The organism is Pseudoalteromonas sp. APC 3358, from assembly GCF_030408075.1.
GTDB lineage: Bacteria > Pseudomonadota > Gammaproteobacteria > Enterobacterales > Alteromonadaceae > Pseudoalteromonas > Pseudoalteromonas arctica.
In genome coordinates, this window is record NZ_JASDCE010000008.1 from 115,343 (window position 1) to 173,013 (window position 57,671).

55 protein-coding genes and 2 pseudogenes (1 of these 57 cut by a window edge) are annotated in these 57,671 nt (G+C 39.0%); 29 read left to right on the plus strand and 28 right to left on the minus strand.

Annotated features, from left to right (window positions below; all coding sequences use genetic code 11):
- Nucleotides 1–393: 393 nt before the first annotated feature.
- The 3 genes from QL995_RS13545 to QL995_RS13555 form a co-directional block, all read right to left on the minus strand.
- Nucleotides 394–963, minus strand: coding sequence for an outer membrane beta-barrel protein (locus QL995_RS13545; RefSeq protein WP_007586810.1), 570 nt, complete (start codon nucleotides 961–963; stop codon nucleotides 394–396).
- Nucleotides 964–1,221: 258 nt separating this feature from the next.
- Complete coding sequence (locus tag QL995_RS13550; RefSeq protein WP_007586808.1) at nucleotides 1,222–1,686, minus strand: acyl-CoA thioesterase; 465 nt, start codon at nucleotides 1,684–1,686, stop codon at nucleotides 1,222–1,224.
- 132 nt (nucleotides 1,687–1,818) lie between these two features.
- Nucleotides 1,819–3,465, minus strand: coding sequence for an electron transfer flavoprotein-ubiquinone oxidoreductase (locus tag QL995_RS13555; RefSeq protein WP_290294378.1), 1,647 nt, complete (start codon nucleotides 3,463–3,465; stop codon nucleotides 1,819–1,821).
- Between the two features lie 221 nt (nucleotides 3,466–3,686).
- On the opposite strand from QL995_RS13555, the gene QL995_RS13560 reads away from it, so the two are divergent.
- The gene (locus QL995_RS13560) at nucleotides 3,687–4,436 is read left to right on the plus strand and encodes an electron transfer flavoprotein subunit beta/FixA family protein (RefSeq protein ID WP_290294379.1); all 750 of its coding nucleotides are present in this window, start codon (nucleotides 3,687–3,689) and stop codon (nucleotides 4,434–4,436) included.
- Nucleotides 4,437–5,363 carry an FAD-binding protein gene (locus QL995_RS13565; protein WP_290294380.1) on the plus strand — a complete coding sequence of 309 codons (927 nt, stop codon included), beginning with the start codon at nucleotides 4,437–4,439 and terminating at the stop codon, nucleotides 5,361–5,363.
- Between the two features lie 129 nt (nucleotides 5,364–5,492).
- On the opposite strand, the gene asnS is transcribed toward QL995_RS13565, so the two are convergent.
- Nucleotides 5,493–6,890, minus strand: coding sequence for an asparagine--tRNA ligase (gene asnS / locus QL995_RS13570; RefSeq protein ID WP_290294381.1), 1,398 nt, complete (start codon nucleotides 6,888–6,890; stop codon nucleotides 5,493–5,495).
- Between the two features lie 297 nt (nucleotides 6,891–7,187).
- Between asnS and QL995_RS13575 the strand changes: the two genes are divergently transcribed.
- Nucleotides 7,188–7,622: an ATP-binding protein gene (locus QL995_RS13575; RefSeq protein WP_007586798.1), complete on the plus strand. Its 435-nt coding sequence runs from the start codon at nucleotides 7,188–7,190 to the stop codon at nucleotides 7,620–7,622.
- A gap of 219 nt (nucleotides 7,623–7,841) precedes the next feature.
- Here the strand turns inward: QL995_RS13575 and QL995_RS13580 are convergent, their stop codons facing one another.
- Genes QL995_RS13580 through QL995_RS13590 form a run of 3 tightly spaced genes read right to left on the minus strand, consistent with a single transcriptional unit; the run spans nucleotide 7,842 to nucleotide 10,477 of the window.
- Nucleotides 7,842–8,906 (minus strand): HD domain-containing phosphohydrolase, encoded by a 1,065-nt coding sequence (locus QL995_RS13580; RefSeq protein ID WP_165728680.1) that lies wholly within the window; start codon nucleotides 8,904–8,906, stop codon nucleotides 7,842–7,844.
- A gap of 40 nt (nucleotides 8,907–8,946) precedes the next feature.
- Nucleotides 8,947–9,312, minus strand: a complete 366-nt coding sequence (locus tag QL995_RS13585; protein WP_197151072.1) for a response regulator — start codon at nucleotides 9,310–9,312, stop codon at nucleotides 8,947–8,949.
- Nucleotides 9,287–10,477 (minus strand): PAS domain-containing sensor histidine kinase, encoded by a 1,191-nt coding sequence (locus QL995_RS13590; protein ID WP_010552739.1) that lies wholly within the window; start codon nucleotides 10,475–10,477, stop codon nucleotides 9,287–9,289. Before QL995_RS13590 ends, QL995_RS13585 begins: the two co-directional genes overlap by 26 nt.
- Nucleotides 10,478–11,112: 635 nt before the next feature.
- On the opposite strand from QL995_RS13590, the pseudogene QL995_RS21720 reads away from it, so the two are divergent.
- Nucleotides 11,113–11,208: pseudogene (locus QL995_RS21720) on the plus strand (hypothetical protein); the annotation flags it as partial.
- A gap of 277 nt (nucleotides 11,209–11,485) precedes the next feature.
- Here QL995_RS21720 and QL995_RS21725 read toward each other — a convergent pair.
- The 5 genes and pseudogenes from QL995_RS21725 to bioA all read right to left on the minus strand — a co-directional run.
- Nucleotides 11,486–11,935 (minus strand): annotated as a pseudogene (locus QL995_RS21725) (ATP-binding cassette domain-containing protein); the annotation flags it as partial.
- 14 nt (nucleotides 11,936–11,949) lie between these two features.
- Entirely contained in the window at nucleotides 11,950–13,449 is a 1,500-nt protein-coding gene (locus tag QL995_RS13600; RefSeq protein ID WP_290294382.1) for an iron ABC transporter permease, read from the minus strand.
- Entirely contained in the window at nucleotides 13,449–14,489 is a 1,041-nt protein-coding gene (locus QL995_RS13605; RefSeq protein WP_290294383.1) for an extracellular solute-binding protein, read from the minus strand. The genes QL995_RS13600 and QL995_RS13605 overlap by 1 nt, the downstream gene beginning before the upstream one ends.
- Nucleotides 14,490–15,302, minus strand: a complete 813-nt coding sequence (locus QL995_RS13610) for a hypothetical protein (RefSeq protein ID WP_007586790.1) — start codon at nucleotides 15,300–15,302, stop codon at nucleotides 14,490–14,492. It abuts the gene before it with no gap.
- A gap of 171 nt (nucleotides 15,303–15,473) precedes the next feature.
- The gene (bioA, locus tag QL995_RS13615) at nucleotides 15,474–16,775 is read right to left on the minus strand and encodes an adenosylmethionine--8-amino-7-oxononanoate transaminase (protein WP_290294384.1); all 1,302 of its coding nucleotides are present in this window, start codon (nucleotides 16,773–16,775) and stop codon (nucleotides 15,474–15,476) included.
- A 93-nt stretch (nucleotides 16,776–16,868) separates the two neighbouring features.
- On the opposite strand from bioA, the gene bioB reads away from it, so the two are divergent.
- From bioB to QL995_RS13655, 8 genes are all read left to right on the plus strand, one after another.
- Nucleotides 16,869–17,909 carry a biotin synthase BioB gene (bioB, locus tag QL995_RS13620; protein WP_010552743.1) on the plus strand — a complete coding sequence of 347 codons (1,041 nt, stop codon included), beginning with the start codon at nucleotides 16,869–16,871 and terminating at the stop codon, nucleotides 17,907–17,909.
- A 12-nt stretch (nucleotides 17,910–17,921) separates the two neighbouring features.
- A complete protein-coding gene (locus tag QL995_RS13625) occupies nucleotides 17,922–19,073 on the plus strand; it encodes an 8-amino-7-oxononanoate synthase (protein WP_290294385.1) in 1,152 nt (383 codons plus the stop codon).
- Nucleotides 19,070–19,969 (plus strand): methyltransferase domain-containing protein, encoded by a 900-nt coding sequence (locus tag QL995_RS13630; RefSeq protein WP_290294386.1) that lies wholly within the window; start codon nucleotides 19,070–19,072, stop codon nucleotides 19,967–19,969. The genes QL995_RS13625 and QL995_RS13630 overlap by 4 nt, the downstream gene beginning before the upstream one ends.
- A 56-nt stretch (nucleotides 19,970–20,025) precedes the next feature.
- Nucleotides 20,026–20,709 (plus strand): dethiobiotin synthase, encoded by a 684-nt coding sequence (bioD, locus tag QL995_RS13635; RefSeq protein ID WP_290294387.1) that lies wholly within the window; start codon nucleotides 20,026–20,028, stop codon nucleotides 20,707–20,709.
- Nucleotides 20,710–20,838: 129 nt separating this feature from the next.
- Nucleotides 20,839–22,422, plus strand: a complete 1,584-nt coding sequence (locus tag QL995_RS13640) for an FAD-dependent oxidoreductase (protein ID WP_290294388.1) — start codon at nucleotides 20,839–20,841, stop codon at nucleotides 22,420–22,422.
- A 208-nt stretch (nucleotides 22,423–22,630) separates the two neighbouring features.
- The gene (htpX, locus tag QL995_RS13645; protein ID WP_007586783.1) at nucleotides 22,631–23,494 is read left to right on the plus strand and encodes a protease HtpX; all 864 of its coding nucleotides are present in this window, start codon (nucleotides 22,631–22,633) and stop codon (nucleotides 23,492–23,494) included.
- A 218-nt stretch (nucleotides 23,495–23,712) separates the two neighbouring features.
- Nucleotides 23,713–24,231, plus strand: a complete 519-nt coding sequence (locus tag QL995_RS13650) for a hypothetical protein (protein WP_290294389.1) — start codon at nucleotides 23,713–23,715, stop codon at nucleotides 24,229–24,231.
- 201 nt (nucleotides 24,232–24,432) lie between these two features.
- Complete coding sequence (locus QL995_RS13655; RefSeq protein WP_039487923.1) at nucleotides 24,433–24,975, plus strand: hypothetical protein; 543 nt, start codon at nucleotides 24,433–24,435, stop codon at nucleotides 24,973–24,975.
- Here QL995_RS13655 and QL995_RS13660 read toward each other — a convergent pair.
- The 4 genes from QL995_RS13660 to gloA form a co-directional block, all read right to left on the minus strand.
- The gene (locus QL995_RS13660) at nucleotides 24,972–26,570 is read right to left on the minus strand and encodes an MASE1 domain-containing protein (protein ID WP_290294390.1); all 1,599 of its coding nucleotides are present in this window, start codon (nucleotides 26,568–26,570) and stop codon (nucleotides 24,972–24,974) included. The two genes, QL995_RS13655 and QL995_RS13660, sit on opposite strands and share 4 nt — an antisense overlap.
- A complete protein-coding gene (locus QL995_RS13665; RefSeq protein WP_007586773.1) occupies nucleotides 26,557–27,186 on the minus strand; it encodes a response regulator transcription factor in 630 nt (209 codons plus the stop codon). Before QL995_RS13665 ends, QL995_RS13660 begins: the two co-directional genes overlap by 14 nt.
- 169 nt (nucleotides 27,187–27,355) lie before the next feature.
- Nucleotides 27,356–27,748: a hypothetical protein gene (locus tag QL995_RS13670; protein WP_290294391.1), complete on the minus strand. Its 393-nt coding sequence runs from the start codon at nucleotides 27,746–27,748 to the stop codon at nucleotides 27,356–27,358.
- 92 nt (nucleotides 27,749–27,840) lie between these two features.
- On the minus strand, nucleotides 27,841–28,368 hold the full coding sequence (gene gloA / locus QL995_RS13675; protein ID WP_002961250.1) for a lactoylglutathione lyase: 528 nt from the start codon (nucleotides 28,366–28,368) through the stop codon (nucleotides 27,841–27,843).
- Nucleotides 28,369–28,577: 209 nt separating this feature from the next.
- Between gloA and QL995_RS13680 the strand changes: the two genes are divergently transcribed.
- Together QL995_RS13680 and QL995_RS13685 are read left to right on the plus strand one after the other, a co-directional pair.
- Entirely contained in the window at nucleotides 28,578–28,943 is a 366-nt protein-coding gene (locus tag QL995_RS13680) for a hypothetical protein (protein ID WP_290294392.1), read from the plus strand.
- A gap of 26 nt (nucleotides 28,944–28,969) precedes the next feature.
- Nucleotides 28,970–29,479 (plus strand): YetF domain-containing protein, encoded by a 510-nt coding sequence (locus QL995_RS13685; protein WP_290294394.1) that lies wholly within the window; start codon nucleotides 28,970–28,972, stop codon nucleotides 29,477–29,479.
- A gap of 71 nt (nucleotides 29,480–29,550) precedes the next feature.
- On the opposite strand, the gene QL995_RS13690 is transcribed toward QL995_RS13685, so the two are convergent.
- Entirely contained in the window at nucleotides 29,551–30,171 is a 621-nt protein-coding gene (locus QL995_RS13690) for a trimeric intracellular cation channel family protein (protein WP_002961255.1), read from the minus strand.
- Between the two features lie 429 nt (nucleotides 30,172–30,600).
- Here QL995_RS13690 and QL995_RS13695 point away from each other — a divergent pair, with 429 nt between their 5' ends.
- The 6 genes from QL995_RS13695 to QL995_RS13720 all read left to right on the plus strand — a co-directional run bounded on the left by QL995_RS13695 (nucleotide 30,601) and on the right by QL995_RS13720 (nucleotide 36,270).
- Complete coding sequence (locus QL995_RS13695) at nucleotides 30,601–31,200, plus strand: cold shock domain-containing protein (RefSeq protein WP_290294395.1); 600 nt, start codon at nucleotides 30,601–30,603, stop codon at nucleotides 31,198–31,200.
- Between the two features lie 271 nt (nucleotides 31,201–31,471).
- Nucleotides 31,472–32,206, plus strand: a complete 735-nt coding sequence (locus QL995_RS13700; RefSeq protein ID WP_290294396.1) for a hypothetical protein — start codon at nucleotides 31,472–31,474, stop codon at nucleotides 32,204–32,206.
- A 131-nt stretch (nucleotides 32,207–32,337) separates the two neighbouring features.
- On the plus strand, nucleotides 32,338–33,429 hold the full coding sequence (locus QL995_RS13705; protein WP_290294397.1) for a putative phage abortive infection protein: 1,092 nt from the start codon (nucleotides 32,338–32,340) through the stop codon (nucleotides 33,427–33,429).
- A 105-nt stretch (nucleotides 33,430–33,534) separates the two neighbouring features.
- Nucleotides 33,535–33,978, plus strand: coding sequence for a hypothetical protein (locus QL995_RS13710; RefSeq protein WP_290294398.1), 444 nt, complete (start codon nucleotides 33,535–33,537; stop codon nucleotides 33,976–33,978).
- A 574-nt stretch (nucleotides 33,979–34,552) separates the two neighbouring features.
- Nucleotides 34,553–35,527: a transposase gene (locus QL995_RS13715; protein ID WP_290294399.1), complete on the plus strand. Its 975-nt coding sequence runs from the start codon at nucleotides 34,553–34,555 to the stop codon at nucleotides 35,525–35,527.
- A 257-nt stretch (nucleotides 35,528–35,784) separates the two neighbouring features.
- Nucleotides 35,785–36,270 (plus strand): hypothetical protein, encoded by a 486-nt coding sequence (locus QL995_RS13720; protein WP_290294400.1) that lies wholly within the window; start codon nucleotides 35,785–35,787, stop codon nucleotides 36,268–36,270.
- 263 nt (nucleotides 36,271–36,533) lie between these two features.
- Here the strand turns inward: QL995_RS13720 and QL995_RS13725 are convergent, their stop codons facing one another.
- From QL995_RS13725 to QL995_RS13745, 5 genes are all read right to left on the minus strand, one after another.
- Nucleotides 36,534–37,136, minus strand: a complete 603-nt coding sequence (locus QL995_RS13725; protein WP_290294401.1) for a thiamine biosynthesis protein ThiC — start codon at nucleotides 37,134–37,136, stop codon at nucleotides 36,534–36,536.
- 396 nt (nucleotides 37,137–37,532) lie between these two features.
- A complete protein-coding gene (locus tag QL995_RS13730; RefSeq protein ID WP_024593761.1) occupies nucleotides 37,533–38,234 on the minus strand; it encodes a metal-dependent hydrolase in 702 nt (233 codons plus the stop codon).
- A gap of 162 nt (nucleotides 38,235–38,396) precedes the next feature.
- Nucleotides 38,397–40,025, minus strand: a complete 1,629-nt coding sequence (locus QL995_RS13735; protein WP_290294402.1) for a sensor domain-containing diguanylate cyclase — start codon at nucleotides 40,023–40,025, stop codon at nucleotides 38,397–38,399.
- Nucleotides 40,012–40,458, minus strand: coding sequence for a hypothetical protein (locus QL995_RS13740; protein WP_165726070.1), 447 nt, complete (start codon nucleotides 40,456–40,458; stop codon nucleotides 40,012–40,014). Before QL995_RS13740 ends, QL995_RS13735 begins: the two co-directional genes overlap by 14 nt.
- Before the next feature lie 2 nt (nucleotides 40,459–40,460).
- A complete protein-coding gene (locus QL995_RS13745; RefSeq protein WP_290294403.1) occupies nucleotides 40,461–41,723 on the minus strand; it encodes a hypothetical protein in 1,263 nt (420 codons plus the stop codon).
- Nucleotides 41,724–42,084: 361 nt separating this feature from the next.
- Here QL995_RS13745 and QL995_RS13750 point away from each other — a divergent pair, with 361 nt between their 5' ends.
- Genes QL995_RS13750 through QL995_RS13765 form a run of 4 tightly spaced genes read left to right on the plus strand, consistent with a single transcriptional unit; the run spans nucleotide 42,085 to nucleotide 47,791 of the window.
- Nucleotides 42,085–42,897, plus strand: coding sequence for an ATP-binding cassette domain-containing protein (locus QL995_RS13750; protein ID WP_290294404.1), 813 nt, complete (start codon nucleotides 42,085–42,087; stop codon nucleotides 42,895–42,897).
- The gene (locus tag QL995_RS13755; protein WP_290294405.1) at nucleotides 42,897–44,345 is read left to right on the plus strand and encodes a DUF3526 domain-containing protein; all 1,449 of its coding nucleotides are present in this window, start codon (nucleotides 42,897–42,899) and stop codon (nucleotides 44,343–44,345) included. Before QL995_RS13750 ends, QL995_RS13755 begins: the two co-directional genes overlap by 1 nt.
- Nucleotides 44,342–45,655 carry a DUF3526 domain-containing protein gene (locus tag QL995_RS13760; RefSeq protein ID WP_290294406.1) on the plus strand — a complete coding sequence of 438 codons (1,314 nt, stop codon included), beginning with the start codon at nucleotides 44,342–44,344 and terminating at the stop codon, nucleotides 45,653–45,655. Before QL995_RS13755 ends, QL995_RS13760 begins: the two co-directional genes overlap by 4 nt.
- Before the next feature lie 24 nt (nucleotides 45,656–45,679).
- Complete coding sequence (locus tag QL995_RS13765; protein ID WP_290294407.1) at nucleotides 45,680–47,791, plus strand: TonB-dependent siderophore receptor; 2,112 nt, start codon at nucleotides 45,680–45,682, stop codon at nucleotides 47,789–47,791.
- 120 nt (nucleotides 47,792–47,911) lie between these two features.
- On the opposite strand, the gene QL995_RS13770 is transcribed toward QL995_RS13765, so the two are convergent.
- Both QL995_RS13770 and msrA read right to left on the minus strand, forming a co-directional pair.
- Nucleotides 47,912–48,826: a 2OG-Fe(II) oxygenase family protein gene (locus QL995_RS13770; RefSeq protein WP_290294408.1), complete on the minus strand. Its 915-nt coding sequence runs from the start codon at nucleotides 48,824–48,826 to the stop codon at nucleotides 47,912–47,914.
- A gap of 226 nt (nucleotides 48,827–49,052) precedes the next feature.
- Nucleotides 49,053–49,652, minus strand: a complete 600-nt coding sequence (gene msrA / locus QL995_RS13775) for a peptide-methionine (S)-S-oxide reductase MsrA (RefSeq protein ID WP_290294409.1) — start codon at nucleotides 49,650–49,652, stop codon at nucleotides 49,053–49,055.
- A gap of 287 nt (nucleotides 49,653–49,939) precedes the next feature.
- Here msrA and QL995_RS13780 point away from each other — a divergent pair, with 287 nt between their 5' ends.
- Nucleotides 49,940–50,134 (plus strand): CPXCG motif-containing cysteine-rich protein, encoded by a 195-nt coding sequence (locus QL995_RS13780; protein WP_024593951.1) that lies wholly within the window; start codon nucleotides 49,940–49,942, stop codon nucleotides 50,132–50,134.
- Between the two features lie 58 nt (nucleotides 50,135–50,192).
- On the opposite strand, the gene QL995_RS13785 is transcribed toward QL995_RS13780, so the two are convergent.
- Complete coding sequence (locus QL995_RS13785) at nucleotides 50,193–50,393, minus strand: hypothetical protein (protein WP_007586727.1); 201 nt, start codon at nucleotides 50,391–50,393, stop codon at nucleotides 50,193–50,195.
- 106 nt (nucleotides 50,394–50,499) lie between these two features.
- On the opposite strand from QL995_RS13785, the gene QL995_RS13790 reads away from it, so the two are divergent.
- From QL995_RS13790 to QL995_RS13800, 3 genes are all read left to right on the plus strand, one after another.
- A complete protein-coding gene (locus QL995_RS13790) occupies nucleotides 50,500–50,982 on the plus strand; it encodes a GNAT family N-acetyltransferase (protein WP_182194604.1) in 483 nt (160 codons plus the stop codon).
- A gap of 167 nt (nucleotides 50,983–51,149) precedes the next feature.
- Complete coding sequence (locus tag QL995_RS13795) at nucleotides 51,150–51,761, plus strand: MarC family protein (protein WP_024593948.1); 612 nt, start codon at nucleotides 51,150–51,152, stop codon at nucleotides 51,759–51,761.
- Nucleotides 51,762–51,791: 30 nt separating this feature from the next.
- Nucleotides 51,792–52,673: an alpha/beta hydrolase-fold protein gene (locus tag QL995_RS13800; RefSeq protein WP_197188684.1), complete on the plus strand. Its 882-nt coding sequence runs from the start codon at nucleotides 51,792–51,794 to the stop codon at nucleotides 52,671–52,673.
- 521 nt (nucleotides 52,674–53,194) lie between these two features.
- Here QL995_RS13800 and QL995_RS13805 read toward each other — a convergent pair.
- Both QL995_RS13805 and QL995_RS13810 read right to left on the minus strand, forming a co-directional pair.
- A complete protein-coding gene (locus tag QL995_RS13805; RefSeq protein ID WP_290294410.1) occupies nucleotides 53,195–54,334 on the minus strand; it encodes an MFS transporter in 1,140 nt (379 codons plus the stop codon).
- Between the two features lie 24 nt (nucleotides 54,335–54,358).
- Entirely contained in the window at nucleotides 54,359–55,531 is a 1,173-nt protein-coding gene (locus QL995_RS13810) for an MFS transporter (RefSeq protein ID WP_290294411.1), read from the minus strand.
- Nucleotides 55,532–55,639: 108 nt separating this feature from the next.
- On the opposite strand from QL995_RS13810, the gene QL995_RS13815 reads away from it, so the two are divergent.
- Complete coding sequence (locus QL995_RS13815) at nucleotides 55,640–56,551, plus strand: LysR family transcriptional regulator (RefSeq protein WP_290294412.1); 912 nt, start codon at nucleotides 55,640–55,642, stop codon at nucleotides 56,549–56,551.
- 90 nt (nucleotides 56,552–56,641) lie between these two features.
- Here QL995_RS13815 and QL995_RS13820 read toward each other — a convergent pair whose 3' ends face one another.
- On the minus strand, nucleotides 56,642–57,671 hold the 3' portion of the coding sequence (locus tag QL995_RS13820) for a porin (RefSeq protein WP_290294413.1). The gene runs 179 nt beyond the window's last position; 1,030 of the gene's 1,209 nt are visible here — the last part of the coding sequence; the start codon falls outside the window, past its right edge; its stop codon occupies nucleotides 56,642–56,644.

A 57,671-nucleotide genomic window follows, 5' to 3' on the forward strand; every position in this document is an offset into this window, starting at 1 on the left:
AATAGAGCGCTATTCTACCCGCATTTAGCGTTTATGGCATTAATGTAAGCAAGTTTATTGCGTATACCAATTTTATTAAAAATATGATTATTCTACTGCATTAAATAGCGCACTTACTTTGTTAGGAATTATTCATAGTTGACTGCATGGATGCAGGAGGTAGAGCAATGCAGGGAGCAATTTATTATAACAACTATATATTATAATTTTGCCTTGTTATTGCGCTATTTTCTTAGTGCTACAATAGAACAATTATTTAATGCACTTGGCATTATAGACCAAACGGTTTAAAGTTTTTATTAGACTGATTGGTTTATATTAATATATTTAAAAAGAGCCTAAAACAAAAAAGGTAAGCCCTTGGGCTTACCTTTTATACATGCTAAAGACTAATTAAAACATGTATTGAACTGATACAGACGCTACATCCATATCTGGGTCAATATCGTCATCAAGTTTATAGCGTTCGTACTCTAAACGAAACTGTACATTTGTTGTAAGCGCGTATTCAATACCAGCGCCGTAAAATGCATCACCACCATCTGTAGACGCTGATACGCCACCTACTGGTAAATCTTGTGTGTAATCTGCATCCCATTCAAGCCAACCGCCTTTTGCATACACAGAAAAGCTTTCTGTTATAGGGTAGCCCAAACGTGCGGCAAGCGATACGCCATCAATTTCAGCTTTGCTGTCTATATCACTTACTTCATCAAAGTTTTGATAAGCAAGCTCTAAGCTTAAGTACTCGTTAAATTGTGCACCAACGTAACCCTTAAGCATTTGTGCATCGTCGTCAAAGTCAGTGTCGTTGTCACTGTCTTCAAATTCAAAAGAATATTGACCGTAACCGATACCAGTATAAATACGTGGAGAATCGAAATCAGAAATGTCAGCGTGTGCTGCAGAGTTAAAACCCAGTGTTGCTAGTGCAATAGCTGAAAGAGAAAGTGTTTTAATCATTGAATAGCTCCTTTACAAAAAATAATCAAATGCTTGATTTCATTAATCAAACTTCAATTATCTACTTGCAGCGAGCGTGCCAATATTAAAATGGATTAAAAACACGCCTTAATTAATTCTTTTGTATTGGTTTTTACGGTATTTAGCGTGTTTTATAATCAAAGTGAACTTTTGTGTAATTGAGTACTCTAAAATAAGTTGTATGTTTTACAAAGTATAATGAGTTTTTTACATAGCCTGAATTATTTAAACTAGTAATTACACTGTATGAAGCAAGTTTTCTGTTTCAATTGCTATTTCTTTCATTTTTATAGCGTAATTTTCTAATTTAATATCTTCTTCTGTTACAGCTTTAAACGAAGGCACTTCTATTGGGTAGCCCGTTTCATCCATTGCAATAAAGCTGATAACACAATGATTTGTTTCAACCATATTTTGTGTTTTTGGATCGCCACAACGCACTTGTATAAATATTTGCATGCTACTTCTACCCGTATGGGCAATTTTAGCTTCTACTTCGACTATTTGACCCACTAAAATTGGGCGTCTAAATTTAACACCCGCAACCGAAACCGTTACGCAGTAGTGACCACTCCAACCCGCAGCACATGCATAGCCTGCTTGGTCAATCCATTTCATGACGGCCCCACCATGAACTTTACCACCAAAATTAACATCGGTAGGCTCTGCTAAAAAACGAAAAACAACTTTTGACGACGGCATAGATAACACTCTTATTATTAAAACTACTATTAGCATAACGTAAAAAAGGGGCCGAAGCCCCTGCAATTTAGGATATGTTTATAATTTATATGTAAAAAAAGTGACTATATGTGTATATAACGCATAATTTAGTTACATATTTGGGTAGTTTGGCCCACCAGCACCTTCTGGAGTTACCCAGGTAATGTTTTGGCTTGGGTCTTTAATATCGCAGGTTTTACAATGCACACAGTTTTGAGCGTTAATAACAAACTCTTTATTGCCTGCTATTTCTTGTACTTCGTAAACGCCTGCTGGGCAATAACGCTGTGCGGGTTCATCAAATTTTACTAAGTTTACGTTTATAGGAATCGACGCATCTTTGAGCTTTAAATGACACGGCTGTGATTCTTCGTGGTTAGTATTTGATAAAAACACACTTGAGAGTTTATCAAAGCTAAGCTGCCCATCTGGTTTTGGGTACGCTATTTTGTCAGCGGCGTTAGCATCAACAAGGGTTGAATGATCGGGCGTATTATCTTTAAACGTAAATGGTAAACCACCATTAAAAATGTTTTGGTCAAGCGTGTTATACGCACCACCTATAAATTTACCTAATTTGTGCATAGCAGGGCCAAAGTTACGAGATTGATATAACTCTTTATATGCCCACGATTGCTCAAACGCAGTTTGATAATTAGCTAAATCGGTATTTGCCAACTCATTTTGCAATGCTTCAAAAATAACCTCAGCGGCAATCATTCCTGATTTCATTGCGGTGTGATTACCTTTAATTTTTGCAAAATTAAGTGTGCCTGCATCGCACCCTATAATTAAGCCACCAGCAAAATGCATTTTTGGTAATGAATGTAAACCGCCCTTAGCAATAGCACGCGCACCGTAAGCAATGCGTTCTGCGCCTTCAAGTACGTTTTTAAATACTGGATGGTGCTTCATTCGCTGAAACTCATCGAACGGGCTTAAATGTGGGTTTGAGTAATTTAAGTCAACAATTAAACCTACAACGACTTGGTTGTTTTCACTGTGATACATAAATGCACCACCATTAGTATCGCCGCTAAGTGGCCAACCTGTACCATGAACAACTTTGCCAAGCTCATGCTTACTTTCATCAATTTGCCAAATTTCTTTAAAGCCTAAACCGTAATGCTGCGGCGATGAATCTGCATCAAGTGCAAACTCATTAATTAGCTGCTTACCTAAATGACCTCGGCAGCCTTCTGCAAATATAGTGTATTTTGCACGAAGCTCCATGCCAGGCATGTAACCGTCTTTTTCATTACCGTCTTTGTCGACACCCATATCACCAGTAATAATGCCTTTTACTGCTTTATCTTCAATTATTAAAGAGTGTGCGCTAAATCCTGGAAAAATCTCTACGCCTAAGCTTTCAGCTTGCTCAGCAAGCCATCGACATACATTACCCATAGATACAATGTAGTTACCGTCATTATGAAATGTTTTTGGCGTAGCAAAGTGGGGGATTGATGTCGATTTTTGCTCGTTATTAAACCAATAAATTTCATCGTTAGTTACTTTGGTTGTAACCGGTGCACCAAGCTCCTGCCAATTTGGTAGCAGTTCATCCAAAGCTTTGGTTTCAAAAACAGCGCCTGAGAGTACATGTGCACCCACTTCAGAACCTTTTTCGACGACGGAAATCATGCACTCTTGTTGTTTTTCTTGTGCTAGTTGCGCGAGTTTAATTGCACTTGAAAGCCCCGCAGGGCCAGCGCCAACAATTACTACATCAAATTCCATGGTTTCACGTTCGACCATAATAACCTCTTTATCTATGACGGACTTATTCGAATGTTTACTACGCATTTAAATAAGGTGTACAGCCTATTTTTAACCTTGCAAATTAAACGTTACAGACTGTGAATAGTTAAAGGTTATTTTAGGTTGACGTTTACGTCAACAGGAAGTAGTCTAATTTCATAAAATAAATAAGTTGACGTGCACGTTACCTTGTAGGTTTAAATAATTATGGAGTTCCTATGAAAGTTCTCGTACCAATAAAAAGAGTGATTGATTACAACGTAAAAGCACGCGTTAAAAGTGATAACAGCGACGTTGATTTAACCAACGTAAAAATGGCAATGAATCCGTTTTGTGAAATTGCCATAGAAGAAGCCATTCGCCTTAAAGAAGCCGGTACAGCCAGTGAAGTTGTTGCTGTTACTATTGGTCCTAAAGCATCGCAAGAGCAATTGCGCACAGCATTAGCACTGGGTGCCGACAAAGCCATTCACATCGAAACCGATGAAAAGCTCGAGTCACTCCATATTGCAAAGCTACTCGCTAAAATTGTAGAGCAAGAAACGCCTGAACTTGTAATTTTAGGTAAACAGTCAATCGATTCAGATAATAATCAAACAGGTCAAATGCTAGCGGCTTTAACTAAACGTGGCCAAGGCACATTTGCATCCAAGGTTGTTATTGAAAATGGCAAAGTAAACGTGACCCGCGAAGTTGATGGGGGCCTGCAAACGGTAGCACTTAACTTACCAGCGGTTGTTACAACTGATTTACGCTTAAACGAGCCTCGTTACGCATCACTGCCAAATATTATGAAAGCCAAACGTAAGCCGCTTGAAGTAATAGCAGCTGATTCGCTTGGTGTTGATTTAACACCGCGTATTCAATTAATAAGTGTAGAAGAGCCAGCTAAACGTACCGCAGGAATTATTGTTGAAGACGTTGCACAGCTTGTAGAAAAATTAAAAACAGAGGCAAAGGTGATTTAAATGAAAACACTCGTAATTGCAGAGCACGACAACGGTGCCTTAAAACCAGAAACCTCAAAAACTATTAACGCTGCAGTAAAAATGGGTTTTCCTGTTGATGTGCTTATTGCAGGGAACAGCCTAAGCGCAATGAGCTCACAAGTGGCCAGCATTGATGGCGTAGCTAATGTTTTAGTTGCCGATAATAGCGTTTATGAACATCAGTTAGCTGAGAGCATGACCGATTTAGTTTTATCGCTTAGCGACACCTACAGCCACATTGTTGCAAGTGCAACGACAACAGGTAAAAACTTTATGCCACGTGTTGCTGCGTTATTAGATATTGCGCAAATTTCTGAAATTATCGTAGTAGTGGACGCCGATACATTTAAACGTCCAATTTATGCAGGTAATGCAATCGCAACGGTTAAATCACTCGACAGTAAAAAAGTAATTACCGTACGTGCCAGTAGCTTTGATTTACAAGGCGAGCAATCAGCAGCGGCTATAACAAGCATTGATACAGTGTCTGATTCGCAATTAAGTAGCTTTGTAAGTGTTGAACAAACAGAGTCTGAACGACCTGAACTTACGGCTGCCACTGTGGTTATATCGGGTGGTCGCGGTATGCAAAACGGTGAAAACTTTGCACTACTTAATGGTATTGCCGATAAACTCGGTGCTGCCATTGGTGCGTCGCGCGCAGCGGTTGATGCAGGCTTTGTACCTAACGACATGCAAGTTGGGCAAACAGGTAAAATTGTAGCACCTAATTTATACATTGCAGTAGGTATTAGCGGTGCTATTCAGCATTTAGCCGGTATGAAAGACTCAAAAGTAATCGTCGCGATTAATAAAGACCCCGATGCACCTATTTTTCAAGTTGCAGATTACGGGTTAGTGGCTGACTTATTTGAAGTACTGCCACAGTTAGAGAGTGCTTTATAGCGCTTAATTAAGCAAAATTTATTCTGGTTGAAAGCCGTGGTGCTCTTTGAGTGCTGCGGCTTTTTTATTAGGTAAATTAAAGACACAAAAAAACCAGCCAATTGGCTGGTTTTTATGGCTAACTTAGTATTAGTAAGTTGCGCTGCCTTTAGTACGAGGGAAGGCAATAACGTCACGTACGTTGCCCATACCTGTTACATAAGCAACTAAGCGTTCAAAGCCTAAACCGAAGCCTGAGTGCGGCACGCTACCGTATTTACGTAGATCGCGGTACCAGCTGTAATCTTCTTTGTTTAAGCCCATTTCTTCTAAGCGTGCATCAAGTACATCAAGGCGTTCTTCACGTTGTGAACCACCAATGATCTCACCAATACCGGGTGCTACAATGTCCATTGCGGCAACGGTCTTACCGTCTTCGTTTTGGCGCATGTAGAATGCTTTAATATCACGTGGGTAGTTTTTAATAACTACCGGTGCTTTAAAGTGCTCTTCAGCTAAGTAACGCTCGTGCTCAGACTGTAAATCTACACCCCATTCAACAGCGTACTCAAACTTTTTACCACAGTTTTTAAGGATCTCTACTGCTTCAGTGTAATTTACCTGCGCGAAGTCTTTTTCTACAAATTCTTCTAAACGCGTAATTGCAGTTTTTTCTACACGTTGTGCAAAAAATTCCATGTCATCACGGCGCTCTTCAAGTACGGCTTTAAACACATACTTAAGCATATTTTCAGCAAGTTTTGCTATGTCTTCTAAATCAGCAAATGCAACTTCTGGCTCTACCATCCAAAATTCTGCAAGGTGGCGTGATGTATTTGAATTTTCTGCACGGAATGTTGGGCCAAACGTGTAAATTTTTGACATTGCAGACGCGTAAGTTTCGCCATTTAACTGGCCAGATACAGTAAGGAATGCTTCTTTACCGAAGAAGTCTTCGCTGTAATCAATTTCGCCTTTGTCTGTAAGCGGTAAGTTTTGCATATCAAGCGTAGATACACGAAACATTTCGCCAGCGCCTTCACAGTCACTTGCTGTAATAATTGGCGTGCTGATCCAGTAAAAGCCTTGTTCATGGTAAAAACGGTGAATAGCTTGTGCTAAACAGTTACGTACACGAGTTACCGCGCCAATCATATTTGTACGAGGGCGAAGGTGAGCGTGCTCACGTAAGTACTCAATGCTGTGGCGCTTTGCCGACATTGGGTATGAATCTGGGTTTTCTACCCAACCTAATACAGTCACTGTATTAGCTTGAATTTCAAATGATTGACCTTGGCCAGCAGATTGCACTAAAACACCAGTAACCGACACAGAACAACCGGCTGTTAAGCTAGTAACTTCATCATAATTATTCAGTGAATTAGGAACTACCGCTTGAATAGGATCAAAACACGAACCGTCATGAACGGCTAAAAATGAAATTCCTGCTTTTGAATCGCGGCGAGTACGGATCCAGCCCTTAATTGTTACTTGGCTGTCTACCGCAACATTGCCTTTTAATAGCTCTGAAATCGCTAAATGGCTCATCTTCACTCCAATGATATAAGTTGCCTAACTATTTTATTTTAACTGTGCGCAGCACTCGGGCATAAATTGCACATAAACGGCGCTGCACTTGAACCCTGTATCTTACCTAGTAAAGTTGAATAAAAAAACTATTGTGGGCAACTCTTTAAAAGTTTTTATGCATGCGGTTTATTTTTAAACAGTTTTTAGAGTTTAATTGCTACTATTATGATTTGTTGCTCTTAAATTTAATGATTTTGTGGCATTATTAACAAACAAATCAAATTAATATTTATTCACACTTAAAAAATCGATGCTATGAAACAAGTTTTTATTTTACGAGGACTACCAGGAAGCGGTAAGTCTTACTACGCGCAAAGCCTTGCTGACGAATTAGGTGGAGTTGACGAAAGCCAATACCTAATCTGCTCAACTGATGATTACTTTATTAATGAGCAGGGCGAATATCATTTCGATAAATTTAAATTGTCGCAATTTCATAATTTAAATTTAGCGCGCTTTATAAATGCACTTGCTCAAGGTATGCCATTGGTAATTGTAGATAACACCAATATTAAAAAGTGGGAATTTATAGCTTACACTCAAGCTGCTGTTGCTTTAGGTTATCAAGTAAAAGAAGTGATAGTGGGTGAAGTGAAAGACAAATCAATGCAGCACTTATATGCTAAACGTAACTCGCATAATGTGCCGCTTAAAACCATAAGCAAAATGGCCTACATGTTTGAGTGGTAGTGCTAAATTTTAGACAGCACGTCTAAATTATTTTGAGTTATAGTATCTAAGTGAGCAGTGATTTTTTCATTGCTCCAATCTCACCAAGCTATATCTAGCAGCGTATTTATTGTTCTATCGTCAAATATAAAAAACCTACTTGAGGAAAACCTTCCATTGGTGAAGGATTATTGGGGTTTGGTCCGTTCATGGGGTTCCCTCTAATTAATTATGGACGTGTTACTTTTCAGCATACTTTTGTTTAATTGCTAAAATTTCTTCTTGAACTGCAAAAAAAGCATCCACTACTGCGGGGTCAAAGTGCTTCCCACTACCTTCTTTAATAATGGCAAATGTTTTTTCTTGTGAGAATGATTTTTTATAAGGACGTTTTGACGAGAGAGCATCAAATACATCAGCAATAGCAACTACGCGTGCTGCAATTGGAATTTCACTACCTTTTAAGCCATCAGGATAACCAGAGCCGTCCCACTTTTCATGATGTGAGCGGGCAATAATTTCACCGAGTTTAATAACCTCAGAATCAGAACCTGAAAGTATGCTAGCGCCTACAACGGTGTGCTGTTTCATTATTTCCCATTCTGCAGCATCTAATTGTCCTGCTTTTAGCAAAATATGGTCAGGTGTAGAAATCTTTCCGAGGTCATGCATCGACGCTGAAAATAAAATATTTTCAACTGTTCCCTCATCTAACCCTACACTGCGTGCAACGGCCTCAGAATACAAACTCATGCGTTGAATGTGCGCACCCGTTTCTTCATCTTTGTATTCAGCAGCTTTGGTTAGTCTATTAATTGTTTCTAGTGATGCGGCTTTAATGCTTAGCATTGCTTGCTTTAATGATTCAGTTCTTTGAGCAACTTCAGCTTCTAATTGTTTCTGATAATTTGTTCTTAAATCGTTATAGTCTTTAATCTTAAGAAGGGACTTAACGCGCGATAATAGCTCGTTTTTATCTACAGGCTTTGTAATAAAATCATCGCAACCAGCATCAATCCCTTTAACTCGCTCTTTTGTCTCTCTTAAAGCAGTAATAAGGACGATAGGTAATAGCTTTAATAGGGCGTCTTCTCTAACACGGCGTGTTACTTCAAAACCGTTCATACCGGGCATCATTATATCAAGTAAAATAAGGTCTACAGGTTGTTGCGCTAAGATATCTAATGCTTGTTGCCCGCCAGTCGCTGTTACTGTTTTATATCCCTTGGGTTCAAGATAAGCTTGCATGAGTTCAATATTTTGAAGGTTGTCATCTACAACCAAAATTAAAGGGCTATCTTTCATTAACTGTTCCTGTGTATCAAGGTTTAAATAATTGTAGTCATTACTTTATATATAAACTTATTTGTTGAGCAAACGTGCGTGTATCTATAGGCTTCGAAATATACGCACTGTTAGGTATACACAGTAATTGGTCTATATCTGCGGGTAAAACAGAAGCGGTAACAAAAACAATAGGAATATCTGCCGTTTCTTTTTCATCACGCAAAATTTTCGCAACCTCTGTTCCAGACATATCTGGGAGTTGGACATCTAATATAATAATTCTTGGAGTCTCACGCTTTATTGTTAAAAGCGCATCTCTTGCATTCATAGCAGTGAATACTTCAAAATTTGCCATGAGTAAAAGATCCTCCTCTAGCAATAGGTTATTCGCATTATCATCAACTATAACTATTTTGGTTTTCATTATGCTTTACCACAGACTTTTGTTTAATTGGCAAAGTTATACGAACCGATGTGCCTTTATTAACACCTTCAGATTCAATAACAAACTCGCCTCCATGCAACTTTACTAGACTTTTTGCGATTGGCAGCCCAAGTCCTGTACCTTCTGTTAATCTAGAATAGGGGGTTTCTATACGGAAAAAACCTTCAAATATTTTTTCCATATTTTCAGCAGCAATACCTATACCCGTATCCCAAATTATTATTTCTATTTCTGTATCAGTATGTCGTGTTTTAACGCCAATTTGACCCTCATCGGGTGTAAACTTCACTGCATTTGAAAGCAAATTATAAAGTATCTGTTTAACCTTAAGGGAGTCAGCTTCAATTGGTGGCAAGTCATCAGCAATATCAAGACACATATTCAATTTTTTCTGGTTAGCTGTATCTGCTGTAAGCCCTGTAATTTCGTGCAATACTTGGCGTATCGGCAAATGAGAGATGGTGAGACTCATTTTGCCTGCTTCAATCTTTGCCATATCCAGTATTTCATTAATAAGTAACAGTAAATGTTTGCCGCTCACCAATACATTTTTAACATACTGTTTTTGTTTGTCATTTAAAGTGCCAAATGTCTCATCGTAAAGCACCTCAGAAAAACCATTAATAGAATTAAGCGGGGTTCTCAGTTCATGCGACATATTTGCTAAAAACTCTGATTTAACTCGAGCAGCACTTTCTAAGTCACTCGTTAGCACTTCTAGCTCTTTATTCGCTTTTACGAGTCCTTCTTGAATCGCGTTACGTTCAGTAATGTCCTCGATAGACAATAAAATAATACGATCTTTTGACTGAGTACGTTTAATTTGCCTTGCGTTGAGCAGCATTGTACGCCAACCAATTGTTTTAAAATTGTGCTCAACTTTATAATCATCAAAGCTCGTTTTTTGAGGCAATATGGTTTCTAATAATTCACGAAGCTTGGGAATGTTCCATTGATTATTACCAAGGTTGTATATTAGTTTCCCGACTGTGTCTTTATGATTAGCGCGAAAAAACTCATAAAATGAGCGGCTTGCTGTAACTACTCTTAAATGTTGGTCTAAAACAATCAGTGGTTCTCGAACCGTGTTTACAATACTTTCGGAGTATTCTAAGAGTTCTTTCTTGGTACTTATTTTATTCACTATCTAGATCCTTTGTACCATTAAGGGCTGAACAACTTTATAAACGTTTAAAGGATAATTAAGGTTCAGCAATGCTTGAATATAGCTTTATTTTTATAATACGTTCGCTAAAAGCAATGCTTAATAATGTGTTTTAATGTTTGTGTGTGGTTTTAACTAATATAAAAGGCGTAACCTGATAAGTGATATCTGAGAGGAACTATTTAACATTAATCTTTGTTCAGTAAACAGCAACAGCTGATTAATAGCAAGAGGTTCATAATTTAACCTGCATATTATTGTTGTTTATTGGCTATAGTGAGCTTTTTAAAGGTAAAAAGTATTAGTTTTAAGCGAGATAGGGTTTTAACGGGGAACGTATTTAAACTGAATTTTGGGTCTAAATAGTAAGTATTGATGTAGGTATTAATGTTTAAATTAATGCCTACATCAATATTTTAATCAGTCTATAGATTTATAAACCGCTAATGGGTGCGAGGTACTTAGTGATACATGCACTTCGTCGCCAGGGTTTACAACAACTTCATGGCTTACTCGGCTAGTTACAACCGTAGAGCACGCAAGTTTTACAGCACACAAGCGGCTGCCACCTTCAAAACGTACCCAAATTACTTCGCCGTTATTGCCAACACTGCTTTGTACAAGTAACACATCGTCAGGTCGAAGTAGTACATCAACGTCGCCACTTTCACAGTCAACGCCATGAGCGGGAGCATTACCAATTGAGGTAGTGGCTTGTCCTTGGCTAAATTGGCCGCTAATAAAGCTGGCTTCACCTAAAAAGCGTGCCACAAAGCGATTGTTTGGGGTACTAAAGCAGCGCTCGGGTGTATCGATTTGCTGAATTTTGCCGCCTTTAAGTACACCAACACGATCGCCAACTGAGAGTGCTTCTTCTTGGTCGTGTGTTACCCAAATCGCCGGTACGCCAGCTGCTTTAAGTGCGTTTCTAATATCCCAACGAAGCATGTCTTTAAGGGCGGCATCTAAGTTTGAAAGCGGCTCATCAAGCAATACAAAATCAGGTTGGTGGGCAAGGGTGCGCGCAAGTGCAACACGTTGCTTTTGTCCGCCAGAAAGCGTAGCTGGTTTTTTATCTCTAAAATCGCTCAGTCCAAGTAGGTTTATCCAATACTCAGCAGGGGCTGTATCTTTTAATCTAAAGCAAATGTTTTGCTGTACGGTTAAGTGCGGAAATAACGCAAAATCTTGAAATACCATACCTACACTGCGCTTTTCAGGAGGTATTGTTAATTTGGGTGTAGCGCGCCATTTACCCGTGTTTATTTCGCCTTCGCTAATAGGTATAAGGCCAGCAAGGGCTTGTAAAATTGTACTTTTACCGCAACCTGTTGGCCCTACAAGCATAAGGATTTCGTTTTCACCCAGCGATAAGTTTAAATCGCTTACTACGCGGTTACTGCCATAATCTATAGACAACTGACTTACAGATAGCATTGTTTCTTAAATCCTTAATGTTCAAACTGGTTGCGTTTTTCGCCAGCCATCATAATAGCTAACCCGCAGGCAGATATCACTACTAACAATAATCCAGGAATAGCGGCGCGACCAAAATAGCCCGCTTCGTATACACGCCATAAATAGGTAGAGAGGGTTTCAAACCCTGTTGGCCCAAGTAATAGCGTGGCTTCGAGTTCGCGCATTGACTCTAAAAACACCAGTGCTGCACCTGCAATAATACCGCGCATAGTTAAAGGCAGTGTTATACGAGTAAATACTTCTCGTGGGCTTGCCCCTAATACGCGCGCAGACTTTACTAAGCTTGGATCTAAGTGTTCGGTGCTTGTTCTAACAGAGCCCACAGCAAGTGGTAAAAATCGCAGCATATAAGCAATAATAAGCAATCCCAGTGTTTGATATAAAAACGGCAACTGCAAACCACCGTAAACAAGCGCTGTGCCCATTACTATACCCGGAATACCAAAACCAAAGTAAGTAACACGCTCCATTATACGACCCGCTTTTCCACTCAGTGCGGCATGTGCAACGGGGATCGCAACGATAACGGCTACAATTGCCGCAATACCTGATGCATACGTAGAGTTCCACGCAATATTAAAATCAAATGAGCTAAAACCATCACGAGCTAACCAAAGCGAAAATATAGCCAAAGGCAAGCCAATAGCGAGCAGTAAAACAGGTGCAAATGTAATAAATATTGCACTTAACTGTAGTTTGCTTGGGAATAAAATTAACGGGCGACCTTGGCGCTCAGGGGCTGTTTTTATTTGTGATTCAACTAAAAGTAAAAAGCCAACAATAACCATCAGTTGAAGCGAAAGCATGGCTGCGCGCCCTAACGCAAAAGCGTTGTATTCAACGTAAATTACGCGGGTAAACGTATCTAAGCGCATCATTGCGGGCGTGCCAAAGTCTGATAATGTATAAAGGGCGACTAACAAAGAGCCTGCTGCAATACCGTTAACTACGCGCGGTAATATAACTTTAAATATACTTTGCGTCATCGACATACCCAGCGTTCGCGCGGCATTAACCATGCTTGCATCAAGGCTTAATAAGGATGAGCGAGTTGTCATCATTACAAACGGGAAAGTATACAGCGTCATCACAATGGCGGCGCCTGTTAGGCCATACATTGATGGTGTTTCTATTCCTGTTAAGGTATTTATTTCGCCACCGGGGCCAAAAGCAGCATAAAGTGTAAACGCGCCAATATAACTGGGGATTGCCAGCGGCGCTGCAAATACAACCAGCCAGAGTTTTTTAAATGGCAAATGCACATACGCGCTAATAAACGCCAGTGGCACACCAATTAAAATAGATCCGAGTACCGTTAAACCCATTAACGATAACGTGTTACCTAAAATTTGAAGATTGTGGGTGTCAAACACTGAGCTTGCATCGCTTGCAAGTACTATTAATACATAAACAGGGGTAAGCGCAACAAGCGCTGCAAGCAGCGCCATTGGATAAGAGGCAGGTATTCTCATTACAATACGCCGCTGCTACGCATCAAATCTATAGTAGGGCGTAAATCAGCAAGCTGTGTTAAATCTACTTTAGGTGGAGAAATATTAGCAAGTGATGGTAGACCCTCAGGTTGGGTAATACCATTTACTAACGGAATTTCGTACGCTTCACGGGCTAAGTAACCTTGTACTTCTTTACTAAGTAAGTAACGCATAAAGTTAGTAGCAAGCGGATCGTCGTTAAGGGCTAATACACCCGATGCATTAACTAAACAGCCCGCATCATTTTGTGTAAATGCTAAATCTAGCTTGGCATCAGGTTTACCTGATTTTAAACGCAAAGTGTAATAGTGATTAGCAAAACCAATATCAACTTCACCGCGTTCAACGCCCATAACAACACCTAGCTCGCCGGCGTATGTTTTAGCACGTTTTTGAATCTTTTTAAGCCACTTAGCGGTTTTGTCATCGCCTTCTAAAATTCGCATTGCGGTTACAAACGATTGAAAAGAAGCGTAGGCGGGCGCCCAGCCAATACTTAAATCGCTGTCGGCAATTTCCATAATACTTGTTGGAATTTGATCTTTGGTCAAACGCGACGTGTTATATGGCAATGTACGAATACGGCCAGTTACTGGAGCCCACTCTTTATATCTAAATTGTGGTTGTAACTGAGCAGATAAATCACCTGGGATAGGTTGTGCAAGGCCTGCATCGGTTACTAAACCAATCGCGCCTGAATCAACCGCCCAAAATAAATCAGCGCGGCGAACGCCGGCTTTAGCTTCTGCAACAATCGTATTTGCTAAAGCAGCAGTAGGGCCTCGGCGTATACCGAGTTTAAAGTCTGGATTTTTTTTCTGGATTGCTTGCAATACGTTTTCATACAAACCACCTTCGCCTCGGCCTAAATAAAGGGTTAACTCGCCTTTAAGCTTTGGTAAATCATCAACAGAAACTGGGTTTGCTATATCAGCGGCTAGCGCACGAGAAAGAGGCAGTGGCAATGAGCCAACCACCCCTAACGCAGCTAGGCCTTGAATAAAGGTCCTACGCTTCACTTAAAATACATCCTTACGGGCTTTTTCGGCTTTTTCTATTAAAACCTTAGCGCGGTCTAATTTTGTTTGCATATCACTGATCACATCGCGTACTTCATCGACGCTTTTGCTGTTTTTAATTGCTAGTGGCAGTGTTACGTTAAAGTCTTTTTCCAGCACTTCAACTAGGTTAGCGTCTTGCTCAATAAGTGTACCTTCAACGCCTTCAAACAGGTGTAGGTAAGTATCGTGAACAATTTCAGTTGCTTCGTCTTGTAAACGCTCAGCAAATTTAGCTACTACACGGTCTAATTTGTGCTTAATTTCATCAATTGTGGCACTTTGTGTCATTTCTTTTGTAGCGGTTGCTTTTACAGTGTCTAACAAGCCTTTTTGCTGGAATTTTGCAGCAAGCTTAACAGCCCCAAGGCCTTGCCACAAGGCTATGTTCATCGCTTTTTGTTGTTTACGAACTTCCTCAGCAGGCTGTTTATTATCAATGGCCATTTTTACGCCATAAAGACCCTGCCAAATAGAAGCGTATACCGGTACAAAGTTAGTTTCTATTGCGCTGTGAAACTTAACTGATTCCCAGTATTCAATTAAATCATCAGTTTTTACAGCTTTTGCGCCTTTAGTGTCGTAGTCGCTTACCATGGTATCAACTTTGCCTACCATCCATTCTACTTCTTCTGCGTAACTTTTAAGGTTAGCTTGAAGATGATTAACATGCTCGCCAATAGGGCCGTTAGCTAATACTGGTTGAGCCATAAACGCCGAGGCTAGTAAAAGGCTTGCACCTAAAGTTTTGGCTGGTTTAAATAGTAATTTCATAGCAAAGAAGTCCAAAAAGGTAATTGTAAATGATAGACATTATCATATAGCTAATAGTTAACGAGATCAATAACCACAAACTCGCTTAATAGATAAAAACACTAAATGTAGCGGTAGGTTACAGTAAATAGCGCTATAACCTGTATTAGGATTAGTTATTGAGACCGGCTATTAAGCGTAATGCTTGCCTTTAATGGCATTATAAATGGCATCACACAGTGTTTTTATACTGGTGTCGTCACTTATATACGGTGGCATAAGGTAAATTAGTTTACCGAATGGGCGTATCCATACGCCTTGCTCTACAAAATAAGCCTGAATTTTAGCAACATCAACATTGCCAGCAGCCTCGTTTAGTTCAACAACACCAATAGCGCCTAAGGTACGTACATTGGCAACCGCTTCTAGTTCACTGCATTTATTAAGTTGTTGTAGTTGGGTATTTATTTGCTTTATTCGTTGTTGCCAGTTTTGCTCAAGTAATAAATCAATACTTGCGCAGGCCGTAGCACAGGCAAGCGGGTTACCCATAAAAGTGGGGCCGTGCATTAAAACACCTGCTTCACCTTCGCTTATGCCAATGGCTATTTTATCACTTGTTATAGTGGCCGATAGCGTCATTGATCCGCCAGTTAATGCTTTACCAATACACATTATATCGGGCTCTATATTGGCGTGCTCTACAGCAAATAATTTACCTGTACGGCCAAAGCCTGTGGCTATTTCGTCGCAAATTAGTAGTACATTATATTGGGTGCACAATTTACTTACGCAGGCTAAATAATCAGGGTGATAAAAATTCATACCACCCGCGTTTTGTACAATAGGCTCAATGATAAAGGCGGCTACTTGGCTGTGGTTTGCTTTAAAATATTCTTCAAGCTCTTGGGCTTCTGCCTGGTTAAACTCGCTCCCAAATTGACTAACCGGTGCAGGCACAAATACATGCTCAGGTAAAAAGCCTGAATATAAACTATGCATTGAGTTAACTGGGTCGCATACGCTCATGGCTGCAAAGGTGTCGCCATGGTAGCCCTTGTAAGGCGTCATTAGTTTTTGTTTTGTTGTAATGCCTTGGCTTAACCAATACTGCAGCGCCATTTTAATCGCTACTTCAACACTTACCGATCCGCTGTCGGCTAAAAACACTTTAGTTAAACTAGGCGGCGTTATATTTACTATTTTTTTGCAAAGCTCTACCGCGCTGTTATGCGTAATACCGCCAAACATAATGTGGCTCATACTATTAATTTGCTCAATCATGGCGTTATTTATAACAGAGTGGTTATAGCCATGTATTGCGCTCCACCACGAGGCCATGCCATCGATTAATTGCTCACCAGTTTCGAGGTGAATAATGTTGTGGTTTGCATGTGTAACGGGGTATACCGGAATTGGCTTAGTCATAGACGTATATGGATGCCAAATGTGCTCACGATCAAAATCAAGGTCAATCGCATTCTTTTTAATCATATGTAAACTTTAACTTGGTGGGCTTCGTTGACAATGGTACTTCAACTCGTAGACTAAGCCAATATCACCACTGAGAAAAAATAAGAGAGTATTATGGAACTTGCACCTGTTCGTCACGATTGGACCCACGCTGAAGTTAAAGCATTATTTGAAATGCCATTTAACGATTTACTTTTTAAAGCCGCATCGGTTCACCGTGCTAACTTCAACCCAAATGAAGTGCAAATTTCTACGTTGTTATCAATTAAAACAGGCGCTTGCCCAGAAGATTGTAAGTATTGCCCGCAATCGGGCCATTACCGAACCGATTTAGAACGCGAACGCTTAATAGAAGTAGAAAAAGTAGTAGAGCAAGCACGCCTTGCAAAACAAAAAGGCGCGACCCGTTTTTGTATGGGGGCTGCATGGTCAGATCCAAAAGACAGAGACATGCCATACATTTCGCAAATGGTTAAAGAAGTAAAAGAGCTAGGGTTAGAAACCTGCATGACGCTGGGTAAACTCACTAACGAAAAAGCTCATGAGCTTCGCGACGCTGGGCTTGATTACTATAATCACAACCTTGACACGTCACCTGAGTATTACGAGCAAATTATATCAACCCGTACTTTTCAAGATAGATTAAATACCATTGACCACGTACGCGATGCTGGTATGAAAGTATGCTCGGGCGGAATAGTCGGTATGGGCGAGCAAGCAAGCGACCGTTATGGGTTACTGATGCAGCTAGCTAATTTGCCACAACAGCCAGAAAGCGTGCCTATTAATATGCTCGTTAAAGTTAAAGGCACACCGCTTGAAAACGCAGACGATTTAGATCACTTTGAATTTGTACGTACCATTGCAACAGCGCGCATTATGATGCCACACAGTTATGTGCGTTTATCGGCAGGGCGCAACGCCATGAACGAGCAAATGCAGTCAATGTGTTTCTTTGCAGGCGCTAACTCAATATTTTATGGCGACAAACTTCTTACCACCGAAAACCCAGACGCTGATGCCGATATGAACCTAATTAAAAAATTAGGTATGAACCCAGAAAAGCGTCACGACTATTCAGACGAAGCAGTAGAAGCCTCGCTTTCATCGCAAGTAGCCGACAAAGCAACCTCTGAATTGTTTTACGAAGCGTAGGCTTTTATATCTATGCCTTTTGATTTTATAAACACGCATCTGCAGGCTCGCCAGCAAGATGCGTTACTTCGTAAACGCCACGTAGTGCAACATGCAACAGCGCGCACCATAACGGTTAATAATAAAACCTACCTTAACTTTGCCAGTAACGACTACTTAGGCTTTGGAGATGAGGCTGTTAACCTTAATGACTCCCAAGCATTAGGGAGTCACAGCTCAGCATTGGTTACCGGTTATCAGGCGCAGCAAAAAGCGCTTGAACACTATATGTGTGAGCAACTTGGTTATGGTGCAGGCATGCTATTTAACTCAGGATTTAGCGCTAATAGCAGCGTAATTAAAGCGTTGTTTCAAGATAAAGCGGCTGCGCAAAACAGCGCTATTTTTCAAGATAAGTTAAATCATGCAAGCTTGATTGACGGTGCTTTGCATTGTAACGCGGCTTTAGTGCGTTTTAATCACAACGACATGAACCATTTACGTTCACAGCTCGAAAAATCAAAAGCGCAAAACAAGCTTATTATAAGCGAAGGCGTATTTTCGATGGATGGCGATAGCGCGCCTCTTAAAGAATTACTCGCACTTGCAAAACAGCACAACGCATGGCTAATGATTGACGACGCACACGGCTTTGGTGCATTAGGTAAAACCGGTTTGGGCAGTTGCGAAGCGTTTATTACTCAAACGCTGCCAGATATATTAGTCATTACCTTTGGTAAAGCAGTGGCTAGTAGCGGCGCGTGTGTATTAGGCAGTAAACAGTTTATTGATTATATGCTGCAATTTAATCGCGATTACACCTATTCAACCGCTATGTCGCCGCTTATGGCAAGTCACACACTTGCGCGTATTAAAAGCATAAAAACAGCTGATGATAAACGCGATAAGCTAAATGCCAATATTGCGTTATTTAAGCAACTCGCTAAAACCCATAAGATTGCTGTAATGCAATCAAACACAGCCATACAACCCATTGTATTAGGCTGCGCTGAGCAAACGTTGCAAGCGGCAGATAAACTTAAACAACAGGGTATTTGGCTCACTGCAATTAGACCGCCGACGGTTGCACATAACACCTCACGTTTACGCATTACTTTAACCGCCGAACATACCGAGCAAGACATAACGCACTTAGTTAAGCATTTAGTAGGTGCAATAGCATGACTGCTCAGCCAGTATTAAAAACAGACCTAGTGCAAACACAACTAGTAAAACCGTGCCTAGTAAGTAGCGATTTAAATGACGAGTTAAATAGAGAATCAAGTCGAGAGCTAAACAAGGAGCTTAAAAAGTCTACACAAAGTAAGTTCTCAAAGGCGGCGGCGAGTTATAACACCCATGCAAATGTACAAAAACATGCTGCGAGCGATCTATTTTCGCTAATAAAACCAGGCATTAATAAAAATAAGCATTGTGTTGATTTAGGCGCAGGCCCGCTTGTTAATACACAACGCTTACAAAGTATGTTTGCAAACGTTATTGCAATGGATTTGAGTTTAAACATGCTGCAAAGTAGTGATTTAACCACACCCAAAATATGCGCCGATATGGATAACTTACCGCTACAAGCAAACAGTGTTGATGTTATTTACAGTAACTTTGCAGTGCAGTGGTCTGCTAATTTTTCGGCTTTAATGCAATCACTTTACAACATATTAAAACCAGGCGGGCAGGCGTACATAAGCACTGTGGTAGAGGGCTCACTTAACGAAATAAAAACAGCCTTTGCAGCGCTTGATTCTAACAGCCACATAAATACCTTTAATGGTGAAATGTATATAAACCAATCAGTCCAAAGTGTAGGGTTTACTATTAACAGCGCTCAAAAACGTATTTATACCGATGAATACATAACACCTTTAAAAGCTATTGCTTCTATTAAAGCTATTGGTGCAACAACGCAAAATCATACTAATACGCGCCAAGGGCTACTTACCAAATCGGCGCTACAAAAAGTATGCAGTGCGTATCCGCTTATAAATAATAAAGCATGTGTGTCTTATCATGTGGTGCTGTTATCATTAGAAAAAAGCCATTACAAAAAAGCGATTAATTGCTAAGTAAAAACTTAAACCAAACTTAAACCAAAGTTAAATTCAGATCATAAGGCAAAGTAATGAAAGAATTTTTTATAACAGGTACCGACACCGATGCCGGAAAAACCCACGTTACCAGTTTGCTATTAAAGTTACTTGCCCAACACAAAAAACAAGCCATTGGTTTTAAACCCCTTGCTGCTGGCTGCGAAATGGCGTTCGATCAACTAGTAAACGCCGATGCTCTCATACTAATGGAAAGTGCAACAGTGAGCGCTAAATACAACGTAGTTAATCCGTTTGCGTTTGCACCACCTATTGCGCCGCACATAGCCGCTGAGCAAGTGGGAGTTAGTATTACTGTAGATAAACTAAGTGATGCTTATAAAGATGTAAAACAGCAGGGCGCTAATTACATACTTACCGAAGGCGCTGGAGGCTGGGCATTACCAATTAATAAAAACGATTATTTATACGACTGGGTTAAAGCAGAAAAGATGCCGGTAATACTCGTTGTAGGCATGAAGCTAGGTTGCTTAAATCATGCGTTACTAACCGCTGCGCATATGCAAAGTATGGGTATAAACTGCGTTGGTTGGATTGCAAACCAAGTTGATAAAAATATGGACGAATACCAAGCAAACCTCGATACACTTAAAGCACGTTTACCGTTTCCAATACTTGCCATAAGCCCCTACAGCGAACAAACTCCTAAGTTACAAATATACAAAAGTTTGCTTAGTGCGTTATCTATAAACACTTAAGCGGTTTTAAAAAAGTTACTTTTTTAGGTAAATCTTGAAATAGTCAGCCTTAGTACACATATAAACCTATATAAATACAAAGCTTGCTCAAAAACAATGTTACTAAGTTACTAAGGACATAACGACTATATGACGCACCCATTTATTGAAAGCTACGCCCCAGATGCGCACGTAAGCGCTGAGCCAAAAGCACTAAACAATGGCTTACCTAAAAAGCGCGTAGGCATAATAGGTGGGGGTACAGCAGGCGCCACAATAGCTATTAGGCTTGCTGCATTAGGGTTAGAAACTTACGTACTTGAAAAGAAAAAGTCGTTAATTGATGGCCCTCCAATGTGCCATTTGCACGCAGGTGGCAATTTATATCGTGAAATATCCGACGAAGACTGCATAGATTTACTCAAGCAATGTATAGATATTGCTCGCCTTTATCCTCACACCATCGATGTTCGCCCTACAGTATTTGCCGTACCTAAGCGCGATGACGACTCACCCGAGGACTTATTTCCGCGTTTAAATAAATTAGTAAAAGCCTACAGCGAGCTTATTGAAAAAGACAGCGCTAATAAAGTATTAGGCGAGCCAGAGCATTATTATCAGTTATATAGTCGCGCACAAATGCTAAAGCTTGCTAAGCAAAAACAAGTAGCCAAGCCAACGTCGTTAGATGAGTGGATGATACCCGTCGCTAAGCATTTAGATTTAGATAAGCTAAAGTTCCCACTCATTGTTGCTCAAGAATATGGTTGGAATATATTTCGTTTATCGGCCAGTGCTCAACTCGCGCTTGCCGAGTATAAACATGCACACGTTTTAACCAGCACCAGCGTTAAAAATGTATCGCCAGTTATAAATACCAATAAAGATAAGCAAACACATAAGTGGCGCATTGAATATCAATCAGAGCCAAATCTTAACACGCAAACTGATTCACAAGCTGATACACAAACCATTGAGGTAGATTACCTAATTAACGCGTGTGGTTTTCAAACCGGTATTATTGATGACTTGGTTGGCGTCGATGTTAAACGTATGGTTGAATTTAAAGCCTCTTACATCACTCATTGGCAAGATGCTGGTGGGCAAATACCCGAAATAATTATTTATGGAAACCGTGGTACGCCAGAGGGCATGGCGCAGCTAACGCCTTACCCTAACGGGTATTTTCAAATACATGGCATGACTAACAACATTACATTGTTTAATGATGGGTTAGCTGATGCAACGCCAATGAGCGCACAACCTAAAATTCCCAATAAATATCTGCATTATATAAAAGATGGCTGGGACAAATCAGCGTTGCAAACACGCACCCAAACAGCAATTGATTATGTAGCCGAGTTTGTACCCGCGTTTAAAAGTGCTAGCACACAAAATAATGCCTTGTTTGGCGGGCAACAAATCCCAGGGGATGACGACACTTTGCGCGTAGCCGATGTAAGTTTATATTCTCATATTAGTTATGCACGGGCTGAAAATGTAAAAGCATCGTCAACGTTAATAGCTGCAGATCAAATAGTGGCTGAGTTTATAAAATTGGGAATATTAAGCAGCGATCCTACTATAAATCATCATCGCAGTACCCATCAATGGTCATATCTTAAACATAATAGCCGCGAAAATATTGGCGAAGTAGCTCGTGTATTGGCAGGTGAACGTGGATTTCCAATTGAAATGGCCGGCGTAAATAACAGCCTGCATGAAGCTATTTAGCCCACACGCTTTATGCTTAAATAATGGTAAAAAATCCACATAAAAAATTATTAATAAACATAAAAATAATACTTGTGTTATGACATAGTTTGTCACAGAATAGCGTTAACAAAATGACATAGTGTGTCATTTTGTCGTGATTGCTTTAGCCGATTTAATACAAAATATTTTAATCGTTCAGTGATCAATACTATTTTGTGAGGACAATATGAAACGTGTATTTTTGTTTTTATTAACCAACCTAGCAGTTATGTTGGTATTAGGTGTAGTGCTTTCAATAATAATGAGCGCGCTGGGCTTAAGCCATCGTAGCCTTGGCGGAATTTTACTTATAGCCACCGTATTTGGTTTTGGTGGATCGTTTATTTCGTTATTTATGTCGAAATGGATCGCTAAAAAATCAACAGGCGCGCATGTAATTACGCAGCCTCGAAACGAAACCGAACATTGGCTTGTACAAACGGTATCTGCGCAAGCACAAAAAGCTGGTATTAAAATGCCAGAAGTGGCTATTTACGACAGCCCAGAAATGAACGCTTTTGCAACGGGCCCAAGTAAAAACAACTCATTAGTGGCAGTAAGCACAGGCTTAATGCACAACATGACCAAAGATCAAGCCGAAGCCGTACTTGCCCATGAAGTATCGCATATTGCTAACGGCGACATGGTAACGCTTACGCTAATACAAGGCGTGGTAAACACCTTTGTAATATTTGCCGCAAAAGTATTGGCTGGCATAGTAGATAACTTTATTAATAGCGATGAAGAAGAGGGCGGCAGTAGCTGGACATACTTCTTATTCGATATGTTATTCCAAGTATTATTTGGTGTACTAGCAAGCATAGTGGTTGCTAGTTACAGCCGTAAACGTGAATTTGCAGCCGACAGCGGCGCAGCAAAACTAGTTGGTGCTGATAAAATGCGATCAGCCCTTGAGCGATTAAAGCAAAACCATCCTTCGCAATTAGAAGGCTCAATGATGGCCTTTGGTATTGCAAGTGGCAAAGGCATGGCTGAGCTGTTTTCATCGCACCCACCGCTTGATGCGCGAATAGATGCACTACGTAAGTAACTATGTAAGTTAGTAAATATTCTAAGCCAGCTTAACTGCTGGCTTTTTTATTTTTATGTTAAAATGCTAAAACCGCACGTACTGTGTTTATATACAGTTATTTGTGTTGCTTTATAAAATAGTTACTTTTTTAAGTTATATGTGTTTACGGGGTTACTAGGTACGAGTAAAGTAAAATACTTTAAAGCCAGCAATACTTAACAAGGATGCTTATTGTAATGGAAAAGGTGCAACACACTAAAGAATGTATTATGTGCTTTAGCGCTATAGATTCACGGGCTAAAAAATGCCCACAATGCACCTCACTTCAAGCCAAATACTCTAACTTAGAAAACAACCCCATTATTATTGGTGCATTAGCACTTAGTATTGTTGGTATTTTTGGGTTTATTTTTTATCAAAATATTTATGTAGCAGGGCTTGAAGATCAAGCACAAAAAAACTTAATCGCTAATGTTAGCCAAATTCATACTAAAAATGAAAACGATGCATTGTATGTTGCATGCATAGGGCAGGTAAAAAACGAGTCAAACTTTTCGTTTAAAAATATAAAGTTTAAGGTCGATTTTTTAACAGATCAAAACACGCTAGTCGATACGCTATCAATAACCGACGAAGACCTACTTATACTTCCTAATGACTCAACAAACTTTAGAGTAAGAGGTATTGCGCAAAAAAAAGCGGCCAGTTATAACAATTGCCAAGTAACAATAACCGATGCCTGGGCTTATAAATAAGCTATAAATCACTTACAAATTAATTATTAGCAGTTAGCTAAACCACTCGCTTTTTTGTTTGTAATATTAGTTATTAACTTAAAAGCCACTAAATCCAAAATTTATATAAGCCATTTTCCTAGAGCGATTAAGAATATGGATGATTTATTACTTAAGCAATCGTTTATACACTCCTTGTAACTTGCAAGTGAGGGATCGAAAATGAGCTTGATTGATGAAAGTACAAAGGATTTTGGAAGCATGAGCGTGTTGCTTCACAGCTTAGGGACTGATTGCTACCGCATTGAGTGGAATAGCAGAATGACCGGAGCCTCAATAAGCTTAATTCGTGTTAAAAAAAACGAATATATAGTTGTGCGCAAATGGGCAACCGCCCGCAATATAGATGACGTATCAGCAGAGTTTGATCGGGCTAACCAAGCACTAATTCATTTTTTAAATAATGTTGATGTAATTAAAAGTAAAAACGAAAGCATTGTTGCCGCTAAAGAGCATTGCATAAACTTATTTACCTCAGCTGAGGGCTTAAAACCAATTAGCCATCCGAGCCTACCTACGCCACGCTTACAAGAAGCCATAGGCAAAGAAGTCATTGTAAAATCAAGTTTAGGCAACTATCTAATATCAAAAGGCATGCTATTACAGCTATTAGGTAATCAAGCCGAGATCCAAGTTAATTCCGACCACCTTGACGAAGGCCAATTAAGGCAAAAGTTTTATACCAAACAAGTTCATGTTTGCTAATTAATTGCGCCATCAAAACTCAAAGGCAGCTTTACTTTAATGGTAAAGCCATTTTGTTTAAACACCTTAAAAGTCCCGCCTAACGCCGTAGTGCGCTCCTCTATAAACGCCAAACCGTAGTGACCTGAGTTATCTGTTGGTGTTACTAAAGTCCCGTTATCGCTAATTGTTAACTCAATAAATTCGTCGCTGTTTATTATATTTATAACCAGTTTGCTGGCATTGCTGTGCTTCGTACAATTGGTTACTGCTTCTTGGCAAATTCGGTAAATAGCTATTTCGTGATCTTTTGAAAGGCTATTATCTAACTTAAATTGTGGCTGATACTTAATATTTGCCTTGTGCAGTAAGCTTTTTAGTCGCCCTTGTGTTATTGCCTTTTCTAAACCGAGTTCATCTAACTCACGCGGGCGAAGATAATGCATTAATTGATAAACAGAGTCATACATCGAATTAGCATTGTTTTTTAATGTAGTCACAAACGATTGGGTATCTTCGTTACTAAGGTGCGACAAAATAGCTAAATCTGTTTTTAATGCTGTTAGGTTTTGCCCTAATTCGTCATGCAACTCTTGCGAAAGGTGCTTTCGCTCGTTTTCTTGCACCGACACCATTTTGGCAGCCAGCGCCGTGTTTTGAGTTAGCTGCTCTTTAAGCTCTTTATTGGTTTGCTTTAACTCGTTGTTTTTACGTTTAAGCTCTGTAATTGCAGCGCCTAAAACCATACTGGTAATTGCGTTTGCTAAAATAAATAACTGGCTAATGTAGGTATTGCTAGGCTCGTGTGTAATGCTTGCTTCAATTATTATTAATGCGTTAATTAGCGCTGCACTGCTTACAGCCCCTAACGAGCCATACTTATACGAAAACCAAATAATAGGTAATAACGATGCAAGCCTTAATAGCGGGTAGGTGTCTGGGCGAACCGCATAGACAAAAAATACAATTAATATAAAACACACTAAAGTGGCTACTAGGCCAAATAACTTAGTCAGCCTGATTTTGCTAAAGCTGTATTTAGAATCGTAAATTAACATAATAAAAGGGGCAATTAACAGCGAGCCAGTAATATCGCCCAAGCACATGTTTAACTGATATTGCAGTAGCTCTTTTGCAACCAATACATTTGTAAATTCAAATGCACTGGCAAACAAAAACCACTTTATAGATGTACTCGCAACACAAAGCAGTATTAACGAAAGTATACCTAGGCTGTCATTAATGCTTGGCGGCCAACGGCTATTTTTAAACACATAAACAAGCGCTATAAAGCAAAGTTCCTGCCAAAAGCCATGAAATAAATCAAACTCCCAAACCCCACTGTATGTTAAACCAAGCTGCGCAGCTAAAGCGCGCGATACAACCCATAAGGTGAGCCAATAGCGTGTTGGAGTAAGTAAGTAAAACGCAATTTTTACGCCTGCGGGAATAAATATCGCGCTGCTCTCGGGTACGGTTTCAAGGTTTTGGCTAACCCAAAAAGCGGCGAGTGAAGCAATAAAGTAAATTAGCCCCACCAATAACTGTTTAGCTACCTCTTTGTATGCGGTAGTAAAACTAACATTAGATAAAGAAGAAACGTTAGGTAAGTTCATCTAACTGTATTACTCCTGCATCAATTGCAATTTTTAGCAGTTCAAACGAGGTAGTAACATTAAGTTTGCTGTATATGTTTGCTTTGTGTACATGTGCTGTTTTAGGCATTATTTCGAGTATTTGCGCCACTTGTTTAGCGTTTAACCCCTTAGAAAATAACGGAAGGGCTTCGAGCTCTCTGTTAGTAAGTACAGTTAATGCTAAATTTTCGCTACTCATCGAAAAATTTACGTCTTCACTAATGTACCTTTTACCTAAAGCGACCGCTTTAACTGCATCTATTAGCTCATCAGAGGCAGAACGCTTAGACACATAACCCAAAGCGCCTAATCGCAAAGCATTGCTTACATAAGGTTCGTGGTCGTGCATGGAGGCCACAATACTTTTAATATGCGGGAAAGACTCTTCAAGGTACGATAAAAAAGAAAGGCCGGTTTCAGTCCCGTTAAGTGATATATCAACAATAAATATATCAGGTTGTTCAAGTTCTACAGCCAGCTTGGCTTCTGTTACGCTGCAGGCTTCAATAATTACTTTCCAATCTGGTTGTAACTCTAAAAGCTTTTTAAAGCTGTCTCTTACTAATTGATGATCTTCTATGATGCCAATGAGCATTTAAATCTCCTTTTATGCTTAAAATACAGCGGGCGGGTAACTAATTACCTAAAACGTTTTAAATGGGTTACCTCACTTAAAAGCAAGGTAACAAAACCAGTGGTTCTAAATTGGTAATTAGTTGCTGGTGGAGATTTTAACGATACCTGTTTACGTATTTTGCTTATCACTAGTTAGCACAAGTTCTCATTATGCTTAGCCAATTAGGAATGTTCGAGTTACCTATTTCTCCCATTCCATACGCATTAACTGTAGTTTTATCATTTGTTACTTTCAAAACTTCAATAAATAAGTAGTAATAGTTATCATAACTCACGGTTATTTCAGCAACTCCCAAGTCCGAATATATATTGGTATAAGTAGCATTTGAAAAGTTAACCTTTTGTTTTTCTGCTTTTTCATCCCAACATTTAACAAGAGCCTGATAATTAGCGTTAAAAGTTAAATTATCTTCTTTTATATCAGGAGAATAGCGAAGGGCATCCTTATTATCTCTTGGGAGGGTCACCATCGAACTACAACCTCCTAAGAAGGTTGCGAATACAATTACTACTTTTAACATTTTTACTTTCCTTATAGTTTATCCATGCAATTTTAGCCCAGCATTGAAAGCGCAGGCTAAAATTAGTTATCAAAAACTATAGCAGCTCATTGTTATTGCGAAAGAATAATCTCAGTAATACCTTCGGCAGATAGTATTTCAATCCAGTAGCCGTCAGGGTCTTTAATAAATGCTAAGCCTTTCATTGAGCCATCATCTGGTTTTTTTACAAACTCTACATCGTACTTTGCAAAGCGCTCACAGGCTTCGTAAACATCCGGTACACTAATACCAATATGCCCAAATCCCTTAGGTTCTTGGTTACCACTGTGGTATCCCTCAAAGCTGTCGTCGTTTTCAGTGCCCCAGTTATGGGTTAACTCAATTAGCGCAGGGCGACGAAACACCCATTCTGCTTTAGTTTTATCATCACCTTGTGGCAATTCTTGCTCGTAGCCTAAAAAGTAAAGCGTAAACTTCATACCAGGAAAATCATACTTACCTAACAGCTTCATACCTAATACATTTTGGTAAAATTCAAGCGACGGCTTTGGATCTTTAATACGTAACATAGTTTGTTGCATAACAAAGCCTTGAGTGGCCTGTTCAACTTGTTCTGGAGATTCGTTATAGTTAGACATGGTGATCCTTACTGAAAATTATAAAAAGGGTGTAAGTATTACGTGTTCCATCATAATCAACCGCCACTTAAATTAAAACCATTCTAGGTAATTCAACGCGTTATAATTGCCTTTAAATTACTAGCACAGTATTTGCAAAGCGTATAATTAAAACTAATGGGCTGTTAAACATCTCTTGTGCATATTATTAACACAAACTAGGACGTTTTTTGAAAACACTTTTACCTTTACTAAGTCTAATATTACAGGCTTTTTTATTACTCGCACTCACGAGTTTTTTTAGTGGGTTTTATAATGCGTATACAGTATTTGCTGGTGGCGATCCTAAGTTAATGGCGGGGCATATTTCATCAGCCATTGTTGTATCACTTATACAAATTATTCCTGCTTTAATTGGGCTTTTTATAAATACGTACGTGCTAAATAGTAGGTTAAATAAAAACATAAACATAAACAGCTCAGCCATGTTTATAAATATTTCAAAATTTTATGCCTACCTGTGGATTTTATTTATTCCACTTGGTACGTTTTTAGGTATTAAGCAATTAATTAGATTAAAAAATGTAAGTAAATAACGAGCACTTACAAAAAAGGAGCCATTATGTTTTACGATGATATTCAGGGGTTATTACGTGTACTTACAATAGGCGTACTGGGTTATATTGCACTGGTGTTCTGGCTGCGTGTATCGGGTAAACGTACGCTTTCAAAGTGGAACGTGTTCGACTTTATAGTCACCATTGCGCTGGGCTCTATATTGGCGTCTGTTATTATTTCAAAAAGTGTTCCGTTAGCTGAGGGCATACTTGCATTTGTAATATTAATAGGGCTGCAATATGTGATTACGTGGTTTAGTGTGCGCTCGTCAAAATTTGCTGCGCTTATAAAAGCAGAGCCCACGCTTTTACTGAGTGATGGTGAATACTGCACTGCTGCACTTAAATCGCAGCGGGTAACAAAATCAGAAATTCGCGCCGCTATTCGTGGTGCAGGCATACTAGCCATAGAAGATGTAGCCGCAGTAGTGTTAGAAACCGATGGCAGTTTTAGCGTACTTAAGCAAAATAACAGCGGGTTAAAAACCGCGTTAAGTGATGTAAGCGGGCATTAAATTAATACGCTAATAGTTACATTAACTAAGGCAGGTATATTACCTGCCTTATTTAGTATTAAAGCTTATTTTTATTTAGCGTGCTGCTCTAATAAACTAAAGGTAGGTAAGCGCCACTTAAAGCGTATTGACGCCATACGTATTAAGTAGCCTGCAACAAGGCTTACAATAATGCTGATGTTATCGTCAATATTGTAATGGTGTAGTGCTAAGTACAAGCACGCTACAAGTAACGATACACTTGCGTATAGCTCGTTATGTAATACCAACGGTGCTTGGCGACATATTAAATCACGCAGTAACCCACCAAAAACACCCGTAACAACCGCAGCCACTACACAAATACCGTAATGTAGGCCCATATTTAGCCCCACTTGGCAGCCAATAATACTAAAGGCAGCTAAACCCAGGGCGTCTAGGCGCATAAATATGCCTTTAAATTTAACTACCCATTTAGCCAGCCACGTAGTGACAATACCGGCAATACAGGTAATTAATAAATACTCTGGGTGTTGTACCCACGTAAGCGGGTAATTGCCTAGTAATATATCTCGAACGCTACCACCGCCAATTGCCGTGGCGCTGGCTACTAGCACTACGCCAAACCAATCCATTTTCATTCGTCCTGCACTAAGTGCGCCAGTCATGGCTTCTGCGGTAATACCAATAATATAAACAATCGTTAATAGCATGAGATAATCACTTAAAATACGTGCGTAAAAATAAGGTGTGGATTGTATAGATAAATTAAGTAAATAACGAATGAAAAATCGTACTGAAAACGGTTAATTCAGATAGAAATAGCTAATGACAAAACCTAGTGTAAACAAGCTGTTAAGTTGGTAGGTGCGTGCGTAATGGTTGATGTGAATTAAAGGACATTTGGCCGTAAATTATAAATAAAATAAGTTGAGGTTTAGTTGTTTTTAGCATGTTTATTTTTAGCTGAATTTAATAACTTAGTTAAATAGATAATTTAATAGTTAAGTTTAATAGATAGAACTTAAAATTAACGCAATATGAATAAGTAGTTGCATGGTTTTAATTTAGGAACGTATAATAACAAGTGTTAACTAAATGGAATTTGCGTAAAACGCAGCTTAAGCAGAGCAGGTGGGTACATGCACAAAGGATTGTTAAAAGCGTGGAAGGACGATAAAGGCTTTGGTTTTATTAAATCAGATACCCTAGAACACGACACGTTTATACACATATCAGCGCTCAAACACATGAGCCGCAAGCCTAAAGTGGGCGACACTATTTACTTTGAAGTTGCAACACAGCCCGACGGTAAAGCCAAAGCAGTTAACTGCCGCATAGAAGGCGTTGCAGAGCTTAAAGCACCTTACCAAAAACACAATCAACAGCCTTACCGTATGGCTAAATCTAACTTTGCCAGTAGCTTTTTAGGTAAAGTTGCCTCAATTGGTCTTATCGCTGTGCTTTGTTTATATGCATTTAATAAATACAACACTCACTCAAGTAGCCAAACTCCCGTTATTATGAATGATGATTTAGCCACCTTTGATGAACAACACCCAAAAATCGTTATTCCAAAAAGCACGCAAAATTTTACGTGTGATGGCAGGCAGCACTGCAGCCAAATGACATCTAAAGACGAAGCAATATTTTTTATTAATAACTGCCCAAATACAAAAATGGATGGTGATCACGATGGTGACCCTTGTGAGAACGATTCTCGGTTTAAAAATGAGTGGTAGTTTGATAAATCGTTTAGTTAAAGGTTAGGTTGAAAAAATAGAATTAATTTATGGCTGAATATAAGTACAGTTAATCGTAATTTGCCTCATAACATTATTAAAATTAGTTTTGGGGTTAAATAATAAAGGCTACTGAGTAGCAATTGTAATTACCTGTTTATAAATGAGTTGTTTGGTGTGAATATCAAACAACGTAATATATGCCACTTTGTGGTGTTATAACCCCCCAAAGTGGGGTTCAATAAGCTGTTAAGTTTCTAAGTAGGTGAACGTGGATAGTTGTCCAAATAAAGAAATATTCAATTCCTTATCATCCTCATTTGATAGAATTGATGAAGCTGCATGGTTTATTCGATTAATGGAAGAAAATTACCATCAAGCTGATAAATTTAGATGGTCTTTAAACTCTTTTTTGAGAGCATTAAAAGAAATCATGCAATTAGTCACGATGGAAGTACAAGGTGATAAAGGGCTTAAAAAGGTGGTCACAGCTAAGAAGGCAGAATTATCCAAAGATCCTTTAATATCTTTCCTTTATAAACAGCGCGACATAATTGTACATAAGTCTATGTTAAAGCCTGCAAGCAAGGCTGGTGTTGGATTTACTCGTGGTAGAGGTATGAAATTGGGTTTAGGTTTTCCTATTGACCCGCTCAGTGATAGCGAAATAGGAATTAAAAAGTATATTAATTACGCTGCTAAAGATGTTGATTTCCTCGGTATTTTATATACCGAAGAAGATGGAGGTGGCGAATATACATGTGTGCAGCGAGAATGGAAGTTAGAGCAATTTCCTGACGATGAAATCACTGTACTAGCAGCATCCGCTTGGGAGAAAGTCACACAAGCATTTTTTGATGTAGCTGGGGAAATGGGAGCCAAATTAGTAAAACCAACTTTTACACTAGGCAACCCAAATCATGTGCAATTTGAAATATATAATCCTGAATGGGTAAAAAATGAATTAGAACATGCAAAAAAATGGCATGCTGAAAACGAAACTTAACAAGTTGCTTAAACGGACAAAAAACAGTTGGCTTTTGCTCGTTCCTCGCTAATTTTAGCCAACTATTTTATTGCCGCTTAGCAAAGCGTTAGGGCTCAAACCCGCGAAACTTTCTGAACAGGAAATAAACGATGAAGGACTGGTTTAAAAACAGGCTTAACGGATTGAATGGCTATCTTGATCAAAAGTACCCTGATTTTGAAGCCATTTTCACTGAGTCCGATGGAGACAAAAAAAGCCTAAGTCTCAATAAGGTATTATTTAAAGTACTTTCGTTCGCAGTGTTAAGTGCTGGTTTGTTGTTAATAATTAACTTGGCATTGATAACGTTCACTGATCGAGGTGGAGTGTTTGGTGATTTTTTAGGTGGAGTCCTAAATCCGATACTAACTTTCTTTACGCTGTTCGGTCTAATAGCCACTATTGTGATTCAGCGACAAGAACTCCGTTTGGCCCGCCATGAATACGAAAAGACTGCTGATGCTCTTAGCACACAAGCTATCGAAACGACTTTTTTCAATATTCTGGATCTGCACCATAAAATTGTAGATAACCTAAAGGTTGATCTAGAAGAATTAAGTTATAAGAGTGAGGCTGAAAGAGCTCTCAAGGGAATTACTGCGTCTCTTGTTTATTCTCAACTGGGTGAAAGTTTATCCTCTAAAAAAACTAAAGTTGAAGGACGAGCTGTCTTTGAGGAAATTTTGACCTTCTTATCTGTAGAGGCAAAAACACCAGATGATGCTTTGGACCGCTATAAAAACCTTCAGAAACATCACAATCACATACTAGGTCACTATTTCAGGAACCTATATCAAGCCCTTAAAATTATTGATGGTTACGAAGAAAATAAATTGACCTACGAAGAAAAGAGAAAGTACTCAAGCATACTTAGAGCACAACTTTCTACGAAAGAACTAGCGTTATTATTTGTTAATTGTCTAGAGAGTGTGTCAGATTCAGGGCAATTTAAAAACCTTCTGGTGGAGTTTCAAATGTTAGAGCACCTGCCAATACAAAAGCGCAAGGATGGCTATTCATTAGCTGGATCTAAAGTAGCAATAGCTAGTGAAGACATGCTTTTGCAGTACAAAGAAAAGAAGGAGATAGGCGTTAATCTGAAGAAGTACTATGGTGGGGCTTTCGGCACTAACGGCGGCGTGCCCTATAATCTCAGCCCTAACAAATCAATGCAGCCGACCGCTGACGCTTCGACTGATTGAGGCGTTGAGCAGCACGATGGAGGTGCTATGCAGAAATAAACAAGACACCCATCTTAAATTTCAGCTTAGTCAGCAGTGCAGAGCAAGTTTTCGGAGTATTAAAAAATGGACTTTGTTATATGCTTAATTTTATTTTTATTGTTCTATATTTTAGTCAATTATATCCAAAGCATTATTGGGTATTACCCTAAACTAGCTAGAGAATATAAAACGGATTTAATTATTTCTGATTCCTCACTTTTAAAATCAAGCAGTATGTACTTGACGAATGTGGCAGATATTTCTCGTGAGAAAAACAGTGAATATCGGACTTGGCTAAATATCAAATCATTTCAGCAAGGTATATTTATAAGCCAAAAACGGATGTTGATTTTACTATTTCCCAGTGCAGAAATAAACAAGACACCCATCTTAAATTTCAGCTTAGTCAGCAGTGCAGAGCAAGTTTTCGGAGTATTAAAAAATGGACTTTGTTATATGCTTAATTTTATTTTTATTGTTCTATATTTTAGTCAATTATATCCAAAGCATTATTGGGTATTACCCTAAACTAGCTAGAGAATATAAAACGGATTTAATTATTTCTGATTCCTCACTTTTAAAATCAAGCAGTATGTACTTGACGAATGTGGCAGATATTTCTCGTGAGAAAAACAGTGAATATCGGACTTGGCTAAATATCAAATCATTTCAGCAAGGTATATTTATAAGCCAAAAACGGATGTTGATTTTACTATTTCCCAGGAGTTTTTTAATACCATGGGAGCAAATTAGTTTAATAAAAGAAAAAACTAATTTTCTTAAAAATCAATATCTTTATAAAGTCGAATGTAAAAAAGAACCTGTTTATATCATTACGAAATTCGATTTATTAAAAAGCGTAAGTAACAAGAATTTACGAGAATAAATGAAGTCAAATCTTGACTTCACACACCAAAGCTTAACTGAGTTAAATCGCTTTGATATAAGCCATTATCCTCTTTAAAAGCGAAGCGCCTCATAGCCTCTTTGTGAATTAACTTTAGATTACAGGAAACATAAACATGACACCCATCCTAAATTTTGCTCTTTTCAAAATTTAGGACTACGTTTTAGTTAGTGCAAAAAACGAGCAGGGTGTCTTATGGCAATTGCAAGAAAGCGTCAAGTAAGTTTGGTTGATACAAAATACTATCACTGTATTTCGCGCTGTGTTCGTCGTGCATTTTTATGTGGAGAAGACCGTTTTACTGGTCAATCTTACGAGCATCGACGAGGGTGGGTTGAAGATAAGCTGCTTGAATTAGCAAAGGTATTTTGTATTGATGTGTGTGCTTATGCTGTTATGAGTAATCACACTCACTTAGTCCTGTATGTAGATGATAATCAAGCAAACAGGCTGAATGATAAAGCGATTGTTATCCGCTGGCATAAACTGTGTAAAGGCACAGTGTTAACGCAGAAATATGTTCGAGGTGAGAAGTTAAGTAAAGTTGAGCTCATCTTTTTCAACCAAACGGTTAAACAATACCGCGAACGCCTATCAAGTATCAGCTGGTTTATGCGGCTCTTAAATGAAGACATTGCGCGCAGAGCAAATAAAGAAGACAACTGCACTGGTAGGTTCTGGGAGTGCCGATTCAAATCGCAGGCATTACTAGATGAAGCAGCACTTGCAGCGTGTATGGCCTATGTCGATTTAAATCCCATTAGAGCAAAAATGGCTAACACACCAGAAGAGTCAGACCATACCAGTGTACAAAAGCGTTTAACATGCGCAGCAGAAGGTAAACAACCAAAACAGTTACTACGTTTTACTGGTATGCCTCGTCAGATTATGCCCAAAGGGCTGCCGTTTGAGCTTAAATCGTACCTTGAACTTGTTGAGCTAACAGGGCGAATAATACGAGAAGATAAACGCGGGCATATTGATAATATGAACCTTCCTTTGTTAGAAAGGCTTAATATATCCCCAGAGAACTGGCTAAAACTGACTACGCAATTTACGCGCGTATTTCATGGTGCAGTAGGCAGACCCACTTCACAAGCAAGTTACTGTGAAAATTTAAAGCGTAAACGGCGATCAAATATTAGCAATTGCGAAAAGCTACTCGCATAAAACTTAAGCTACTCAGTAAAACTATTCAGTAATAAATCACAACTGCATTATGCTGTTATTTTCATGCGTGTAATTTAGCTTTAATAGGGCTAATTACTTATTTAACGGATGAAATAAAGTGACCCACTCATAAAAGATAAATTTTGAACTTGAAGAGCGAATTTTTTGGTATAGTTTTGTTTGTTCAATTAAAGTGGCTGTCTAGTTTAGTCGGTGGTTGATTTAGTCGTGTCAAAGTTGAGACCTTTTAAGTGCATATGATGGAAATTTACTATGAAACAACAATAAGCTTTAATTGCATTGAGTTTTTGCCATATGTGCTTTTTCTAGTTATCAGTTTAATCTTTATTGGGAAGCTCAAAAAATTATACGATTTATACATTAAACTTTTTTTTAAGTTTAATTTCTTCGTCTTATTTTTTATATTTATTATTTACAACCTTGCTTCTACAGCTTCTTTATATTCAAAAATGCAATATATAACTAAAATAAAATCGCTTGAGCAGAGAGTTGTAACAGGCGAAATTGAAAAATTAGTAGAAAAAGAAGGAGCAAGTCGAACACAGAGCTTTTCAGTGTCAGGAGTGCTTTTTAAATATAATAACTATCAAACGGAACCATATTTTTTTGCAAATCTGAAATATAACGATAAGGTTATTTTTAATGGAGGTTATGTTGAAATCCATTATATCCAAGATAACGGCAATAATTATATCACCAAGTTATTTATAGAAAATGATTGAGGATTTACACCCAAAGGGATCGTCGACCCATTTAAGTTTTGATTTAAGCTATTATCTCCTCTAAAAGCGTAGCGCCTCATAGCCTCTTTGTGAATTAGCCTTTAGATTGCGAAGAGGGCATTAACTTGGGATGCGGTAGTCGAACGTTTTAAGTTTAAAGTGGGCGTCACTTTAAACGCAAAACATCGGCGAATTAGCACTCTAATACACGCCGATGTTCATAACTTATTTAAGTAACTACCTTACTAATAAGGTATTAAGCCTTAGTCTTGTTTACGGTTAAGACTAATTAAACATATCGCTAAAAGTAACGTTGCAATCATGCCTGAAGCGCCAGCAACACCTGATGGCATAAATCCATCACGACCAAAGGTAATTAAAATACCATTGGCTAACATTGCAATTGCGCCTGCAAGGGCTGTAATACTACCAATTGCTTTGCCGCCTTTAGCGATAAAAGACAGGCCAAAAACAAGTGCTGCTAATCCCAATAATAATTTAGCTGCGTAGTAAATCATGAATGATAGAGACACCACGCCACTAATTAAAGGTTGTGCGCCTTCTACTGTGCCTGCAACTTTGCCAAATGTAGAAAATAAAGTAAGGCCAACGCTTACCTGCACTATATTAAGTACTGCGCTAAACGCGATAGCCGACCAACCTAGTTGTGCGTTTTTTGCTTGCACCATAGCCGTGCCTGCAAAGGCAACAAGTAAAGTAAATATTAGCGCTTCTAGCCCCCAAGCCACCTGTCTTGAAAAGCTAATTTCAGCACTGTAAAGGGCTGAATAAATACCCTGTGATACCGCTAATATTAACAATAACGATGCTGTAATTAGGGTGGTGCGTTTATGTGTAAATTCCATTATGGACCTCTTTTGATTTTATATTTGACGCTTTCAACAGGTGTTGCGAGTTTGAATGTATCAAACCGCTTAGTCTTTGTATTTAAATAGCGTTTATCGTTGTAGCTATAAGACAGGTAAAGCTATTTAATTATTTCACTCAAACCTACAAAAGTAATAATTAATAACAAATAGGCTCAAGCTACGGATTTTAATTAAAACTTAAATCGGCAAAGTCGTTGTGATTCAAGCCATTTATGCCTCTAAAAACGCTGGGTCTCACACCCTCTTAGTGAATTAACTTTTAGATTACTAAGAGGGCATTTTACACGTATTCTAGTAATGGACATAAGCGACTTTTAAAAAGCCACTTATTGTAGTCAGGCAATGCTGTAAAAGAGCTTAAAACCTACTTTGTTAAGATAGAAATATAAAGTGAGACCAATCACTTAACGCTGTGATAGTTTGTTCTGTAGGGGGCGCAACATAGATTAAACCTGCAATGGCAATAATTGAAGCTAGCGTAATTAACTTATTATCGAAGTCAGCTATTTTTAAAGCGGTGCCAAAAGAGCGTTTAATTCTGACATTACTTAAATCTACACTGTAAATTTCATCCAGCAATAAATGAATTAATCCGCCTAATAAAATAAACCCACCCGTTAACCAGGCAAAGACAGCTGCTTGTGTGGTTGATTGGTCATTCAGTTTCCATGTTACTTGAGTCGTTAATAGCGCGCATAACAGTATAAATAGTAAAGAGTGGCAACTACCTCTATGTACTGTGATCCATTCAAAAATGGGTCTAATAATATATTTCATAAATCCGTAAACCAATAATGGCACTACGATTAACTCGATAAAGCTAATTTCAATAATGAGCTCGGTGGTTATGTAATGCAGTACCAGTAATACAGCGCTGAGTGCGAATAAGTTAAAAATAGTATCGAGTGATGTTGAGTTATCTGAATCTATGTCGGGTAATAAGCCGCCGATTGAGCCTAAAAACCATAACCAGAGTGCGCCCTTTAATTCAATATGTCCTGCAGATAATAAGGTGGCTGAGGCTAAGCCTGTGATGATTACGGCAGTATTAAGATGAGTATTGAAGTTTGCCATTGTATCTCTTGATGGGAAAAAGTAGGGCATTCTATCAATTGAAAAGTTTATTGTTCAATGTTCTTTAAAAATTGGGCTTAAATAACCTTGGCTCTGCTTATAAATCACTCTCTAGTAGCCATTTTTAGTGCTAACTGCGTTGAAAGAGCTCAATTAACCATCTTACTTTTTAAACTCGTCATAAAATGCAATTTGCCCTCGACCTGTTTCTTTTACGTGGTAGAGCATTTTGTCACCATTGATCATTAATTCGAGTAGTTCATCACCATCATTAGGGCCGACTGCAATACCAATGCTTGCACCCACGGCGCATGTTTTATTTTGTGAAATATAAATGTCTTGTTGTAGCTCATTTAGCAAAGCGATGGATTGCTCACGCGTGGCTGCTTTGTTGTAGGTATTAACCTGCCTTGCAACTATAAACTCGTCACCGCCTAGACGGATACATATATCGGTTTCTTGGGTAAAGTGCTTTTTAAATCGGTGTGCTATTTCAATAAGTACTTTATCACCGGCTTCGTGGCCGTAGGTGTCGTTAATGGGTTTAAACTTATCTAAATCAATCATCATTAGTACTAGGTGCTGATTGTGTTTAATGCACTCGCGCAGTGCTTTTTTAAGACGCTTTTCGCCGGCACGGCGATTAAGTAGGTCAGTAAGTGGGTCGTGATCGGCTTCAAAGCGAGTTTGAAATTCGCGTTCGGCGCGCTCAGTTACATCATGTAAAATTACTTCAACTAAGTGTTCTTGTTGAACGCTTCGCTTTGTTTCACGTTGCTCTGTTAGTCTTACAAATAAGCAGTGCAACCAAATGGTTTTATATCCCACTTTGCACTCTATATCTAGGGTTGCTTGTGGTGGGTTTTTATCACAACGTATATCTGCAAGCAGGTTTTGTAATTCATCAACGTTATTTAATAGAGCAGGAAAGTGCAAGGTTGATAATTCTTCTTCGCCGGGTACGGTAAAGTAATGTTTAAACGCGGGGTTAAAGGTGGTGATAATATTTTTGTCATCTAATAAACAAATACCGGCGCTGGCTTGTTCAAAAATAAGTCTAAATTTAGCTTCTAGTTCTTGAGTTTTTTTACGAAGAGATTGCTCATTACTAATGGTTAGCTTTAACTCATGCATTAAGGCGTTTATACCTTGCGTTAGCCTGCTTATTTCGTCTCGCTTACCTTGCTTAAACTCTAGCATTGTCATGGTTTCGGGATTGGTAGGATCAATTGTCGCAAAGCTGTCTGTTAGGTTTTGAATAGGCTGAGTGAGCCATTTGCGTACAACCAGCGACACAAAAAAAGCGATGACGATTGATTGAATCAGCATTAAAATAAATTCTTTTATAAGTGATGACTGTGCTTGTTGTTCAATAAAGTTATCGTCGGGGTATATGGCCAGTACACCTATAAAAGTGTTTTCTATAAAGGGGTGAACTAATTTAATTAACACAGCTTCTTTTTTCTTGTTAGTAGAGCCACTTGCAATAAATAAATCCATTTCTCCTTTTGGGTTTACTTCTCCTTCTAAGCTTGCACCTTGCACTAAGTCGTTACTTAGCAAGCCATTAATAATTTCTTGGCTTAATTCACGATCGTTTAGGTAGGCTGCTATGGCGGCTGTTTTTCCCATTGTTTGTGCTAACTGCTGCACGAGTAGGTAATTGGTGTTTTTCTTTTCTTTAAGACCCGAGTAATAAGAAAGTGTTGACGATACTAATGTAACTACAATGGCGACAATTGCGATTGATAGAGCAACGCGTACGTAGAGTGCTTGGCTAATTTTTATCAAATGTGTATACCACTTTTACTGCGTCTGTAACTTGCGATTGAGGAATATAACCAATTGCAAATTGTGATGCAGCTATTTTGTTTAACGCATCTTCAACGGATGTTGACGGTGATGGAGGCTTTGCACGCCCTGAAAATAATAACCTTGCCCAATAAGCATTAATTTTTTGCTCATCTTTGTTGACTAGTTGCAGGTAAAAATCATTTTTTAATGTTGATTGCGCCGGTAAATCAAGTGGCTTAGAGGTTTCACCATCAGGAAACGTTAAATAACGGCCCATGTAAATATCAATAACTTCGCGTTTAGACAAGGCGTTAATTGTATTGCTTTTATTTACCACTACTACAAACTCTGTAGATTTGGCATTAACACTAACAAGCAGGAGGCATAGCGGCAGCAACACATAAAGGAGTGAGTTACGATAGCTCATCATTGTTAAAATACCATACTAGCGTTCAAACTGAGCATATGTACTTTGTGGCCTTTGTCGACATCGGCAGGATTACTAAGACTCCATAAACCCGCGCCTTCGGGCTTTATATCAAAGCGGTCTAGTTGAGCTTTTAGCGCTAATCGCTCCGACAGTTGCCATTTTACACCTATGTTAATTGAATGCTGATGAACATAAGGCACCTTAATAGCAGCCTGTGTTGCAAGTGCTAGCTGTTGTATTGGTTCTGAAATTTGATCGGGTATGCCTGGTGAAAAAACAGGTTCGTTTACTTGTATAACATCGTGACGATTTTTTGCTGCTGAAAAGCTAGTGTAAAATATTGCATTGTTTACCCTATAACCAGCGCTAATATAAGTATTGAGTACTGATGGAGCTATTATCCAATCGGATTCTGAAATACCTACTTCAGATTGAATAAGCCAATTATTATGATCGTAGGTTAGTCCAAACGCCGCGTATTCTATACTGTGGCCTTTGGTATTAAATTTGTTAGATATCGTTTGTGCTTGTGGCCATATACTTTGTGGTACTGCGTCTAGTAAGGCTAAAAAATCATCCAATGAGGTTAACTTATAGCCTCCAAAATCTGATTTAGATAAAGAGAAACGTGCGGTCCATGCATCTAGAGAATAGGTGGCACTAAAGGTGGTTAAATTATCAAAATCAATAAAAAAGTCATCATTATAGGCTTTTAACTTTGCTGTAGAGCTTCCATATGCGAGCTTTAAACGTAAAAAACCTTCATCAATGGCTTTACTGTATTCAATATCCACACCGTCGTAATTTCCTGCAATGTTTGCAAAAGAGTAGTATTCATGAGGAGGGCGGATCCACAAATAGGCGTATCCTACATAAGGATATTCAGAGAGTAAGTAAAGGTCGCTGTTTAGCCTGCCAGCACGAATAGCCCAGTGGCGCGAGGGGCGATAACGAATAAAAGCGAGTTCTAAAAAGTTATCAAGACTTTTGAAGCTATGATCTTGTACTACTACTTGAACCACAGAGTCCCAGTTTTTTGAGAGCGAGATATTAGCTTGCCCACCTAAAATTGAATCACGCGTTACTGAAAAACCGGTATCGTTTTCGTTTAAATAATTTGATGCAAAGCCGATATCTGAATCGTCAGTGTAACTGAGTGTTAAAGATGCAAAACCACTAAATTGCACGTCTATTTCATTTGCATCGCTTTTATTAGCAGCAGAAATTACCAATATGGCTATGGCAATTGTACCTCGGAACAACATGTTAGCGCTTATTTTTATGATATGGATAATAAAAAGATAGCACATTTTTTAAAATTACCAACTTACTCAACATAAGATTTTACCAAAGGCGTTAGCATGGCAAAGCTAAAAAAAATACACTCTTTATGCTTGGTTTTTAATTTACGTTAAATTGTAAATAAATACACATAACACCATCCTAAATTCCTCATAAAAGGGGTTATTAAAGTTGCTTTAATTTTTACCTCCTAAAGTAATAATTTATTAACTAAGTAACCATAATTATCTTATTTGTTAACTATTGGGATGTTATATTGTTGCAATTGGCATTTGATATAGTATAACATTCACGCCATCTAATTTCCCTAAATAGAGTTTGAGTGTGACAGCACCTACCGCGATTAATAAAACACCAACAATTGCCCCTAAAACTTTTGATAAACAACTTAGCAATGCAGACGCCGTCCTGAGTGATGCGATGATTGAAGTGAGTTCTTTAAATTTTAGTATTAAAAATAACGCTATTTTAAAAAACTTAAGCTTTAGTGTGGCTGCAGGTGAGGTTTATGCGCTACTAGGTGGTAATGGTGCGGGTAAATCAACCACGTTAAAAACGTTACTTGGGTTTAATAAACCAACCGAAGGCTCTGTAAAAGTAGCGGGTAAAGAGGTGAGTAAAGCGCTTGATTTTGTGCGAGGTAAAACAGCGTATTTGCCAGAGTCGGCTACGTTATATCCGCATTTAACTGCTCGTGAAAATATTGAATATTTTTTATCACTCGCTGATATTAAAAAATCAGATGAGCAAATTAACGCGGCTTTTAATCGTGTTGCACTGCAATACGATGCGTGGGATCGCCACATGCAAACTTATTCAAAAGGCATGAGGCAAAAAACAGCAATTGTACTTGCGATACTGCGTGAAGCACCCATTTTTTTACTTGATGAGCCAACCTCTGGTCTTGATCCTGTTGCTATTGATGAATTTAATCAACTTGTACGAGAGCTTGCATTAACGGGTGCGACCATTTTAATGGTTACCCACGATGTATACGGTGCCTGCCAAGTCGCTAATCGAATTGGTTTACTAAAAAACGGTGAGCTGGTGGGAGAGTTTGATGCGCCCCAAAGTGGGCGTATTGATACCGAGCAAGTACACGCTGCGTTTGGGCATCACGCTAAAAGAGGTGCTTAATGAGTATAAATAACTTTTCAAAGGTGGTGATTGTTGCCAAAGATGAGTGGCGTTATTGGCTTCGCTCAAAACTAGCAATGACCGTGCTTGCTATAGGTTTGGTGCTCACGCTTGCTTCGGTCATTGTAACGGCTATTACCATGATGGAGCTAAGCCATACTCGCCATGAGTTACAAACAACAAGCGATAAAAGCTTTGTTGATCAACCCGACCGCCATCCACACAGAATGGTGCATTACGGGCATTATGCGTTTAGAACGCCTTCGCCACTTAGTACGCTTGACCCTGGTATTGACGCTTACACAGGCAACTCTATATTTTTAGAAGGGCACAGACAAAACAGCGCAATGTTTGCAGATAGTCGCCAAGGGACTGCATTAACTAAATTAGGCAGTTTAACGCCTGCATTTATTGTGCAAACACTCGCACCTTTATTATTAATATTAATTGGCTACAGCGGTATTAGCCGAGAGCGCGAATTGCAAACGCTTTCGTATTTGTTATCGCAAGGCACATCGGGTGTAACGCTAATTGCAGGTAAAGGATTGGCGCTACTTTCTGTTGTAGGCTTAATTTTAACTCCGCTTACGGTATCGGCTTTATTTACACTTGCTGCGGGCGAAAGCTTACTGGCAGTTGTAAGTTTTGTTGTTGGCTACGCTTTATATTTAACTGTGTGGGTATTACTGATTTTACTGGCATCGAGCGTGTTTAGTAAAAACAGTGGTAGCTTTACCGCACTTGCCTTTGTGTGGATTTTACTGTGTATTGTTATGCCACGCGTAGCAAGTACCAGTGCTTCAACGGCTGTGCCATCTGCCGGTAAAATAGAAACAGACTTTGCTGTAAAAGCACAACTTAGAAAATTAGGCGACGGCCATAACGCAAACGACCCTGCCTTTATGCAATTTAAACAATCACTTCTTAAAAAGTACAACGTTAAAAGTATAGATGAGCTACCCGTTAATTTTAGAGGATTAGTAGCCAGCGAATCTGAAGCAAAATTGACTAACGTACTAAACAAATTTGCCCAGCAACGTATGCAAGCTGAGCTTAAACAAACGAAGGTATCTCGTTATTTTGGCTGGGTTTCACCTATGGTGGCTATTCGGTCGTTATCGATGATAGTAGTAGGGACGAGTATTGAAACTCATCACCGCTTTTTGCGTGAAACCGAACAGTTGCGTTTTGACTTTGTGCAAGGGCTTAACAAAGTTCATGTAGAAAAGCTTAGCTACCAAGACGATATGAACCGCAATGCCAGTACCGAAGCGACTAAGCAAGCTCGTGTAAGTGCACAAAATTGGCAAGTACTGCAAAACTTTACTTTTAATGTAGATACCGCACAAGTAAGAGCGCAGCGAAGTATCCCTGCATTTTTACAGTTATTTCTTTGGATTGCAGTGCTGTTAGGCGGTATTAAATTTGTAGGGAAGCGTTTGTTATGAGTTATGTATTTTCACAGCTAATTCGTGAATGGCGTTTTTTACTTCGCCAAAAATATTTAGTGATATTACTAGCATGTACATTTGCTATATCGGGGTTTGCAGTTTTCAGCGGCCTTAGTGAAGTAAGCCAGCAACAACATACTATTGAGCGTTTAAAAACGGCTGATTTAACTGAATTAGCTAACGTACAAAATAAATACAGTGATGCTGGTTCGCTTGCCTATTACAGCTTTCATTTAACGTATTCAGCACCTTCAAATTTAGCGTTTGCTGCTTTAGGCGAGCGCGATATTTATCCGTGGAAACACCGCTTAAATTTACTTGCCCTAGAGGGACAAATTTACGAGAGCGATTCACAAAACGCAGAGCTAGCGCAGGCAGGTAAAATTGATTTTGTATTTGTAATTAGTGCATTAGCACCGCTGATAGTTATTTTATTATTTCATGATTTATTTGCTAATGAGCGAACAAGCGCCAGGCATGACTTATTAGTGACTACGGCTAAGTCGTACTTTGCATTATGGGGGGCGCGTATAGCTGTAAGGTTGATAGCGGTAATAGTGTGCTTAATGTTGCCATTTTATGTAGGTACTTTGTTTAGTCATTCGGCCCTTGCTGATGTGGGGTTTGTTACTTTTATATGTGTAATTTACATTGCGTTTTGGACTTTGCTTAGTGTGTGGTGGGGCAAAAATGCCAATAGTGCGCCGCGTGTTGCTTCAACATTAATCGGTTTTTGGGTGTTAGTTGCCTTTATTATTCCTATTTTAGGCGATTTAGTTATAAACAAAACGGTTCACTCACCAAAAGGCGGCGACATTGTGCTTACTCAGCGTGAGGCAGTTAACGATGCATGGGACTTACCAAAGAAAACCACAATGGATGCTTTTGTAGCGTCAAATCCACAGTGGAAAGATCATGTTGATATGCAAAGCGAGTTTGAGTGGAAATGGTATTACGCATTTCAGCAAGTTGGAGACGAAAAAACAGGTGAACTTTCACATGCTTATCGTGATGCAGCGCATACAAAGTATCAACTAGCGGGGATTGTATCGTGGTTTTCACCACCACTATTGCTACAACGCAGTTTTACTCGATTGGCGAGCACTGATGCTTTAGCTGCATTTAGATACGAATACCGTATGCGAGGATTTCATAAAAGTTTAAGGGAGTTTTACTACCCTTGGCTGTTTATAAAAGGCAATCCACCTAAAGCTGCGCTTAAGAGTATGCCTAGCTTTAAAAAAACAATGCTTAATGAAACGGATGAGCCTGACGTTACAGGCGTTAAGCTAAAAGAAAATTTATGAGTCAACTAATTAACAAGGTTTATAATGAATACCAATAAAAATGGGCTAAAGCTCAGCTATTTAAGCGCATGCTTAGTCAGTTTGTTTAGCAGCCACGCTATGGCTGCTGAACAAACCCCAAAGGATGACAGCGTAAATAATAGCCCTATAGAAAGATTGGCAGTGATTGGCTCGCGCCAAGCTTATCAAGGCAATTTTAGCCCTTTAGAAACACCGCAATCAGAATTAAAAATAGATTTAGAAGCGCTTGAAAACGCAGGTGCTATAAATTTAAATCAAGCGCTTGATTTATCGGCATCGGTAGCGCGTCAAAATAACTTTGGCGGACTTTGGAATAGCTTTGCGCTACGTGGCTTTGTAGGCGATGAAAACTTGCCAAGCAATTACCTTGTTAATGGGTTTAATGCCGGGCGTGGTTTTGGTGGCTCACGTGATTTGTCGGGTATTGAATCGGTTGAGGTGTTAAAAGGTCCACGTGCTGCTTTATTTGGCCGTGGTGAACCTGGCGGTACAGTAAATCTCGTTACTAAGCGCCCAACGTTTGATACAAGCGGCGAGCTAAAGCTAAGCGTAGGCAGCTTTGACACCTACCGCGCTGATGTAGATTACACCACGCCCCTTAGCGACGACGTAGCAATTAGACTGGTTGGTTTTTATGAAGACGCAAAAAGCTTTCGCGATACAATAGAGACAACTAAACAAGGCTTTAGCCCATCAATAACGTGGAATATTAATGACAACAGCCAACTAATATATGAGCTTGAATACAGCGACCAAGAGGTCCCTTTTGATAGAGGGGTATTAGCCATAGATGGCGAACTTGGTTTAATACCACAGAGCCGCTTTTTAGGTGAGCCAGGTGATGGCCCAATAGAGGCTGACGTACTTGGCCATCAATTAGAGTTTATTCATGACTTTAATGATAATTGGAGCGTATTGCTGGGCGCTAACTACCGCGATACCTCGCTTGAAGGGTTTGCTACCGAAACCGGTTTTGATGGCGTGATTGATGACGAAGTAAATCGGTTTAGGCGCTACCGTGATTACAATGCAAAATATCAGGTATTTAGAGCAGAGGTTACAGGTAATTTAGAGGTTGCAGGGTTGGATCACCGTTTAATAATTGGGGTTGATTCTGATAAGTTCGAAAATGATCAACTTGTTCTTCGTGTACGTGGCGATCAGTATATAAATGTTTTTAATCCTGTATATGGAGCATATGAGTTACCTACGCCAACGGCCAATACCGATAAGTTAGAAGTGCAAGAATCGTTAGGTGTATTTATACAAGACCAAATAAGCCTAACCGATAAGCTTGATGTACGTATTGGTATACGTTTTGATGACTACCAGCAAACACTCAATAATCGTTTAGCTGATACACAATCAAAACAAAATGAGTCACGTGTTAGCCCCCAGTTAGGTGTTGTGTATGAGGCGAGCGAGTTTGTATCTGTTTATGCCGCTTATGGCGAAAACTTTAGGCCTTTATCAGGCACTGATACAAATGGCGATGGGTTTGAACCAAATCAATCTACTTCAACAGAGTTGGGAGTTAAATTTACTTTAAACAATGGCGCTTTATTTGGCACTATCGCGATGTTTAAAGTAGAGCAAGACAACATGCTGGTGGTTGACGATCCCACTGCATTTACTTTTGCTGCAATAGGCGAAGCACAAAGCAAAGGCATAGAGGTTGATATAAACGGTGAGCTAACGGATGATGTAAGCCTATGGTTATCGTATGCATATGTTGATGCAACTATTGAAAACTCATTTTTTGATGCTAACTTTGGCTATACCGTTGAAGCGGGTAGTTCTTTATTAAATATTCCTAAACATCAACTTAGTTTACAGCTTGTTAAATCAGCTGAGTTATATGGCAAAGCAATTAAGTTTGGCGCAGGTTTAGTTTATGTAGACTCACGAAACGGCTTTTTTGGTACCGATTTTGAGCTACCAAGCTATACCACAGCGCGTACGTTTATAGATGTTGATGTAACTAAGGCAATTGGCTTGCGTGCAGAAGTAGATAACCTGTTTGATGAAACCTATTACACTAACTCATTTGCTGATGCATGGGTTCAACCGGGCACACCCAGAAGTGTAAGGCTATCTGCAACGTATAAATTTTAAACGTAAGCTAAAACGATACTAACAAAAAGGCTGCTTAAATTAAGCAGCCTTTTTGCTTAGTTAAAAACTTAGCTAAAAACTTAGCTAAAAACTTAGCTAAAAACTTAGTTAATAACTCGATTAAAATGGTGCATAGCCGTCGTTCGTCTTTTTAGGGTTAATCCAGCGCTGTTTAGCATCAATAGGAATGCGTGGTGCACCTTGTGCTGGTAATCGCCCGCGTTCTCCATACAACCACAAAACAAAATTAGTTCGCTCACCACTGGTAATAGGCTTTGCTGCGTGTGCAATATTGCCACGATGTAACATGGCAGTGCCGGGCTTAAACGTAAGTGATTTAATGTCGCCTGTGTACGGGTGATAAAAGTCAACTTCTGACCCTGTAAACTCTTCGCCTGGTAAGTTTAAGTTAATATTAAGCGTTACGGCCGATGCATCGGTATGTGGGCGAATTGACGAATCTGTGTTTGGCTCATAATAAATAGAAAAACCAAATGTTTGTGTATCAAACCCCGTAACCTCCGGGAACAACATACGCGAAATAGGGCGCATATAAGTGTTTAGTATTTCGTTATAAAACGCTTGAAAGCTTGGCGCTGCTAAATAACCTTCTGATCGGCTATCAAGCATGGCACCACGGCGATTTAACACTATGCCATATGGTGGGCGCATAGGAATTTGCGAATTCCATACTTGTTCTAAATACCCGCGTAATACGGCAAGGCGCTCTGGATCAAAAAATTGAAATTGAAATACATCAGGCGCTACTTCGTGTAATAACGCTTTTACGGCCAGCTCTTTTGATGGATCTTCCCATGCTTGCTTTACTGCTTCGCGTAGGTTTTTATCAAGTAGTGTGTCGTCAAGCGTAAACGTTGAGCCATCTATTGATGTTGTTTCCCATTCGCTCCACGCGTTTTTAATTAGGTCGGTATTGTTATTCCAAAATTGTTGTACTGATGGTTCACGGTAAAGCATGGCTTGGCGTGTTGGTAACTCTAGAGCACGCGCTAGCTGTAATTGATTGGCAAACATTTTGTGTAACTCCAGTTGTTGAATTTGGTTTATATCAATCTAGGAGTGCAATTTATTGCATTTGATTCAGTAGATAAACAGCCTGCTTTAGGAAACAGAATATACTATTTATTGATAATTAAGATTTGTATACTTTTTGAAGCAGAGAAAGCTAGCTTTGTAGATAGGTAAAAGGCTGCACAATACGCAGCCTTTTGTTGGTGTAATTTAAGTTGCTTAATAAATACTAGTGGGTTGCTCTGTCGCCCCAAATATCTTCTAGGCGGCTGTCGCGACCACAACGCCAACGATATGTGTTGTATCGGATTGGGTTGTTTTTGTAATAATCTTGGTGAAAGCTTTCCCTCCCTTTAATAGGATAAAAGGTACTTGCGTTTAGTATAGGTGTAACCACAGTTTGATTAGGGAACTCGGCAACTACTGTTGCTTTTGTTTTTTCAGCTAATTTACGTTGTTCGTCGTTTTCAACAAATATAGCGCTTAAGTAACTAGGGCCTTTATCGCAAAATTGGCCTCTGGCATCAAAGGGATCAATATTAACCCAGTAATGATCAAGTATACCTTGATAGCTTACTATGGCTGGATCGTATGTGATTTCTACGGCCTCGTAATGGCCTTTGTGATTACCATTGTATGTCGGGTTTTTAAGTTTGCCGCCAGTAAAGCCCGATATTACATCGGTTACGCCTTCTAGCTTTTCAAAGTCACTTTCCATACACCAAAAACAACCTCCAGCTAAAACGGCTTTTTCGGTTTTAGCTGCATGAGTAAATGTGCTAAACAACATTGCGGCAGATGTTAATGCGAGTGCGAGTGATTTTTTCATAAAATTATCCACCTGAAGTGTGAGTTTAAATACTTATGAAGTTAGACCCGCTAAGTGCTAATACTATTTCATTCTAGAGGCATAGTTTTAGCTGGCTAACTTATATATGGTGCAAACTAATGTGCTTATGATGTTTTATAAACGTAAAGCAGGTATTTAGATCACTTTTTAGTTAGCAGCATGGTTTAATTGGGTTAGCCAAATAAGCGTTATTTAATGGGGTGTTGAATTATGCTGGCTTGTTCATTAAAGTGACAACATTCGAGATATAAATTAGCAGGTGATAAATGAACCAGTTAACTGAAAAATCAATAAGCTGCCCTTATTGTGGAGAAAGTATAGAAGTATTACTTGATGCAGCAGATATTGATGAGCAATACATAGAAGACTGCCAAGTATGCTGTAAGCCTATTTCGTTTGTAGTATTTGAAGATGAGGACGAGTTAAACGTTAATGTTTACAGTGAAGACGAAGCATTTTAACTCGTTAATTAGATATTAGGCTGCAAAATTGCAGCCTTTTTATTGTGTATGTGTTTGGTTAGCTATTTTGCTCACGCGCTAATTGGTTAGGAAGAAGTTCTTCTACTATTTCGCGTGCCGGCAGTGTATAGCGTGTGCCGTCAAACATTACTGAGGTAAACTCGTTAATATTAGTAATGCCTGTTAAGGTCCAGCCTTCGCCGCGCTTTGGGCAATATACTGTGGTAGTGGGTTGTATTACTTGAAAATCGTCACTCATTACGTTATCCACTCTTTTTGCTTTAAAGATAATGCTTGTTAATGGGGTATGGTAAGTTAATAATGCCTGCCCATAAAGAGCTAATTTAACTAACCACTTAAATAAAATGTTTAATACCACAAAGCTTGAACGCGTTACGCTGCGTTTAATTACCCACAAACACGCTGCGTGTTTATTTAATATTTTAAACCACCCGCATGTGTCAGAATTTAACGACTACGAAACACCGCTCAGCAAAACTCAAATCAAACAATTAATACAAGATGATATTAGTGCCTACTACGAAGGCGAAGTGATTAGAGTTGCAATTGAACATAATACATCTGGAAAGTTAATGGGTACTTGTGGGCTTTATAATTTAACGCCGTGTAAAAGTAGTGCGTTTATAGGATTTGAGCTGCACCCCGACTTTTGGGATAAAGGCGTAATGTTTGAAGTAGTCACCGGTTTTATTGAAACGCTACTTAAGGAAATTGCGCTTAAACATTTATCGGCTGAGGTGAGTGCACACAATGCACGTTCCCATAATTTACTTATTAAGTTAGGTTTTAGTTTAAGAGAAAATTCTATTTGGCATAAATCACTTTAACGAAAGACGGCAATTATAAGTGCTTATCTTTTTTCAATCCTGAAAGGTCAACGCCTCCAAGTGTAAATTAAATACAAAAAATAACGGCTTTCTATTATAGTTAAGCGTAAGCAAATGAATTTGTTACCCGTGTTTTATTAAATATTTACGCTTAACAAGGATTTTATATGCTAGAAAAACTATCTCAAGATGCGCTTGTTATTTGGGCTACCATTGACCCAATAGGCACTATGGCGCTGTTTGCTGCGCTTACTTCTCATTTAACAGATCAACAACGTCGTAAAACAGCCTTTAAAACGGTGCTTTACGCTGGTTGCGTACTATTGGGTTCTATTTTAATAGGGCAGCTAATACTTAATGCGATGGGAATTAGGTTGGTGTCGTTTCAGTTAGGGGGCGGAATTATATTGTTTTTGTTTGGCCTGCAAATGATATTTGGAAACGATTCTAACAAAGCTAAACAAGACCCCGATCACGATATAGCAGTGTTTCCGCTAGCTATACCAGCAACTGCGACCCCTGGAGCTATTTTGGCGGTGATACTACTTACCGACAATCATATTCACCCAATTACTACTCAAATAGGCACAGCGCTTGTTACACTTGGTGTGTTGGGTATTACATTAATACTGTTGCTGCTTTCGGGTAAAATAATTAAGCTTATTGGTACTGGCGGCGCGTCTATTTTAACGCGTGTGATGGGGATGATTTTAGCCGCATTTTCGGTTGAGCTTATTATGACTGCGCTTGAAATAAAACAATGGGTTAAGCTCGATTAAATAACTCTTAAACATTTGAAGGAACGCCGCATGGCAATAAAAATAACAAAACACTATTTTATTAATTTAAGTTTAGCCGTAGTCATTTTTGCTATCGGTATTTTAGCCATACGCTATTACAACCATTATGTATCGGCCTATACAGACGTAACAATTAACTCAAGCGTGCTTAATGAGTCGCGCAAAGTGTTTATAAGATTACCCGCTAATTACAATCCTAAAAAAGCGTATCCGTTAATTATTAAAACCGATGGCAACTTTAATTTAGATACATGGGACAAAGCACTTACAAAACAAGCTAAGAGCGAAAAAGGGGATAAGGCTATATTGGTGTCTATTCCTAATTTGTTTTTTACAGATACACGTAATCGCGATTTAGTGCCTCCTTATGCTCGCCAAGATGTAAATACACAAGCGCGCCCTGAGGGCGAATCACTAATAGAGCCTAATGGTGAAGCCGACAAGTTTTTAGCGTTTATTGAAACTGAGTTATTCCCGTATTTATCGGCAAAATATAAGCTTAGTAATAACCGTGTATTAAGTGGTTTTTCGGCCGGTGGCAGCTTTGTACTTTATACACTTCATACAAGGCCTGAACTGTTTAATGGTTACTTTGCATTTAGCCCAGCGGCTTGGTATGACGATATGACAGTGGTTAATAATGTAGAAGCGTTTTTAACTACTCAAGCTAACAAAGTTAAGGCGCCTACTTATTTATATCTATCGGTGGGTGGAGCGGAGCATCCGTTAATGTTAAAAGCGTTTAATAATTTAGAGTCTGCTTTAAAAGCAAACCCTAATAATAACCTTGCGTGGCAAAGCGCTATAAACGAAGGTGCTGAGCATTCAGATAATCCACCACTTAGTGTATCAAAGGCATTAGCTGGTTATAGTGCGTTTATTAAAAAGTAGGTTAGATAGGTTTAAGTGATAGCTGTATGTATATACAGTTATCGCTGTTTTGTGTATTTAGAATGCTCAATCAATTTTATAGCACTTTACTTAGTTTAATATTATTAACGACTTACAAAGGAAAGTTGGTTTAAATTATATTTGCACAGGAAATACACGCACTGTATTTATATACAGTGCGTAGCTATTGAGTTAGAATGCTGTCAGTACCTATGAGCATATACGCATCTATTTGTTACTGCTTTTAATCAGCCTTACGCCTTTGTGATCAGCAATAAGCAGTGTAAGTACTTTGCAATTTCAATATAATTTGACCATCTTTTTACACTCTTAATGCAGTTAATATAAATTAGCTGGTGGCTTTATAGCAAAGGAACACATCATACTAAGTGTTGTTATAATGCTAAACTTAGCAATAGAGTCAAATTAAAAAAAAGTAATCAGTAAGGTAGTGCAAATAATAAAGCGGGAGGTTTAGATAAAAAAGAGCATTTATAAAAATGCTCTTTTTTAAGTTACTACTACTTTGCTTTGATCGGTTTAAAAAACAATACCAGTGCAATTATAAATGATGAAACGCTACAAATTATAAATACGTTTTTTTCACCACCAGGTATGTACTGCATAAATGAGGTAAAAAACTGACCCGAAAATACAGCCATCGTAAAGTACGATAAATTACGGCCGCGTACTTTCACATCACTGAGCTCTACCGTCATATGGTTTAAAAGCGGGATACTAAAACCAAATCCTATACCTATTAATATTGCGCCTAAAATTAAAAGTAGGGTGCTTACTTGTGTAAAACAAATATACGATAAACTAAACGCTAAAAAGGCAAATGCCAAAACCTTGGGCTCACCAAGCTTCTTTGTTATTTTAGGCATAAAGCCTGCGGTAACTACAGCCACTAAAGATATAAATGCGAGTAGTTGGCCTATTTGTGATTCGTTAAAGTTTTCCTCGTTCATTGTAATGGGCAGTAAAACAGTAGACGTAAAAAATATGGTCATCGCGAGTGTTGAAATTACATAAACGCTTTTTAACGAGAGGCCATTGTTAGCTTTGTGGTGTAGATGTTCTGACACTTCATCGCTATTACTAGCCAGTGAGTTTTTACTTGGCACAAATAATAAAAGCATAGCCAAAAATACCCACGCTATTAAATAAAGTGAAAATGGCAGCGCCCAAAATTGCGACGCTAATAATCCGCCTAAAAATAAAAATATAACACCGCCTAACTCTATCGCCATGCCTTGTTTTGCAATCATGCCAAGGCGTGCTTCGCCTGTGTACCAAGCAGAAATTAAAACCGTACAACTTGCCATTACCACAGCAGTTATACCGCCGAGTAAAAATCGATTAGCAAATACAAGCGTTGGGCCTTTTAAAAAGTAAGCACTGGCACCTGCAACCCCATATAAAAATAACCCAATTACTAAAAGTTTATAAGCTCCGTATTTATCTATTAATTTTCCTGCTAGCGGCGCAAAAACCACAGCGCCTAACGATGGCAACGTAATTAAAAGTACGGTGTTATCGGTTATACCTAATCCTTGTGAAATACTTACTAAACCTGGCGCAAGTAGGGTTCCCACCATAATAGTTAAGCTGGCGATACACAGTAATGTAAAGCTACCCGCTGTTTTTAACGTACCCATTTTTACTCCTTAAGTTTTAAGCGATTACTTTTTAGCAAATGAATTAAAAATGCCACTTAGCAAAATAAATATAATGCTTACAGCAACAACGCCATGCCATTGATAAAGTGCAAATGCTTTAACACCAACCATTGAGCCAACAGCGCCTCCAATGTAATAACCCAGCATGTAAATTCCATTTATGCGACTTTGCGCAGTGGGGTCAATACTAAAAACACGCACTTGGTTAGCCACTTGCGCACTAAATATGGCAAAGTCGATTAAAATAATGCCAATAACTAACGACGCTAAACTTCCATTAAACAAACCTGTAATAGCAAAGCCGATTGCCGCAAGCGTAAGTGCAATCATAATTAGAGCTTTAGATCCTAGTTTGCTGACCCATTTACCCGATGACTTAGCCCCAATTACGCCAGCCAATGCTATTACACCAAATAAACCCGCTTGTTGAGCGTTGTAGTTAAATGGCTCGTTACTTACATAAATTGCAAGTGTTGCCCAAAGCACATTAAATGATGCAAACCAAAATGCGCCCGAAAGTGTAAAGTGCTGCAGTGATTTATGTTTAATAAACAACGCCAACGTACTTTTAATGAGAGGCCAGTAACGCAAATTAGTGTGTGGCTTATTGCTAGGTAAAAACACGCGCAGTAATATACCAAATAATGCCGCGAGTACTGCCGACATTAAAAATACATTTCGCCAACCAAATTGCTCACCTACAAACCCACTTAACGTTCTTGAAAGTAAAATACCGATGGTTAAGCCCATCATTAATGTGCCTAACGTGGCACCTTTTTGCTCGCTCGATACAAGCGATGCTGCAAAGGGTATTAATTGCTGGGTTATATTAGCGCTTACACCAATTAAAAATACCGATATAAGTAATAAAGGTAAGTTAGGTGCAAGCATTGCTGCACTACAAGCCACTACTAATAAGCACGACAAAATAGTAATTAAATGCCTGCGAGCAATTGAGTCACCCAAAGGAGAAATAAATAATAACGCAAACGCGTAACCAATTTGTGTAAGCGCGGGAATACTCCCAAGTTGCGAATCAGTTAAATTAAATTCGTTCGCTATAAGCGGTAAAATAGGCTGGTTGTAGTACAAGTTTGCTGCTGTTGCGGCAATTGCAGTGGTCATTAGTAATAAAATAAATCGACTTAATGACTGATTTTGTTTGGGCTTGGTCATAGCTGTCTTGTGTTGTTAACTCATATAGCTATGGTATGAGTTCTTTACCTATAACAAAAATGATATTATTTTATGGAATCTATACAGATAATGTATTTAAGGTACATGATGGATATTAAAACATTAAAAAGTTTTGTCAGCGTGGCTAAGCATCAGAGTTTTTCAGAAGCGGCCAAAGAGCTACACACCGTGCAACCTGCAATAAGTAGGCATATTGCACAGCTCGAAAGCGAGCTTGATGTTGTGCTGTTTATAAGAAACTCACGCGATGTTGCAATAACTCAAGCGGGTGAGCAGCTATTAAAAGATGCACGCGCTATTTTGGCTCTAGCTGACAAAGCTAAAACTCAGGTTAAACGTGCCCACAACGGGCAGGTAGGTACACTTAATATTGCGCACTTAAGCTCGGCATGTTTAACCTTTATGGCAGCACTGGTTCGAGAATATAAACAGCAATACCCAAGCGTGCACGTTACATTGTTTGAAATGACTGCAACTGAGCAGATACATGCGTTTAAAAATGATTTAATTGATGTGGGTTTTTCACGGCCTTTACCTGATTCAATTAATGATGAATTTGTAAGTCATACTATTTATGTAGATTCATTGGTGGCCATCGTTAATCAAAACCATGCGCTGGCAAATTATAAAAATATTGATTTAGCTAAGCTAAAAAATGAACCCTTTATTATTTTTAATAGAGAGGAAGCACTTGGTCTTTTTGATGAAACCATTTTGCAATGCAAACAAGCTCATTTTTCACCGAACATTATTAGCCAACCTAGGCATATGCAAACATTAGTTACTGAAGTGGCTGCTGGCCTTGGTGTGGCAATTGCGCCTTATTGCGTACGTAAATTATATAGTGAAGGGTGCCATTTTATAAAACTGAGCGACGTACTCACGCAAATCCCGGTGCTATTACAAATTAAAAAAGCAGATACCAATGCGGCTGTTAATGCATTTGTTAAAATAGCCTTAAATGCAAAATTGAGTATTGAAAAAAGTATGGCGGAATAAAAAAAGCCCAGTTAAAAAAGTTAAAAGGGCTAAAATGGTTGTGCTTAGGGAAGTTGTAGTCGTTTTTAAACTTATATTTAGAGCTTATATTTAGAACTTATATCTAAAACCAAATGCTATACCGTCATCTTCCGACTGCTCCATTTGTGCTTGTTGATCGTCGTTATCACTTTCAAAGTCGCTAAAGTCTTTACGCGCTTCTACGTAGGCAATAGTGTCTTCGTCAATTAAGTAGTGAAGGCCAATAACAGCAAACTGACGCTTAAATACATCGTCAGGATCGGCGTTAAAGTTTGGCTGAATTACGTAATCATCGCCGGCATCAAACACGTTGTAGGCAATAAAAGGGCGAAAATCGTTATCAAAGCGGTAAGATGCAAATGTTTCTACACCTATTGCGTCATCAATTAAGCGACCAATATTATCGGTGTCGTGGTTTTTGTTTTTATTTATGTTGGCAGCAACATAAAGGCCGGGCTTATCAATATTGCCCCACATAATGCCCGCACCGTAAATTAAATCTTCAACATTGCGAGTAGAACCATCGCCAAACGTTAAATCAAACTCGCCACGGTTAATACCCGCTGTAAGCGTGAGCATATCGGTAGGGGTATATGTTACAGATGCACCAAATGTGTAGTTAAATTCAACTTCTTGGGCTGCACTATCGCCAGAGTTCCATAGCGTTTCGCATTCTTCTTCTGAAATGTCGGTTACGTCACAGGTATAAAATTCGCTGTTTTTAAGCTGCGCTTGTACTGCAAAACTAAAATCGTTATAGCTATTGCGGTACTGCACTAACTTATCACCACGGCCAGTGCCATTTACAGCGCCATCGTCTTTGTTATAGGTGTAAACGCCAGCTGCATTACCATCCCATACAAAGCTATTATTTGTGCCATAAACTACGTCGTACCATGCACCCCATTGTTTACCAATGGTAAGTTGACCGTACTTTTCGTGTGAAAGGCCTGCGTAACCTAAACGGTTATACAAAAACTCGTCCTGAATTGATTCAAAACGATTATTATAAATTATATCGCTGCTGCCAACAGGGTTTACACCCCATTCTACGAGTGCAAGGGCAGTCCAGTCTTTCTTGAGCTTTCGGGTAAAGCCA

Excerpts from the sequence above, each read along its gene's own strand:
- QL995_RS13545 (WP_007586810.1), bottom strand. The coding sequence starts at position 963 with ATGATTAAAACACTTTCTCTTTCAGCTATTGCACTAGCAACACTGGGT.
- QL995_RS13550 (WP_007586808.1), bottom strand. The coding sequence starts at position 1,686 with ATGCCGTCGTCAAAAGTTGTTTTTCGTTTTTTAGCAGAGCCTACCGAT.
- QL995_RS13555 (WP_290294378.1), bottom strand. The coding sequence starts at position 3,465 with ATGGTCGAACGTGAAACCATGGAATTTGATGTAGTAATTGTTGGCGCT.
- QL995_RS13560 (WP_290294379.1), top strand. The coding sequence starts at position 3,687 with ATGAAAGTTCTCGTACCAATAAAAAGAGTGATTGATTACAACGTAAAA.
- QL995_RS13565 (WP_290294380.1), top strand. The coding sequence starts at position 4,437 with ATGAAAACACTCGTAATTGCAGAGCACGACAACGGTGCCTTAAAACCA.
- asnS (WP_290294381.1), bottom strand. The coding sequence starts at position 6,890 with ATGAGCCATTTAGCGATTTCAGAGCTATTAAAAGGCAATGTTGCGGTA.
- QL995_RS13575 (WP_007586798.1), top strand. The coding sequence starts at position 7,188 with ATGAAACAAGTTTTTATTTTACGAGGACTACCAGGAAGCGGTAAGTCT.
- QL995_RS13580 (WP_165728680.1), bottom strand. The coding sequence starts at position 8,906 with ATGAAAGATAGCCCTTTAATTTTGGTTGTAGATGACAACCTTCAAAAT.
- QL995_RS13585 (WP_197151072.1), bottom strand. The coding sequence starts at position 9,312 with ATGAAAACCAAAATAGTTATAGTTGATGATAATGCGAATAACCTATTG.
- QL995_RS13600 (WP_290294382.1), bottom strand. The coding sequence starts at position 13,449 with ATGAGAATACCTGCCTCTTATCCAATGGCGCTGCTTGCAGCGCTTGTT.
- QL995_RS13610 (WP_007586790.1), bottom strand. The coding sequence starts at position 15,302 with ATGAAATTACTATTTAAACCAGCCAAAACTTTAGGTGCAAGCCTTTTA.
- bioA (WP_290294384.1), bottom strand. The coding sequence starts at position 16,775 with ATGATTAAAAAGAATGCGATTGACCTTGATTTTGATCGTGAGCACATT.
- bioB (WP_010552743.1), top strand. The coding sequence starts at position 16,869 with ATGGAACTTGCACCTGTTCGTCACGATTGGACCCACGCTGAAGTTAAA.
- QL995_RS13625 (WP_290294385.1), top strand. The coding sequence starts at position 17,922 with ATGCCTTTTGATTTTATAAACACGCATCTGCAGGCTCGCCAGCAAGAT.
- QL995_RS13630 (WP_290294386.1), top strand. The coding sequence starts at position 19,070 with ATGACTGCTCAGCCAGTATTAAAAACAGACCTAGTGCAAACACAACTA.
- bioD (WP_290294387.1), top strand. The coding sequence starts at position 20,026 with ATGAAAGAATTTTTTATAACAGGTACCGACACCGATGCCGGAAAAACC.
- QL995_RS13640 (WP_290294388.1), top strand. The coding sequence starts at position 20,839 with ATGACGCACCCATTTATTGAAAGCTACGCCCCAGATGCGCACGTAAGC.
- htpX (WP_007586783.1), top strand. The coding sequence starts at position 22,631 with ATGAAACGTGTATTTTTGTTTTTATTAACCAACCTAGCAGTTATGTTG.
- QL995_RS13650 (WP_290294389.1), top strand. The coding sequence starts at position 23,713 with ATGGAAAAGGTGCAACACACTAAAGAATGTATTATGTGCTTTAGCGCT.
- QL995_RS13655 (WP_039487923.1), top strand. The coding sequence starts at position 24,433 with ATGAGCTTGATTGATGAAAGTACAAAGGATTTTGGAAGCATGAGCGTG.
- QL995_RS13660 (WP_290294390.1), bottom strand. The coding sequence starts at position 26,570 with ATGAACTTACCTAACGTTTCTTCTTTATCTAATGTTAGTTTTACTACC.
- QL995_RS13665 (WP_007586773.1), bottom strand. The coding sequence starts at position 27,186 with ATGCTCATTGGCATCATAGAAGATCATCAATTAGTAAGAGACAGCTTT.
- QL995_RS13670 (WP_290294391.1), bottom strand. The coding sequence starts at position 27,748 with ATGTTAAAAGTAGTAATTGTATTCGCAACCTTCTTAGGAGGTTGTAGT.
- gloA (WP_002961250.1), bottom strand. The coding sequence starts at position 28,368 with ATGTCTAACTATAACGAATCTCCAGAACAAGTTGAACAGGCCACTCAA.
- QL995_RS13685 (WP_290294394.1), top strand. The coding sequence starts at position 28,970 with ATGTTTTACGATGATATTCAGGGGTTATTACGTGTACTTACAATAGGC.
- QL995_RS13690 (WP_002961255.1), bottom strand. The coding sequence starts at position 30,171 with ATGCTATTAACGATTGTTTATATTATTGGTATTACCGCAGAAGCCATG.
- QL995_RS13695 (WP_290294395.1), top strand. The coding sequence starts at position 30,601 with ATGCACAAAGGATTGTTAAAAGCGTGGAAGGACGATAAAGGCTTTGGT.
- QL995_RS13705 (WP_290294397.1), top strand. The coding sequence starts at position 32,338 with ATGAAGGACTGGTTTAAAAACAGGCTTAACGGATTGAATGGCTATCTT.
- QL995_RS13710 (WP_290294398.1), top strand. The coding sequence starts at position 33,535 with ATGGACTTTGTTATATGCTTAATTTTATTTTTATTGTTCTATATTTTA.
- QL995_RS13715 (WP_290294399.1), top strand. The coding sequence starts at position 34,553 with ATGGCAATTGCAAGAAAGCGTCAAGTAAGTTTGGTTGATACAAAATAC.
- QL995_RS13720 (WP_290294400.1), top strand. The coding sequence starts at position 35,785 with ATGATGGAAATTTACTATGAAACAACAATAAGCTTTAATTGCATTGAG.
- QL995_RS13725 (WP_290294401.1), bottom strand. The coding sequence starts at position 37,136 with ATGGAATTTACACATAAACGCACCACCCTAATTACAGCATCGTTATTG.
- QL995_RS13730 (WP_024593761.1), bottom strand. The coding sequence starts at position 38,234 with ATGGCAAACTTCAATACTCATCTTAATACTGCCGTAATCATCACAGGC.
- QL995_RS13740 (WP_165726070.1), bottom strand. The coding sequence starts at position 40,458 with ATGATGAGCTATCGTAACTCACTCCTTTATGTGTTGCTGCCGCTATGC.
- QL995_RS13745 (WP_290294403.1), bottom strand. The coding sequence starts at position 41,723 with ATGTTGTTCCGAGGTACAATTGCCATAGCCATATTGGTAATTTCTGCT.
- QL995_RS13755 (WP_290294405.1), top strand. The coding sequence starts at position 42,897 with ATGAGTATAAATAACTTTTCAAAGGTGGTGATTGTTGCCAAAGATGAG.
- QL995_RS13760 (WP_290294406.1), top strand. The coding sequence starts at position 44,342 with ATGAGTTATGTATTTTCACAGCTAATTCGTGAATGGCGTTTTTTACTT.
- QL995_RS13765 (WP_290294407.1), top strand. The coding sequence starts at position 45,680 with ATGAATACCAATAAAAATGGGCTAAAGCTCAGCTATTTAAGCGCATGC.
- QL995_RS13770 (WP_290294408.1), bottom strand. The coding sequence starts at position 48,826 with ATGTTTGCCAATCAATTACAGCTAGCGCGTGCTCTAGAGTTACCAACA.
- msrA (WP_290294409.1), bottom strand. The coding sequence starts at position 49,652 with ATGAAAAAATCACTCGCACTCGCATTAACATCTGCCGCAATGTTGTTT.
- QL995_RS13780 (WP_024593951.1), top strand. The coding sequence starts at position 49,940 with ATGAACCAGTTAACTGAAAAATCAATAAGCTGCCCTTATTGTGGAGAA.
- QL995_RS13785 (WP_007586727.1), bottom strand. The coding sequence starts at position 50,393 with ATGAGTGACGATTTTCAAGTAATACAACCCACTACCACAGTATATTGC.
- QL995_RS13790 (WP_182194604.1), top strand. The coding sequence starts at position 50,500 with ATGTTTAATACCACAAAGCTTGAACGCGTTACGCTGCGTTTAATTACC.
- QL995_RS13795 (WP_024593948.1), top strand. The coding sequence starts at position 51,150 with ATGCTAGAAAAACTATCTCAAGATGCGCTTGTTATTTGGGCTACCATT.
- QL995_RS13800 (WP_197188684.1), top strand. The coding sequence starts at position 51,792 with ATGGCAATAAAAATAACAAAACACTATTTTATTAATTTAAGTTTAGCC.
- QL995_RS13805 (WP_290294410.1), bottom strand. The coding sequence starts at position 54,334 with ATGGGTACGTTAAAAACAGCGGGTAGCTTTACATTACTGTGTATCGCC.
- QL995_RS13810 (WP_290294411.1), bottom strand. The coding sequence starts at position 55,531 with ATGACCAAGCCCAAACAAAATCAGTCATTAAGTCGATTTATTTTATTA.
- QL995_RS13815 (WP_290294412.1), top strand. The coding sequence starts at position 55,640 with ATGGATATTAAAACATTAAAAAGTTTTGTCAGCGTGGCTAAGCATCAG.